A 54,108-nucleotide genomic window follows, 5' to 3' on the forward strand; every position below is an offset into this window, starting at 1 on the left:
CGGGTGACCGTCGAAGACGATCCCGAACAGGTCGTACGTCTCGCGCTCGTGCCAGTCGTTGGTCGGGTAGACGGCGACGAGCGACGGGATGTGCGGGTCCGCGTCGGGGGCGGTGACCTCGAGCCGGACGCGCCGGTTGTGGGTCATCGACAGCAGCGGGTAGACCGCGTGCAGCTCCGAACCGGTCTCCGCCGGGTAGTGCACGCCGGACACGCCGGTGCACAGCTCGAAGCGCAGCGCCGGGTCGTCGCGCAGCACCTGGGCGACCTGGCGCAGGTGCTCGCGGCGGACGATGAGCGTCAGCTCGCCCCGGTCCACGACCACGCGCTCGATCGCCTCGCCGAACTCGGGGTAGGCACGCTCCAACGCGTCCGCGATCTCGTCGAACTCGCCCTCGGCGCCGGCCGTGCGCGGACCGCCGTACGGGCGCGGGCTGGAGACCTTGGGCGACTGCCGGATGACGAGCTTGCCGTAGCCGGAGGTGTCGCCGGTGGTCTTGGCGCCGAACATGCCCATCCGGGCGATCGGCTGTTCGCGCCGCTCCTCCTCGGCCTGCGCCGGGAGCTGGTCGGCGGCCTGCTCGGCCTGCTGCTCGGGATGCTGCGAGGTCATGACACCACCTCGGGCTGGTCCAGGAGGGGAAGCTGACGGAGCCGGGCCTTCTCCAGCTCCTCGATCTCCCGCTTGCGGTGCACGCCCAGCTTGGTGTTCTGGATCTTGTCGTGCAGCTTGAGGATCGCGTCGAGCAGCATCTCCGGCCGCGGCGGGCAGCCGGGCAGGTAGATGTCGACCGGGACGATGTGGTCGACGCCCTGCACGATCGCGTAGTTGTTGAACATGCCGCCGGAGGAGGCGCACACGCCCATCGCGATGACCCACTTGGGCGAGGCCATCTGGTCGTAGATCTGCCGGAGCACGGGGGCCATCTTCTGGCTCACCCGGCCGGCCACGATCATCAGGTCGGCCTGTCGCGGCGAGCCCGAGGCGCGCTCCATGCCCCATCGGGAGAAGTCGTGGCGCGGGTCGCCGGTCGCCATCATCTCGATGGCGCAGCAGGCCAGGCCGAACGTCGCCGGCCAGACCGAGCTCTTGCGCGCCAGGCCGATGACCTGCTCGACCGTGGTCAGCAGGACGCCTGCGGGGAGTTTCTCTTCAAGACCCATTGTCAGTCCCACTCCAGACCACCGCGACGCCACACGTAGGCGTACGCGATGAGGACGGTGACGATGAAGAGCACCATTTCGACGAGACCGAACAGCCCCATGTGGTCGAAGGCGACCGCCCAGGGGTAGAGGAAGATGATCTCGATGTCGAAGACGATGAACAGCATCGCGGTCAGGTAGTACTTCACCGGGAAGCGGCCACCGCCGACCGGCTGCGGCGTCGGTTCGATACCGCATTCGTACGCTTCGAGACGGGCGCGGTTCCAGCGCTTGGGCCCCGTGAAGGACCCCATGATGACCGAGCCCACCGCGAACAGCAGCGCGAGCGCGCCGAGTACGACAATAGGAACGTAGAGGTTCAAATCCCTACACCCCCCTCTGGGTGATTGCCTTCGAGCGCGCCGCCGGCGCGGCACGGCCGCTGTGCACGGGCGGGATTCCCAATCCTAGGCAGGGCGATCATCATTTCTTCTCTCGTCTCACGCCGCCGGAGCCATTTTCGACATCGCGTTGATGACGCGGTCCATCGCGTCGCCGCCCCGCGGATCGGTCAGGTTGGCGAGCAGCTTGAGCGTGAACCTCATCAGCGTCGGGTGCGGCAGGCCGTGGCGCGTCGCGAACTTCATGATCCGCGGGTCGCCGATCGCCTTAACGAAGATCCGCCCGATCGTGTAGTAGCCGCCGTAGGCCTCCTTGAGCACGCGCGGGTAGTCGTGCAGGGCACGCTCGCGCTGCGCCGGGGTCGGCCGGGCCAGTGCCTGAGCGATGATCTCGGCCGCCATCTCGCCGGACTCCATCGCGTACGCGATGCCCTCGCCGTTGAACGGGTTGATCATCCCGCCGGCGTCGCCGACGAGCAGGAGGCCGCGCGTGTAGTGCGGGGTCCGGTTGAACCCCATCGGCAGCGCCGCGCCGCGCACCGGGCCGGTGGCGTTGTCCTCCTGGTAGCCCCACTCCTCCGGCATCCCGGCGAGCCAGCTGCGCAGGAGCGCGCGGTAGTCGACGTTCTTGAACGCCTCGCTGGTGTTGAGCAGGCCGAGGCCGACGTTGGAGGTGCCGTCGCCGACGCCGAAGATCCAGCCGTAGCCGGGCAGCAGCCGGTCGCCGTCCCACAGCTCCAGCCAGGACTCGAGGAAGTCGTCGTCGTGGCGCGGGCTCGTGTAGTAGCGCCGAACCGCCACCCCGATCGGCCGGTCGTCGCGCTTGCGCAGCCCCATCGCGAGCGAGAGCCGGGTGGAGTTGCCGTCGGCGGCCACGACGAGCGGCGCCTTGTAGGTCACCTCGCCGTCGGCGGTCTTGGCGACGACGCCGGTGATCCGGCCGGTGCGGTCGTCGAGGACCGGGCCGGTGACGTTGGTGTTCATGTGGAGCTTCACGCCGGCGGCGATGGCGCGCTCGGCGAGGATCTGGTCGAAGTCCATCCGCGTGCGGACCAGGCCGTAGTCCGGGTAGCTCGCCAGGTCCGGCCAGGGCAGCTCGAGCCGGACGCCGCCGCCGATGATCCGCAGGCCCTTGTTGCGGATCCAGCCGGGCGCGTCGATGTCGACGCCCATCTTCACCAGCTGCTTGACGGCGCGGGGGGTCAGGCCGTCACCGCACACCTTCTCGCGCGGGAAGGTCGTCTTCTCCAGCAGCAGGACGCCCAGCCCCGCCTGCGCCAGGTGGTAGGCAGTGGTCGAGCCCGCCGGGCCCGCGCCGACGACGATGACGTCGGCCTCGGTCTCGGGGTCCTTCCGCGTTATGGACACTGGCTCGGTCACGAGAATCCTTCGGGTGCACGGTTTCGGTAGTCCGCCCCATGGGCGGGGCGATGCCGCGACGGATCGTACGGGGCTGCGAGGAGCCGGGTGCGACCCGGGGTGCGATCTGGCTCTCCATGTTCTTTTGTGAAGCGCTTCACAAGCTCCCTACAACCGTGAGTCTAAACCTTGCCCCTCGATGCTCGGGAACCATGCGCGCTGCCCGATCGTACGCGCCTGCCCGCCTGCCGCGTTAACCGACCGCTTGCGTACGCTTACCTCTCATGACCCGGGCATCCCTGGACAAGCGACCGGCCGAGGTGGCCGCGATGTTCGATCGCACCGCCGCGCGCTACGACCTGCTCAACGACCTGATGACCGGCGGGCTCGATCGGCTGTGGCGGCGTGAGGTCGTCAAGGCCCTCGACGTGCGACGCGGCGAGCGGGTCCTCGACCTGGCGGCCGGGACCGGCACCTCGTCGGTGCCCTTCGCCGAGGCGGGAGCGCAGACCGCCGCGTGCGACTTCTCGTTCGGCATGCTCCAGGAGGGCGTGCGCCGCAACGGTTACGCGGGCGTCCGGTTCGTCGCCGGGGACGCGCTGCGCCTCCCGTTCGCCGACGAGTCCTTCGACGCGGTGACGATCTCCTTCGGCATCCGCAACGTTAGCGACACGGTCCAGGCACTGGCGGAGATGCGCCGGGTGACGAGGCCGGGCGGGCGGCTGCTCGTCTGCGAGGTGAGCCGGCCGCCGAACCCGGTGCTGCGGACCCTGCACGGCCTGCACCTGAAGGTCGGCCTGCCGCTGATGGCGAAGGTGAGCTCCAACCCCGACTCCTACCACTACCTCGCGGAGTCGACGGCGGCCTGGCACGACCAGGCGGCGTTCGCCCGGCTGATCCAGGAGGCCGGCTGGACCTCGGTGCGCTGGCGCAACCTCACGTTCGGCGCGGTGGCCCTGCACCACGCCGTCCGGTGAACCGCTGAATCAGGCGGTGGGCTCCCGGTTCTCCTCGCGGACCGTCGCGGAGGAGGCCGGCTCGTCGTCGTCCTCGCGGGCGGCGCCGGCGGCGAGGTTCTCCCGCATCCGGGCGGCGCGCCTGGTCACGGAGGACGAGACGGCGTCGCGCTGACGCGACAGCAGGACGAAGCTGATGATGCCGCTGATCAGGATGGCCAGCGCGAGGAGCAGGAACCCACGCGCCCCGGTCAGGAACAGCACTCCGGCGGTCGCGCCGAACAGCGCCAGCCGGGCGAGGGTGTAAATGAGTACGGAACGCATGACGTTCTGAGACTATCCCCACCTTCGCCGGAGTCGGTCCCGGGACCGGACTACCGGTCCCGCGACCGTGATCCGTCACTTCGTGCGGGGTTCCCCGGAGTCGCCGAGGACCTCCGCGTAGAGGGCCGGGTCGACGTTGCCGCCGGAGACGATGGCGACGTGACGCTGCGGGCGCCCTCCGTGGTGCCGCCCGCGTGCGCCGGTCGCCGCCAGATGCCCGGCGGTCGCGACCGCGCCGCCCGGCTCGGCGACCAGGCCCGCGCGGCGGGCGAGCAGCCGCATGGCGGCGCGGATCTCGTCCTCGGAGACCACGATGATGTCGTCGACGTACGCGCGGATGTGCTCGAAGGGCCGTTCGCCGACGCGCTCGACGCGCAGGGAGTCGGCGATCGTGCGGATCGTGTCGGCGGCCGGCCAGCCGATCCGGCGGCCGACGCGGAAGGAGTCGCGCGCGTCGGCGGCGAGCTCGGGCTCCACGCCGATGACCTTGGTCTCGGGGCGCCTCGCCTTGATCGCCGTGGCGACGCCGGCGATCAGGCCGCCCCCGCTGACCGGCACGAAGACCGCGTCGACCTCGGGCTCGTCCTCAAGGATCTCCAGGCCGATCGTGCCCTGCCCCGCGATGATCCGCGCGTCGTCGAACGGCGGGATGAGCGCGTACCCGTGCGCCGCCGCCAGCCGGTCGGCCGTCTCCACACGTGCCTCGATGGTCGGCTCGACGAACACGATCTCGGCGCCGAGCGCGCGGCAGGCCTCGGCCTTCACGGCGGGGATCGTGGTCGGGACGACGAGCACGGCGGGGATGCCGAGGACGTTCGCCGCGTACGCCACGGCCTGCGCGTGGTTGCCGCTGGAGTGCGCGATGACGCCGTTCTTCCGCTCCTCCTCGGGCAGGGCGCTGACCGCGGCGTACGCCCCGCGGAGCTTGAAAGAGCCGACCGGTTGCAGCGACTCGGCCTTGAGCAGGAGAGGAACCGAGGTCGCGGTGCCGCGGAGCGGCACCAGAGGGGTGCGCAGCGCGACCCCGGACAGCCGCCGGGCGGCGTCCTCGATCTCCTCCGGTGTTACAAGATCGGGCATAGCGAGCACCCTACGTGGGGTCGGTGCGTCCGGGTGCGACGGTCGTCATCTCGGCGTGTGGCCGCCGTCATCTCGGCGTGTGGCCGCTGTCATCTCGCCGTCCCGTCGTGGCCGTCTCGGCGTCACTGTGGGCGACGGGCCGACCGTACGGCCGAGGACCCGCAACTGAGCCGTCACATGCAGTCATTACTGCATGTCACAAAACTACGCAGCGTGATGTTTTCCGAAAACAAGGGAGAAATCGGTCTTGACACGGCAGACTGAGAAACAGTCCACCCGCGACGAGAGCGGGACAAAGGGGGAGAGAAAACGTGGAGAGTACGAGCGAGCGGCTGCTGACCCCGGGTGAGGTCGCCGCCCTGTTCCGGGTCGACCCGAAAACGGTAACACGGTGGGCGGCGGCCGGCCGGATCAGCAGCATCCGGACACCGGGAGGCCACCGCCGTTTCCGGGAATCCGAGGTGCACGCGCTCCTGAGGGGCGAGGAGCCGGTCGAGTCCTCGGTACGCAGCGAACTGAGCCGGTAGACGGTCGGTAGGCGGCGACCGGACCTCGCCGTCACTCCTCCGACTGTCGGGCCTTGAACTCCTCGAATTCGGCGCGCAGCGCCTCATCATCCTCGCGCCAGCGACGACGCTTCTCCGCCATCTCCTCTTCCGAGATCGACTGCGCGAGAAGACGCTGGTAGTCGGGATCCTCCGGGCCGATCTCCACATAGGCCTGGCCGATCACGCTCCCCGAGCCGCCGTGCGCCTGCCGCCCGCGGGCCAGCAGGCTCGCGGGCACCCGTAGGTTTCCGCCGGGGAGCCTGATCACGTACATCGCGCATCACCTAAATCCCGTATTTGCGGTTGAAGAAAAGCATTACATTCAACGCCGTTCGGGTATCCCCGCCAAGCATGTCGACAAGCGCCGGTCGTTGGTGAGACGCGATCGCCGCGAAGGCGTCCGCGAAGAACTCGTGCCGACCGAGATCCTCCGCCTGCCGGTGAAAGGCACTCTCCAAGTGTGGAAGACATTGGGCGTACAGCGCACGGAACTCCGGAGTGTCGGACTGCCATTGTCGACCGCCCTCGTCGGTCATCCTGCCGTCGATGTCGTCAAGAGCATGCCCGATCTCGTGCAGCATCACGTCCGGAGTCGGTGACGGACGGTCACCGACGACGATCGTTCGGTCCCCGTACGCCCCGGCGCAGATGTCCCAGGTCGCCTTGCCCGACGGCAGCGGCTCACCGCGCAGATAGGCCATGTCGTCGAGGTCCGGGACCCCGCCGGAGCCCACGTAGATGCCGTTCAGGCTCTCGGCGAGCTTGTCCTTGAGCACGTCGGGCAGCTCGGCGAGGCTGTCCACGGCCCGGACGACGTCCGGTGAGACCGGCGCGCCGTCGGCGGGCCACTGCCGGTAGAGGATGTCCTCCAGCGATCCGCAGTGCCGGCGTCCGTCCCGTACATCGGGCGCGTCCGGCCGGTGCGGCGCCGCGCGCGGCAGCTCGTCGTCGAGCTCGAAGTCGCGCCAGGTGTAGCGCCGCTCGGCGGGCCGGTCGGGCAGCGGCGTGTCCGCGCGTTCCGTGAGCCGCCGCTGCTCGTCCGGGCGCAGTTTGCGGAAGCGGCCGAGCGCGTCCCTGGGCTGCAGGCGGCGCGGGCGGGCGACGGACCGGTCGGCCGCCGCCGTCCGATCGGCGTCGCCGGCGGAGTCCTTGCTCCGGCGGTGGCGCCCGGTCCGGGAGTCGGCGGGCGGCGCCTCGAGCGGCTGGCGACGGTTCACCCGGTACCGCATGTCAGGTCCCCTCGCCTCGGCTACGCCGAAGCGTAAGCGAGCATGCGGCCACCCGTCATCCCCGGATCCGCTGATCCGGCGGCCCACTGCGGCCACCTCCACGGCCCGGTGCGGCCGGCTCCGCGGCCCACTGCGGCCATCTCCATGCCCCGGTGCGGCCGGTTCTGCGGCCCGGTGCGGCCACCTCTGCGGTGACGTTCAGGTGGGCGGGTTACTCTGCGACCATGCTCGTCCTTGCCGTCGTGCTCGTCCTTGTCGCACTCGGCGTGTGGCTCTTCTGCCTCTTCGAGGTCCTGTCGACCGATGAATTCGAAACCCGGCACCTGCCGAAGTTCGCGTGGTTCCTCGTCGTGCTGCTCGGCTTCGAACTCGGTGCGGTCGCCTGGCTGCTGTTCGGCCGGCGCCGCAGATACGTGCGGGCGGGGGTGACCGGGTGGCCGTCGGAGTTCCTCACCTCGCGGGACGCCGGCGGGGACGAGGTCGATCCCCTGGAGCGGCGGGGCCCGCTCGGCCCGGATGACGACCCGGAGTTCCTCCGCCAGTTGGACCGCCGCCTCCGCGGCGAGGAGCCCTAGGCGGGAAACGCGCCGACCCCGGCGCCCTCTCGGGCGGCCGGGGTCGGAGAAGCGCCGGTCGACGGGTCAGTGCAGGGCGCTGCCCGCGACCCACTTGTTCCACGACAGGGCCCAGAAGACCCAGCCGTTGGAGTCGACCTCGTTGGACAGCTTACGGCTGGTGCCGGTGACGTTCACGATGTCGCCGCGCTGGGCGATGTCGTAGAAGTACCGGGCGCCGGTCGGCGAGGTGCGGACGCAGCCGTGGCTGGCGTTGCGGTTGCCGAGGGCGTCGTACTCCCCGACGCTCTGGTGGACGTACTCACCGCGGTTGGTGATCCGGACCGCGAGGTGCACGACCTCCTTGTAGTAACCGTTGTCGCCGGGCTTGCGGCCGGGCGACTCCATCGTCACGCTCTCGGACTTCTCCTGCGTGATGTGCAGGCCGCTGGTGGTGGTGTACTCCGTCGTCGTCCCCATGCCCGTGCTGATCGGGAACTTCTTGACGACGCCGTCGTGGTCGACCTTCATGTAGTGCGTCTTGGCGTTGGCCACGGTGACGTTGGACGCGCCGATCTTGAAGGACCGCGAGGCGTCCGCCTTGCCGTACACGCCCTTGAGGCCGCGGACGCCGGCGAGGTGGGCGGTGAACGTGACGTTCTGGTGCGCGCCCCAGAACTTCTGGGTGCGGAAGACGACCTCCGTGCTCGACATCCAGTGCCAGACGCCGGTGTCGCCCTTGTCCGACTTCACCTCGAGGGCCCGCTCGACGTTCGCCTTGTTGGCGATCGGCTTGTCGAACTTCACGATGATCGGCATGCCCACGCCGACCTTCTCGCCGGGCATCGGCGTGATGTCAGCGATCTTGAAGGTCTGGGTGGCCGGCTGCGTCTTGAACGTGCTCTGCGTCGTCGTGGTCTTGCCCTTGGCGTTCTTCGCTGTGACGTTCACGGTGTACGACGCGCCGGGCTTGAGCGTCCACTTGGTCTTCCACTGCGTGTGGTCGGCGTTGAAGTCGCCCGGCACCTGCGTGCTGCCCGAGGCGACCGCCACCTGCTCGAGCCTGCCGCCCGAGGTCGCGACCGAGACGCCCTGGTCGGGGCGTGCGGCGCCGGTGCCGTTGGCGGGAGTGACGCGCACCTGGGCGTCGGGGGCCTTCGTGCCGTCCTTGCCGTTCGTGCCCGCCTCGCTGCTGCCCGTGCACGCGGACGCTCCGGCCAGCAGGGCCACCATCGCCATCATGCCAACGGCCGACCGCCTTCTACCCACGCGAGTCCTCCCAGATTCACCCACGACCCATGTGACGCACGGCGTGCGTAAAAAGTTGCCAGTGGGATCTAAGTAATCAACCAGCGTAGGAGTGCAACCCGGAAACGAGGTAGTTGATTCCGAAGAAGTTGAACAGAAGGCACGCGAAGGCGATCAGGGAGATGACGGCCGCCTTGCGGCCCCGCCAGCCGGCGGTGGCGCGGGCGTGGAGGTACCCGGCGTAGACGACCCAGGTGATGAACGACCAGGTCTCCTTCGGGTCCCAGCCCCAGTAGCGTCCCCACGCGGAGTCCGCCCAGATCGCGCCGGCGATGATGGCGAACGTCCAGATCGGGAAGCCGAACATCATCGTGCGGTGGGAGATGCGGTCGAGGGTCTCGGCGTCGGGGACCCGCTCCAGCAGGCCGCCCGGCTTGGGCGGCGTCCGGCGGGCCTTGAGGAGGTAGAGGATCGTGGCGACGCCGGCGACGGTGAACGTGCCGGTGGCGGTCACGGCGGCGGTCACATGGATGGCGATCCAGTACGAGTGCAGCGCCGGGCGGAGCGGGCCCGGGTCGTCGTACAGCCAGATCGTGGCGATACCGAGCGCGATGACGACGGCCACCATGAGGAACGGGCCGAGCCAGTTGGTCTTGTAGCGCCAGAGCATCACGAGGTACACGGTCACCGCGGCGAACGTGATCGCGGACACGAACTCGTACATGTTGCCCCAGGGCACGCGGTCGGCCGCCATGCCCCGGGTGACGATCTCGGCGCCGTGCACGCCCCAGGCGAGCACGTTGAGGAGGATCGCGAACCGACCCCAGTCGATCCGGCGGCCCTCGTCCTCGTCCTGGGCCTCCTCGGCGTCCCGCACGTCCTCGGACGCCTCGGGGCCGCCCGCGCCGACGAGGACCTTCGCCTCCTGCGGCACGGCCGCGACGCGCCGCCGCCCGAACGAGATGTCGGCGGCGTATCCGACCATGGCGACGACGTAGAGCAGCACCGCACCGAGCATCAACTGGTTGCTCAGATTGGCCAGATGGGTGTCGACCACGGTCGTCACTCCTCGTCTGTGTTCGGGGGTTCGTCCGGAGCCGTGCTCCGGGACTCTTCGGGAGCGGCCGCCTTGAGCCGCTCGACGATGGCTTCGAAGTCCGGAGTGGCCCCGCCGAGGGTGAGCCCTCCGACCTGGACCACGGTACGCCCGCCGTCCGCGGCCGTCGCACGGACCCACACCCTGCGGCGGCGCACGAGGAAGGAGGTCACGATGCCGGCGATCGCGACGATGCCGGCGGCGAGCGCGGGGACGCGTCCGGGGTCGTGGTTGACCTGGAGGGTGACGTACTGCCGGTAGCCGTCGAAGGTCACCGACCCGGCGCCGCCCGGCAGTTGCAGCGTCTGGCCGGTCGCCAGCGGCTTGACCTTGTTGCCCATCAGGATGGGCTTGAGCTTGGCGGTCTCCAGCCGGTACACCGACTGCGGGGCGCCGTTGGACAGGCCGAGGTCGCCCTTGAAGGCGAACAGCGCGACCTGCGGGTTCCACGCGGCGGGGAAGGCCGAGACGACCTTGCCCTGCTGGTTCGGCACGGCGGTGGGCCAGAACAGCCCGATGAAGCCGAGCTGGTCGGGTTGGGCGTCGGGCACCTTGATGACGCCCTCGGAGGCGTACGTCGCCTCGTTGGTCGGCAGGAACGGCACGGCTCCCTGGAAGGCGACCTGCCCCTTGCCGTCACGCACGGTGAAGCGCGGCGCGTAGCCGTGGCCGAGGAGGTAGACCCGCGACCCGTCCACGTTGAGCGGGTGGTTGACCTTCAGGTCGTAGGACTTGACCGAGGACCGCAGGCCGTTCTGGTACCGGATCTTGGCCGAGAAGTTGGTCGGCTGCCCGCGGTTCGGGCCGCTCGGCAGGTAGCTCGCCGAGAAGGAGTCGAGCCAGACGGTGAACGGCGGCAGCTTCGAGGCGGTGAAGCTGCGGCCGCCCTTGAACGCGTCGTACGAGGCGAGGGTGTTGGAGAAGCCCTCCCCCTCGGTCACCAGGACGTTGCCCTTGTAGCCGAACGCCGCGCCGGAGCCGACCGCGAACAGCAGCACGAGCAGGGCCAGGTGGAAGACCAGGTTGCCGGTCTCGCGGAGGTACCCCTTCTCGGCCGCGACCGCGTCGTCGTACGTGTCGACGCGGAACCGCCGGCCCTTGAGGATGCCGCGCGCCTCGGCGAGCACCTCGTCGGGGGCGGCGGCCGTCTCGTACGACGCCGCCTCCGGCAGCCGGCCGAGGTTGCGCGGGGCCTTCGGCGGCCGGGACCGCAACTGGTCGACGTGGTGCTTGGCCCGCGGCAGCACGCAGCCGGCCAGGGACACGAACAGCAGGATGTAGATCGCCGCGAACCAGGGCGCGGCGTACACGTCGAACAGCGACAGCTTGTCCATCACCGGCGCGAGCGTCTTGTGCTGCTGGAAGAAGGTCGTGACCTTCTCCGGCGCGAGACCGCGCTGCGGCAGGAACGAGCCGGGCACGGTGCCGAGCGCGACGAGGAACAGCAGGACCAGGGCCGTCCGCATCGAGGTGAGCTGCCGCCAGCCCCACCGGAGCCAGCCGACCAGGCCGATGCCCGCCGGGCGTTCCCGTGGCGCCTGCGGCGCGGCCTGCGTCTCAGGAGCGTCGACGCTCACGGGCGTACCCCCTTGTCGAAGCTCATCAGATCACCGTCTTGAAGCCGGAGACCCAGCCTTGCAGTTGGATCGTCAGATCGCTCCAGAGGCCGGTCACCAGGAGCAGCCCGATCGCGACGAGCAGGCCGCCACCGACGCGCATCACGGCCTGGTAGTGGCGCTTGACCCAGCCGAACGCGCCCAGGGCCTTACGGTACGCGACGGCGGTGAGCAGGAACGGCACGCCCAGGCCGAGGCAGTAGGCGAACGACAGCAGCGCCCCGCGCGTCGCGCTCGCCTCGGTGTAGGCCATCGCCTGCACGGCGGCGAGGGTCGGGCCGATGCAGGGCGTCCAGCCGAGCCCGAACAGCGCGCCCAGGAGGGGCGCGCCCGCCACTCCGGCGGCGGGCAGCCGGCTCGACTTCACGGTCCGCTGCAGCCCGGGAATGAACCCCATGAACGCCAGTCCGAGCAGGATCGTGACCGCGCCCAGCACCTTCGTGATCACGGCGGCGTGCCGCTGCAGCAGCGCGCCGAACCCGCCGAACGCCAGCCCGGCGCTCACGAACACGACCGTGAACCCCAGGACGAACAGCGCGACCCCGAGGAGCAGCCGCCCCCGCCGCCGCTCCCCGAGGTCCGCGCCGCTCATGCCGGTGACGTACGACAGGTAGCCCGGTACGAGGGGCAGCACGCACGGGGAGAGGAACGACACGAGCCCGGCCGCCGCCGCGACCGGGACCGCCATGACGAGCGATCCGCTGGTGATGGTGCTCACCATTCGCTCCCCCTCGTACGGCCGCGCTTCATCGGCCCGCCGCGATCTTCGTGACCAGGTCGCGCAGCGCGGAGTACGACGTGCCGCCGACGATCCGCCCCGCCACGCGGCCGTTCCGGTCGACGACGAGCGTGGTCGGCACGCCGGTGAGCGGCACGTCGCGGAAGGCCGGCGCCACCTGCCCGGCCTGGTCGTAGACGCTCGGATAATCGATCTTGAAGGTGCGGGTGAAGGCCTTGCCGGCCTCCTTGGCGTCGCGTACGTCCACGCCGACGAAGCGCACCCCGGACGCCTTCGTCTCGGCGGCCACCTTCCGCAGCGCCGGCGCCTCGGCGCGGCAGGGACCGCAGTAGGACTGCCAGAAGTTCAGGACCGCGACCGTGCCGCGCAGGGCGGCGAGGTCGAAGCTCTTCCCGTCCAGCGTGGTCCCCGTGACCTGCGGCGCGGGCCTGCGGTCCGTGAACAGCTCGTACGGCGCGGCGGAGGTCCGCTGCGCTCCGGTGGCGCCGGTGCCGGCACAGCCCGCGAGCGCACCGCCGAGTACGGCCGTGGCCGAGGCGGCCACGGCACGACGGCGCATCGCGGTAGGACTCATTTCTCGGCCGCGACCTTGGTGACGAGGTCCCGGAGGCGGGAGTAGGGCACGCTGCCGATGACGCGGACCGCGACCTTGCCCTGCCGGTCGATGATCAGCGTGGAGGGCACGGCGTTCGGCGGGATGTCGCGGAAGGCCAGCGCCACCTGCCCGGCCTGGTCGTACAGGCTCGGGTAGGTGATCTTGAAGGTGCGGACGAACGCCTGCGCGTTGTCCTTGCCGTCCTTGATGTCCACGCCCAGGAACTGCACGCCCGAGCCCTTGGTCTGCTCGTAGATCTGCTCCATCGTCGGCGCCTCGGCGCGGCACGGCGCGCACCAGGACGCCCAGAAGTTCACGACCGTGACCTTGCCGCTCTGCGCGGCGAGGTCGAAGGGCCTACCGTCGAGCGTGGTGCCCTTCACCTGGGGGGCGGGCTTGCGGTTCTTGATGATCTGGCTGGAGTTGTCGCCCGCGACGTACCGCGAGTCGGAGTTCCCGGCGCCGCTCTGCACCGCGCCGGTGCCCGCGCATCCCGCGAGCGCGCCGGCACCGAGCAGGATCACCGCCGGAAGGGTCAGGGCACGGGGGGTCACGGGCACACTCCTACTACTACATCGTGTAGTACTCAGCTCTATTGTGCAGGAGGGCTCAGGCGCCGGGGACACCGGGGCGGCGGGAGAACTCGCCCGCCGGCTCGGCGTAGTCGACCTTGACGATGCGGTCGTCGTCGTAGGTGAAGCTGGTCACGCTGGCCAGCGAGCACTGCCGGCGCCCCGGGTGGTGCCACATCCGGCGGCCTTCCACCCGCCGCCGCGTCACCCAGATCGGCAACTGGTGGCTGACGCACACCGCCTCGTGCCCGCGCGCGGCGTCGCGCGCGGCCGCCATCGCGGCCAGCATGCGCCGGGCGATCTCCTCGTACGGCTCGCCCCACGACGGCCGGAAGGGGTTCCAGAGGAACGGCCAGTGCTCCGGGCGGCGCAGCGACCCGTCACCGACGCCGAAGGTGCGGCCCTCGAAGTGGTTGGCGGCCTCGATCAGGCGCTCGTCGGTGCCGACCGGCAGGCCGAGCGTCTCGGCGATCGGCTCGGCGGTCTCCTGGGCCCGCTCCATCGGCGAGGACACGAGCGCGGTGATGTCACGCCCGTCGAACCACTTGGCCGCCGCCTTCGCCATCAGCCGGCCGTCGTCGCTGAGGTGGTAGCCCGGCAGCCGCCCGTACAGGACACCCTCGGGGTTGTGCACCTCGCCGTGGCGCAGCAGATGAACGATCGTCTTCATAGCGCACCAACACTACCGGCCCCCGGAGGTGGCGCCGCCGACCGGACCAGCGAGTCGCCCGCCCGGCGACACCGATCGACCGTGGGCCGGTGAGAACCTGCCCGGCGTGTTACCCGCACACGATGCAGGTGACACGCCGTGCAGGTGGGCCGTCAGGCGTGGGCGTCGGGGACACGCCGTGCGGAATCGCGGCGTTCGGCGGCGTCTCGACGGATGCTTGTGTCGTACGCCGCTCCGGCGAACCTGCCCGCCGTACGCGCATCTCATAGGAAGTGAAGACCCACATGAGGAATCGGCGGCTGTTCGCCGGCCCGGCCATCGCCGCCGCGACCGTCGCCGTGACGTCGGCCTGCTCCGGCGGCGGCCAGCAGGCGGCATCGGTCGCGGCCGACGCGACGATCAAGATCAGCCCGGCCGACGGCAGGCGCACCGTCCGGCCGGACCGGAGCGTCGAGGTCACCGTCTCCGGCGGGCGGCTGGAGCAGGTGGACGTACGGCAGGACGACACGGACGCGCCGGGCGCGTTCGACGCCGACCACAGGTCGTGGAAGACCATCTGGACCCTGAAGCCCGGCGTCTGGTACCGGGTGAAGGCCACGGCCCGGAGTTCCACGGGCCGGGTCACCGCGGTGATGAGCCGGTTCCGCACGGCTTCGGCCGCGCATCAGATCGCCATCGCCGACGTCACGCCGCAGGCCGGCGAGAGGGTCGGCGTCGGAATGCCGATCATCGTGACGTTCGACGGCCCGGTGGCCGACCGCGCCCGGGTCACGCGCGCCCTCGAGGTCCGGGCGGACAGGGCGGACGGGGGCGCCTGGCACTGGATGTCGGACCGGCAGGTCGTCTACCGCACCCGCCGCTACTGGCAGCCGCACCAGAACGTGACCTTCACCGCGCACCTGGCCGGCGTACGCGCCGCCAAGGGCGTGTACGGGACGACGGACGTCACGAGGGCCTTCACCATCGGCGCGTCGAACATCACGGTCGCCGACTCCCGCACCCACCTGATGAAGGTCGATCACGACGGCGTGGTGCGGACGTTCCTCATCAGCATGGGCAAGGGCACCACCCGCGAGTACACCACCACCAGCGGCATCCACCTGACCAGGGAGAAGAAGCAGGTGGTGCAGATGGAGTCCCCGAACTGCAAGCCGGGCCAATCCGGCTGCGACTACTACAAGGAGGACGTCCACCTCGCGGTGCGGATCTCGATGGGCGGCGAGTACGTCCACCAGAGCGTCGGGGAGTACGACGCCCTCGGCGACCGCAACGCCAGCCACGGCTGCGTCCGCACCTCCAGAGCCGGCGCCCGCTACTTCTTCGGCATCGCTCAGCGCGGCGACATCGTCAAGATCACCGGCACGAGCCGCCGCTTCGTCGACGAGCCGAACGACGGCGACTGGAAATACTGGAACTACCCCTGGAGCGCCTGGCTGAAGGACGGCGATCTGTCCCGCTGAGCGTGTCAGAGGGCGGTGGCCGCCAGCCAGGCGGCCGGCAGGTCGCGGTCACCGAAGACCTCCAGCCGCGCGTCGTCGGGCCGCAGCCGGCCGTAACCGAGCAGCAACGGGTCCCCGGTCGCCGCCCGTACGGCCGCGCCCTTGCCGCCAGGACGAAACCCCTTTTCATCCGTCGGAGTCGCCTTACCCGGCGCATGTTCGTCGATTAGGATTTCGGGCCGTGTCCTCCTGGCGAGCCGCAGGCGACTTCCCGCCCACCTATCCGCATCCGATGCAGACGCTGACGCTGATGCTGATGGACGGTTCCGTCCCCCGACGGGCCCGAGGCGACATGGACGCCTGCCTCGCGGCCGCCCTGGAAGGCGCCGAGGGCAGACTCCGCCCGGAGCCCGACGCGGGGACGCTCTACCCGTTCGGCCTGGTCATGGACGCCGACGGGGTGCTGCGGAAGGCCGGGCAGTACGACGCGGACTATGCCTACGACGAGACGGCCACCGCCGGGGCGCTGCACCATCTCGCCGACGGCTACCGCGCCCGCGAGGCCGAGCTCCGGTGCGCCGTCATCACCTACTACGTGCGCATGAAGGAGCCGTCGCCGGGCGACACCGCCCCCGTCAACGTCCAGCTCCGCCGGTCCACGGACTGGCGGAGGGACCCCGCCCCGGCCCCGCCGGGAAGCGTCGACGCGATCGCCATGGAGGTCGAGCACCAGGCGGGCTGCGCCCTCGCGGTGTTCATGCCCTTCGCCTGGCAGGGACCGGGGCAGGACTTCGTCGTCGGCGACCTGATGGCCGTCCCCGCCAAGCGCCGCATCTGGCCCGACGCCTGACCCGCCCCCGTAGCGCCGAGGATCTCGGTGCCGCCGGCGACGCCGATCCGGGGCGTTGACGGCGGCCCGAGTCCCGCCACGTGCAGACGTCTCGGAAAACCCGACCGCGCCGCCCGGATCGCAGCATTTCGTCCCTCTTCCGAGGCGGACCACCCCTGTTTCACCGAACGTATTGCACGCCCCTCGGGCCCGCACGCCCGCGTCGAGGCCACGCGCAAGAGGACTTTGCCGCCGCTCTTGACGGGCAAAAAGCGACGATACGGGCGTCGACCCGGCCACACCGACGGCAACGTGTCAGTAGCGACGCCACCTGCGGCATCAACGCCGTCCAGGGCGCCGCGAACAATCCGGTCCGCGGCGGCGCCACCCCCGCCGGTGATCGGCCGACTCCAGGTGCACCGGACGCAGCCGGGTAGCGGCGCCTCGTCCCATGCCGTCTACTCAGCCGAGACGATTCTCCTCCAGGTAGACACCTCAGAACGAGCACCCTCGCCCCGCCTGCGCGATGCCGAAGGCCCCGCGCTCCTCTACCGCCGAGGATTTTCGTCGCTCCAACGACGAAAACTCCGGGCGCTCACTGACTCTGGGCGGCGAGGAGCGGGCGCAGTCGGGTGCAGATGGCTTCCACCTCGGTCTCCCCCGGAAACTCGCCGGCGCGGAACATCGCGACTTGGAGATCCGGTCCGGCCGCGTCGAAGCGGGCCATGTCGGCCTTGGTGATCGGCTGGACGACGAAGTGGATGTGGCCCGGTTTTCGGCCCATGTGCGACCACAGGCAGACGTAGACCTGCTCCGGCCGGATCACCTCCGTGACCGCCGCCGCCGTCCGCCGCAGGAGCGGACCGAGCGCCGCGCTCTCGGCCTCGTCGAGGTCGGCCACATGCACGACGTGCCGCAGCGGCTTGACCACCAGCGCGCCGACCCCGAGCGGCCCGACACAGTGCTCCACGACCAGCCCCGAACTCTCATGCAGCCGCCCACCCGGCAACGGCCTCGCCCCAGAGCTCAGCTCACACGCGATGCACCCGGTCCGCGTCACCTGCTCAGGCGCCGCCACGGGCCTCTTCGACGACGGCCACTTCCACGCACTGGCCGCCCTGCTGGTCGGACCGCGTGCTCGTACGCCACTGGGCAGATGAAAGACCTGTCATGCTCACACACTCTCCATGATGGTGCGGATGAGCTTTTCCGACTCTGTGGCCGGGAGCGCCGCAGAGCGGATCAGATCGAATCGTACTTTAAGTGCATTGACGAGCCGAGGCTGGTCGATCAGGTCCCCACCGCCTATAGGGGTCTCGGCGTAGGCTACGTCCTTCCTTCCGTCGCAGCTCAGGAGCGTGAACGAGCCATTGAGATAAATCTGCGCGTCCTCCGGAAGGATCTGAATGGTGATGTTGGGTTCCTTCATTGCGTCGAGAAGGCGTTGGAGTTGGGCGCGCATCACCTCGGGGCCGCCGATCTTGCGGCGGATGGCGTACTCGGACAGCAGGATGACCAACGTCCCGGCGGAGGATCTCCTGGCGCTCCATGCGGGTGGCGACGAGCTGGTCGACCTTGTCAGGGTGGTTGCCTGCGGTGAGGCATTGCCCGCGCATAGGCCTCGTCCTGAAGCAGCCCGGTGATGACCGTTGGCTCGAAGATGTGCATTGAGGAGGCGGTGCCCTCGGCTTCGAGGAAGGGGCGGAACCAGCCGAGGGCGAGTTCGCGGGCGGCGAGGGGCTGTAGCTCGGCGAAGTAGCCGTCGAGGGCGAACAGCCGGTCGAAGTCCTCGGACATCGCCGTCGTCGCGGAGCGCTTGGCGGTTTCGATCTTCGAGATGAGGTCGCCGGTGCAGCCGACGCGGTCGGCCAGGGCGTCCTGGGTCCAGCCGTTCGCGTCACGGTACTTCCGGAGCTTGTAGGCGAAGAGCGCCGCCACCGATGTCGTCGGGTCCATCTCGCGCCGATATCCCATGTCGCCCTCCGGGCTGAAGCTGTCGGGGGTTGTCGAGCTCCTTCCATTGCCGAGAGTAGTCACGAGACAACAGAGTGAGATGCGAATCGAGAATCCTCCTCAGGACGGGCAGGGCCATGACCGCCGACTCGTACTCGCTCAAGTTGGGACCGCATCCGGGTGCCGCCAAGGTGGCCAGGCTGGCGGTCGAGCGGCGGCTGCGGGACTGGGCGCTGCCGGAGTTGCTGGACGACGTGTATCTGGTCACCACCGAGCTGGTGTCCAACGCCGCGCGGCTCGGTGCCGTGTTCGAGCTGACGATCAGCCGTCCGGGTGACCGGGCGGTACTGGTCGAGGTGCGGGACTCCGACGACGGCGAACCCGCGATCCGGGCCGCCGGTCTGGACGAGGAGGACGGCCGCGGGCTGTTCATCGTCCAGGCGTACGCGATCGAGTGGGGCTGGCGGCCGGAGGACGACGGCAAGACGGTCTGGGCGCGGTGCGGCGGGTGACCGAGGCTCCGCGCGATCGGGTCCTCCCCCGAAGCCGGTCGCGCGGCAGGGGCACGGCGGGCACGGAGGTGAGGGGCCGGTGCTCGCCGTGCCGCATCTCCCGCTGGGACGCGCGCCCGGTCAGCCGGCAGCAACCGCTGTGCGAGGTCTGAGGTCCCTCGGACGAGGACAAGAGCGGCTTCTGTCCTTGTGGGGGCCGGAGATGAAAAGCCCCGGCGGGAGTGGTTCAGAACCACCCCGCCGGGTCAGTTGATCACAGCTCCTCAGGCGGAGCTGTCAGGCAGGTGCGTTGCTCACTGCTCCGACTGCTTCGGCGCCGGTCCCAGGGGCCAGCTCGGCCCGATGGGCTGCGGCGGCTCTTCCGGCGTGGTGCTCAGCGGCTCGAACGGGATTCGACCGTGGCGCATGAGGTTGTCCTTTCCGTTGGGCGACCATCGCATTGGGCGATCATCGGTCGCTTCTTAGAGAACTACCGTCCACGATCAGCGGTCTTGTGCAACTCCCCTTTTCAACTACCTCACGGCGGGGGAAGCCGCCACAGCCGCCCGACCGGCGGCGGTGGCCGATATGGCGTCAGGCGCATCTCATACGGATCTTGATGTCGCCGTCGCCGTGGCGGTACTGCTCCTGGAAGCCGAGGCGGCGGTAGAGGGCGTACGCCCGGGGGTTGACGGTCAGGACGTCCAGGGTGACGTGGCGGCCCTGGGCGTGGGCGCGGTCGATGAGCGCGCGGATGAGGGTTCCGCCGATGCCCTGGCCCTGGTGGTCGGGGTGGAGCTCGATCCGGCCGAGGTAGAGCTCCTCCGGCCGGTCCTCGACGATGAACAGGCCCGCGTCGGTCCCGTCGACCGTGATGATCTGCCAGTGGCCGGGGCCGAAGGCGCGTTCGTCGTATTCGCGCTGGTCCGCGTCGTTCCAGCCCCAGATCGCGGCGACGTAGTCGCCCATGGCCAGCCTGTGCAGTTCGAAGCAGAAGTCCGCGTCGGCCGGTGTCGCCGGCCGCAGCCCGATGGCTTCCATGCCGCGAGCGTTCCAGATCGAACGAGCCTGATGCGAGCTCCGCCGGCACACGAGAAGAGGGCCCCAGCGCGTCGGCTGGGGCCCTCCATGGTCGTGGCGGTTCAGGCTACCGCCGTCGCCGCGGCTGCTCGGGCTGCTTGCCCTCGCTCTCGGTGTTGACCTGGGGCTCCTTGTCGCTCTCGCCCGCAGCGTCGGGCTCCGGACCGTGCGTGACTTGCGCCACCACGTTCACCAGGAGCTTCTTCATCCTGCGTCGTTCCAACGGACCCATGTTGTCTCCCTTGACGGGTTCCCACTCATGCTGTGGGACTTCTCAGGCAGAGACCGTCCAGCGGGCGGCGGATCGGACCACTTCGGATCGCCGAGTCAGGCGGCGGCGAAACCACCGAGGCTCCGCGCGATCGGGTCTTCCCCCGAAAACCGGTCGGGTGGCAGGGGCCACGGCGGGCACGGAGGTGAGGGGCCAGTGCTCGCCGTGGCCCGTACGGCACCGGTGACGAGTCGATTGCCCTGGCCGCGCCGACCTCCGCCCCACCGACGACCGAGTGGCCGGTGCGAGAGCGGCTTCGGGCCTTTTGGGGCCAGAAAGGAGAAGATCCCGGCGGGAGTGGTTCAGAACCACCCCGCCGGGATCAGTCGATCAGGGGTCTCACGGAGCCCTCAGGCAGTGTCGTCGTTCACTGCCTGACGACTTCGGCGCCGGTGGCCCCTAGGTGGCCGTGGCGGTCGGGTTTCCGCCGTCACCGCTCGTCGAGCTGCTCGCCCTGGCCCGCGCCGCCTCCCCGACCCGCACTCTCGGGCGACTCGCCCGAGACGTCGCGGGACGCGCCGTTGGCGTCCAGGTCCCACTCGTGTTGAGCAGGATGTCCTGCGGAGACCGTCCGCGGGACGGCGGATTCGGCCACGTCGGATCGGCCAAGTCGGTGAACGTGCTGGAGATCACGTCGACAAAGATGATCTTGATGACCAGCGACCGTTCCGGCTGTGCCATCATAAAGATGATCTTGAACGCGGCCCCTGCGGGGCTGCGGAACCTCGATAGCGCTGGCAGCGCTTCGTTGACCGCCCGACGGTTGAACCGGCCGCCCCCAGGAACGTGGCCGGGGAATCGCCGAGCCGGGCCGGAAAGGGCCGGTGACCCGCCACTGGGTCGCCGGCCCTTCGCCGTCTCAGGACAGGTGGGGCATGACCTCCGCGGCCAGGCGTTCCATCTGCTCGGCCTCGTCGAAGAGCGTGGTGAACAGGATCATCTCGGCGCCCGCGTCCGCGACCTCGCGCAGCCGGGTCACGCACTCGTCGGGCGGGCCGAAGACCGCGACGGGGGTCAGGTCGTCCCCGCCGGAGCGGCCGTACACCCGGTTCAGCGCGTCGGTCACGCGCCGGCGGGCCCGCGCGGCGTCGTCGTCGACCGCGATGTACACGCGCTTGGCGATCCGGAAGTCCCGGGGGTCGCGGCCGGCCTCGTCGAGCGCCTCCCGTACGACCCGCATCTGATCGGCGAACTGCGCGGTCGTCTGCGACCCCGCGCCGAAGAAACCGTCGCCGTACCGGACCGCGCGGCGGAGCGCGTTGGGGTGGTTGCCGCCGAACCACAGCGGCGGGTACGGCTTCTGGAAGGGCTTCGGCTCCACCGCCTGGCCGTCGAGCTGCCAGAACCGGCCGGGGAACGTGATCTCGGACTCGGTCCAGCACGCCTTCATCAGCCGGATGCCCTCGGTGAAGCGGGCGACGAAGGCGTCCGTGTCGATTCCGAAGGCCGCGAACGCCCTGCCCCGCCCGCCCGTGCCGACGCCCACCTCCAGCCGGCCCCGGCTGAGCTGGTCGAGCGTGCTGATGCTCTTGGCCAGGTGCAGCGGATTGTGCAGGGTGCTGACGAACACCGCGCAGCCCAGCCGCAGTCGTTCGGTGCAGGCCGCGGCGTACGTCATCGTCTCGATCGGGCCCAGGTTGGGCATCGAGCCGAGGACCTGCTCCTGGGTCCAGCCACTGTGGAAGCCCAGCTCCTCGGCCCGTACGACGTAGGCGCGGAACGCGGCCGGGTCGAACTCCCCGTCGGCGGAGAACTGCGGGATGGAGATCGCGAAGCGCACCCTCCGACCCTACTCCGGCCGGTCAGCCCGGCGCGGGTGCGACGGTCTCGGTCGCCTCGAGGTAGCGCAGGAGCGCGTCCCGGTTGCGGGTGAGGGCGTCGATGCGGGACTGCATGCCGTCCAGGGACTGCCGGAGGATGCCGCGCAGCTCCGGGCAGCCGGTGAGCCGGGGCGTCCTGCCCTCGGCGCACGGCAGCAGCTCCCGGATGACGTCCGTCGACAACCCGGCGTCGAGGAGCCCGCGGATCTGGGCGACGATCATGGGGGCGTCCTCGGCGTACTCCCGGTAGCCGTTCGGCAGCCGCTCCGGGACGAGCAGTCCCTGCTCCTCGTAGTACCGCAGCAACCTCGCGCTGACCGAGGTCCGCCGCGACAGCTCACCGATGCGCATGTGACCTACTCCACGATGGTTCGGCTGGACCTTCACATCAATGTGAAACCCTAACGTCGGCGCCATGCGGTACACACACCTCGGCCGTACCGGCCTGCAGGTCTCCCGGCTCGTGCTCGGCACCATGAACTTCGGTCCCGACACACCGGAGGAGACCGCCCACGCCATCATGGATCGCGCCCTCGACCTGGGGATCAACTTCTTCGACACCGCGAACATCTACGGCTGGCGGCTCGGCGAGGGCTGGACCGAGCAGATCATCGGGCGCTGGCTGGAGAAGAGCGGCCGGCGGGACGACATCGTGCTCGCCACCAAGGTGTACGAGCCGATGGGCGAGGGACCGAACACGAGTGGCCTGTCCGCCCGGCACATCCGCCGGCAGGTCGAGGACTCCCTGCGCCGGCTGCGGACCGACCACCTCGACCTCTACCAGGCCCACCACGTCGACCGGAACACGCCCTGGGAGGAGTTCTGGCAGGCCATGGACGTCCTGGTCGCGCAGGGCAAGGTGCTGTACGTGGGCTCCTCGAACTTCGCCGGCTGGCACATCGCCCAGGCCGGTGAGGCGGCGCGGCGCCGGAACTCCCTCGGCCTGGTCAGCGAGCAGTCGCTGTACAACCTCGCCGAGCGCACCGCCGAGCTCGAGGTGCTCCCGGCCGCCCGCGACTACGGGCTCGGCTTCATCCCCTGGTCGCCGCTGCACGGGGGCATCCTCGGCGGCATCCTGCGGAAGGACCGGCCCGGCCGGGAGAGCGGTTCGGACCTCACCGCGAAGCGCCTGGCGGCCGTCCGGCCCCAGGTGGCGGCGTACGAGGAGTTCTGCGACGAGCTGGGCCGGCACCCGGCGGACGTGGCCCTCGCCTGGCTGCTGCACCAGGAGGGGGTGACCGGACCGATCATCGGCCCTCGTACGCTCGACCATCTCGAGCGCGCGGTCGGCGCCCTCGACGTCCGTCTCGGCCCGAGCGAGCTGGACCGCCTCGACGAGATCTTCCCCGGTCCGGGCCCCGCGCCGGAGGCCTATGCCTGGTGATCGGCCGCCGGGTCGCCCGGGCTCTCGGCGGGAAAGAGGATCGGGCTGAGCAGGTGGCGGGTGCGGTCCGGCGCGGGTTCGTTGGCCATCCGGGAGACGATGACGTCGCGCAGCTCGCCGATCATCTCGGCGCGTTCGCGCGGGCTGAGCCAGATCGCGTGCTGCCGGTAGCCGACCAGGTCGCGGGCCGGGTCCGGGTCGCGGTCCAGGTAGGCGTTGAACTCGGCCAGCAGGGTGGCCATGGCCGTGGCGAAGGCGCGGCGGTGGTCCTCCGCCGAGGCGGAAGCGGCCGTCTCCGCGTCGATCACGGCGCGGGCCCGGCGCAGGCGGTACGTCCGTTCGACGGCGCCGCGCACCCGCTGCTCGCCGTCGACCTCCAGGAGCCCTCCCTCGGCCAGCAGGCCGACGTGCCGGTACAGGGTCGCCTTCGAGACGTCCGGCATGAGCTCGGACAGTCGCGCGGTCGTGAGCGTCCGCCCGCCCGACATCGCGTGCACGATGCGGAGCCGCACCGGATGCAGGAGCAGATCGACCGGGTCCATGGCCTAACGATCTCACAGGTGATACCTTTCTCAAAGTTGAGAATAATCCTGAGAGGCGTCCCGCATGCGATCCACGACACCGGAGCACCGGACCGGACCCCCGCTGGGGCGGCTGTACGAGGTGGGGGGCCGGCGGCTGATGCTGCACCGGTCCGGCGCCGGGGAGCCCGCCGTGGTCCTCCTGCCCGGGGCCGGCCTCGTCGGCCTGGACTACGTGAACCTGCACGACCGCGTCGCCCGGCTGACGACCGGCGTGCTCTACGACCGGGCCGGCACCGGCTGGAGCGACCCGGTCGAGCTGCCCCGTACGGCCGGCGAGGTCACCGACGAGCTGCGCGACCTGCTGGCCGCCGCCGAAGTTCCGGGCCCGTACGTGCTGGTCGGGCACTCCCTGGGCGGGGCCTACGCGCGCCACTACGCGCAGCGTTTCCCCGGCGAGGTCGCCGGGCTGCTCCTGCTGGACCCCACCCACGAGGACTTCCTGCGACGCGCACCCCGGCAGGTGCCCGAGATGCTGGAGCGGATGAAGAGTCAGGACCTGCCGGAGCCGACCGAGGAACAGCTCCAGCGCTCCCGCGACGCGCTCGCCGGGCACTTCGCGAAGTGGCCCGACGCCGTTCGCGGGCCGCTCATCGAGCATCACCTCACCGCGTGGCGTACGGCCTGGAACGAGGACAAGAACCTCTACACCGAGGTCGCCGACGAGCTCCGGAACGCCCCGGACCTGCCCGACGTGCCGCTGATCGTGCTGACCGCCCTGGGGCACGACGCGACCCAGGCCCACCTGTGGCCGGCGGACCTGCTGCGCGAGATCAACGACATGAAGCGCACGATCCACGCGGAACTGGCCGCGTCGGTCCCCCACGGCGAACAGCGGGTCCTCGACGACGTCGGGCACGGCTGGATGCACGAGGAGCGCCCCGACGCCGTCCTCGGCGCCCTCACCGACCTCCTCCGCGCCGTCCGCGAAGGGTGATCATGTTCCTCCCCCGATCGTTCTCGGAAGGACCTAGGGACCGGCGGGCCGGTGCGGCATCGCACGATCGGCACCGCCGGCCCCTCACTTTCGTCAGGTCCCGCCGGCCGGTTCAGGGGCGGGCGCCGAGGCGATTCACCCAGCCCATCGCCTCGTACGTCATGGTCAGGCTAGGAGCCTTGCGGTCCCCGGACTCCTGGGCGAGGAGCCGCCCCGACTGGGGGTCGATGATCAGACGGATCTCGAAGCCCTTCCCCGGCCGGGCGTCGTTCCTCCCCAGGGCCAGGACCGCGCCCTTGCGGCCCATCGGGTCGGTGGCCGTGCCGAGGTAACGGATGCCCGGCTGCTCGGCGAGCAGCCGGTACAGCGCGGCCTTCGCGCCCGGCGTCAGCGGGCCGGCCAGCAGGTCCTGCGCCTCGCCGAAGACGTACTGGGCGAAGCTGTCGCCCATGGGCTCACCGTCGTGCTGGTTGGACAACTGGTTCTCGTGCTGGAACCAGGTCCGCATCGTCTTTCGGAGACCGGCCGGGTCGGTGGGCAGCTTGGTCAGGGCCTCGATCGTCTTGTCCCGCTGGGTGATGTTCGGCTTCAGGCCGGAGAAGTCGTAGTTGTTCACGTGCGGCTTGCCCGACGGGTCGACGCCGAACCAGTCCTTCTCCTTGGGAGTCAGCTTCTTCCACGCGGCCTCGTCGGCCGGTGACGGGAAGGTGATCCTGGGGTCGATGCCGGTGATCGTGCGATCGCGCCTGTCACGGCCGTACCAACTGTCCTGCGTCTTGCTCACGTGCGCCGTGAAGGGCGGGACCCGCAGGCTCTTCTCGCCGAGCTGCCTGGCGATCCTCTTCTGCGCCGCCTTGCGGAAATCGGAAGTGCTGAAGATCGAGGTCTCGCGTTCGCGGGTGTACCAGTAGGCGCCAGTGGTGGCCGGTGCCTTGGCGGCGCTGTCGGCGCTGGTCAGGAGGACGGCGCGGGCGTCCAGCGCCCGTACGGGCCCGGACGCGGCCGGCCGGGCGCCGGGGGAGCCCCCGGAGCCGTCGGTGGCGACGATGACGAACGCCGCGCTCGCGGCGACCGCCCCGGCGGCCAGGCCGGCCACCAGCAGGCGCGGCGTCCGGCGCCGCGCGGTCGGCACGGAGACGGCGCGGCCGGAGTCGTCGCCGTCCCATGCCTTGGCGAGATCCCGCTCGCGGCGGCGGGAGTGCGCCTCGGCGGCCATGGTCTCCAGGCCGACGGGCTTGAGCGTACGGAACAGGTGGTCGGGGTCGCGGTTCATCTTGGCTCCAGGGTTCATCGGGCGGCCTTGTCGGCGGCGCGGGACACGGGGTGGCGGGCATCGGGCGCGGGCGCGTTGTCGATCGCCCTGGCGAGGCGACGCCGCGCGCGGTGCAGGCGGACGAAGAACGCCGCAGTCGAGCAGCCGACGACCTTGGCGGCCTCCCGTGGGGCCAGGCCGTGCCACATGACGAGCGAGAGGACCTCCAGGTCGCTCTCGGACATCCCGCCGATGGCCGCCAGCGCGCTGTCACGCTCCACGACGTGGTCGGCGACGTCCCACGCCACCAGGTCCTCGTCGGTGGTCATCGCGGTGACCCGGTCGACCAGCGCACGCCGCCGGGAGCCGCTGTCCCACTGCTTGCGCAGGAGGTTGCGGGCGACGCCCAGCAACCAGGGCAGCGCCGGCTCGCGGATGTCGTCCAGGCGGCGCCACGCGATGACGAACGTCTCGCTGACGATGTCCTCCGCCACGTCCGGCTCGGCCCGCGTGACCACGTAGCCGAGCACGCGCCGGTAGTTCTCGTCGTACAGCTCGGTGAAGCGTCTTCGGGAATCCTCGGAGTCGCCCAACGGAGTCCCTGCCCTTCGGTGAGTCGGTGACCTTTCACCAGTACTTCCGACGGCCCCCGCCGCCTTTACCGATCACTTCGAAGAAGATCACCGGTAGGGCCGCCGGTTACCTCGGACGTAATCGACCCCGTTCCCGCCAGCCGGGAGGATTCATGACGTCGGACCACGTGAGACAGACCAAGGAGCGACCCCATGTTCTTCGAGACCGCTGACGGAACCCGCCTCGCCTACGAGGACTACGGCCAGGGTCCGGCGATCGTCTTCGTCGCCAGCTGCATGCTCAGCACCGACATGTGGGAGTACCAGATCCCCTTCTTCGTCGAGCGGGGCTACCGGTGCGTGGCGTTGGACCGGCGGGGCCACGGGCGCTCGGACCGGCCCTCCGGCGGATACGACCTGGACACCACCGCCGACGACCTGGCCGCGCTGATCGAGCACCTCGACCTGCGGGACGTCACCCTCGTCGGCCACTCCATGGGCGGCGGCGAGATCGCCCGCTACCTCGCCCGGCACGGCGAGGAGCGCGTCGCCCGCGCCGTGTTCATCTCCGCGATGCTGCCGTTCCTGAAGCAGACCGAGGACAACCCGGCCGGCATCCCGGAGGCCCTCTTCGCGGCCACCCAGGCCAAGATCCGCGCCGACCGGCCCAAGTGGCTCTCCGACCAGGCCCAGGTCTTCTTCGCCACCCACCTCGGCCCGGCGGTCTCCCCCGCCCTCATCGACTGGATGATCCGGGAGTGCGAGGCCACCTCGCCGTGGGCGGTGCTGAGGTTCCAGCACGCGCTGTTCCACACCGACCACCGCGCCGGGCTGCGCGAGATCACCATCCCCACGCTCGTCGTCCACGGCGCGGCGGACTTCTCGGCGCCGGTGGACGTGACCGGCCGCCGCACCGCCGAGATCATCCCGGGCACCGTGTACAAGGAGTACCCGACCGCCGGGCACGGCATCTTCGCCAGCCACCAGGACGAGCTCAACGCCGACCTGCTCGAGTTCATCAAGGGCTGAGGTGTCGTCGAGTCGTGGGCGGCTCGCCGGTCAGCGGAAGTCGGCGGCGTGGTCGGCCGCCCACCGGGCGAAGGTACGGCCCCGACGGCCGGTGACCTCCTCGACCACGGGCGAGACCCAGGCGTTGCCGTCCAGGTGCCGGCCCATCTCCAGGAACCACTCGATGACCTGCTCGGGGTACCGGTCCTTCCAGTACTCCCGTGCCTCGTCGGGGGTGAGCTCGACGAACCGGACCTCGCGGCCGATGGCCTCGCCGATCAGCCGTACGGCGTCGCGGCGCCGTACGGGCTCCGGACCGGTCGGCACGTAGGTCCGCCCCGTGTGGCCGTCCTCCAGGAGGGCCGCCAGGGCGACGGCGGCGATGTCGGCCTCGTGGACCATCGCGCTGGTCCAGTCGCCGAACGGGGCGCGCACGGCGCTCTCCGTCCTGATCGAGGCGATCCACTCGCGGGTGTTGGCCATGAACTCGCCGGGGAAGATGTGCGTCCACTCGAGACCGGAGTTCTCGATGGCCTTGTGCAGGACGCGGTGGGGCGCCTCGACGGGATCGTCGTCGTCGCGGCTCGGATCGTTGTGGCCGAGGTGCACGATCCGCCGTACGCCGGCCTCCTTCGCGAGTTCGAGGATCCGGGGGCCGGTGGTCAGCGACTCGCCGATCGCCACCAGGTGCATCCGCTCGACACCGCGAAGGGCGGGGACCAGGCTCTCCGGCCGGCCGAAGTCCCCGGCGACCACCTCCACCTCCGGCGGCAGGGCGGCGGCCGCCCGCGAGGCGGGGTCGCGGGTCACGGCCCGAACCTCCTGACCGGCGGCCACGAGTTGCCGGACGAGGCTGCTCCCGACCGTGCCGGTCGCTCCGGTGACCAGTATCGGCATGACGTCTCCCCACTGCGCGATCGATCAAGGGCGTTCATCCTCACCAGCGCTTCCGGGGACGGCAAACGCGAACAGCGTGTTCACATTCCTCGCTGACCTGCGGGAATGAAGTCGCGATCCAGAATTCGCGAGAAAAGAATGATTTTGGGTGGTCACCGGACCACGGGGCGTAGTCGCCGCCTCGGGACCGGTGCGACGTCCCCGCGGCGTCCCGGGCGCAGGGCCGCGTGCCACTGGCCGGGACCCGGACCGTGCCAGGCGGCCAGCGTGTCGGCGACCAGGCCGGTCGCGGCGGCGTAGACCCCCTTGTGCAGCAGGTCGACGGCGAGTTCACGGCGCGGCCAGGTCCAGGGCGGAGCGCCGACGCCCGTCGCGTTCTCCAGGATCTGGTCGTTGGTCAGGCGGACCACCCCGAACATCGCCGAGGCCCAGGGGCCGCGCAGCCCGGCCGTGGCCATCACCCCGCGCAGCCCGCCCATGAGCATGCCCTGTCCGAGATGCATGGCGAGGTTGCGCGACCTCGGCTGCCGCCGGGGGCGCTCCGACAGGCCCGTCAGGCGTTCCAGGGTCCGCGCCGGGACGTTCGAGTCCGGGCGATGGGTCCATCGTTGTTCGAGCTTCTCACTGGCCGTCATCGCCAGCGCGCCGACGAGTCCGGCGACCATTCCTTCGATCGTTGCTCGTGTCCACATGTCGCGCCCCTACCCGTGGCGGGACGCTCCGTCACTCTCCGTGAGGGACGGGCGTGTTCAGTCCCAGGTCCGTGGCGGCGGCGCGGAGCGCGGCGACGGCGGCGCGGATGGCCGGGCGGCGGGCCGCCTCGGCGCGCCAGATCCCGTACACGTGCCGTGTCAGCGCGGGGCGCACGGCGACGATGCGGACGCCGGGCGGCACGTCGCAGCGGCCCAGACGAGGCAGGATGGCGCTGCCCAGTCCGGCCGCCACGAGGGCGAGCTGCGTGGCGTACTCGTCGGCGGTGTGGCTGACGCGCGGCTCCAGGCCGGCCGTCCGGAGCGTGTGCTCCAGCCAGTCACGGCAGATCGCGCCGGCCGACTGGGCGATCCACGCCTCCCCGCGCAGGTCGGCCAGGTCGATGACCTCGCGATCGGCGAGCGGGTGGCCGGCGGGCAGGGCGGCGTCCGCGACGTCGTCGAGCAGCGGCGCCTTGACCAGGCCGTCCGGGATGGCGAGCGGCACGTTGAACCAGTCCTGGACGATGCCCAGGTCGATCTCCCCGCGGGCGGCGAGGGGCAGGCTGGCGTGCGGTTCCAGTTCGCGCAGCGTCACCGTCAGGAGGGGGTGCTCCTTGGCGAGCCGGCCCAGCGCGCCGGGCATCAGGCCGCGCGCCGCCGTGGGGAACGCCGTGATGGCGAGCTCGCCGACGACGGCGCCGCGCTGGGCCTCCAGGTCGGACTCCGCCGCCTCGACCATGGCGAGGATGCGCTCGGCGTGCGCGGCGAGGAGCGCGGCGGCGTCGGTGAGGCGGACCCCTCGGCCGTTGCGCTCCAGGAGCTTCTGGCCGGTCTCCCGCTCCAGCTTGGCGACCTGCTGGGAGACGGCCGAGGTCGTGACGTGGAGGACCTCCGCCGCGGCGCTGACGGAACCGTACGTGGCCACGGCGTTGAGGGCGCGGAGCCGCTCCAGGTCGAGCATGTAGACATGCTACACGGAGAGCTTAAGGAACATTCGCTTGTCCTAAAGAATGGTGGCCGCGACGATCGGAGTCATGAGACCTCGCGACATCGCGATCGCGGTGCTGATCGCCGCGATCTGGGGATTCAACTTCGTCATCATCCACGTGGGGCTCGGCGCCCTGCCGCCGCTGCTGTTCGCGGCCCTGCGGTTCGTGGCGGCGGCGTTCCCCGCGGTCCTGTTCGTCCGGCGGCCCGCGATCCCGTGGCGACGGATGACGCTCATCGGGCTGCCGCTCGGAGTCGGGCAGTTCGGCCTGCTGTTCATCGCCATGCACCTGGGCATGCCGGCCGGGTTGTCGTCGCTCGTGCTGCAGACGCAGGCGCTGTTCACCGCCGCCTTCGCCGTGCCGATGCTCGGTGAGCGCATGCGCCGGGCGCAGGTGGCGGGCATGCTCGTGGCCTTCACCGGGATCGCGGTGATCGCCGGGTCGCTGGGCCAGGGCGGACCCGTGCTGGCGTTCGCGCTGTGCCTCGTCGCGGCGGGCATGTGGGGGCTGGCCAACATCGGCATGCGGAAGGCGCAGCCGTCGGACATGTTCGGGTTCATGGTCTGGGTCAGCCTGATCCCGCCGCTGCCGCTGCTCGCGCTCTCGCTGATCTTCGAGGGGCCGCGCGCGGACCTGCACGCGCTGGCGCACATCTCCGCCGGCGGCCTGGGCGCGCTCGCCTACATCGCGTACCTGTCGACCCTCGTCGGGTTCGGCCTGTGGGGGTGGCTGCTGCGCCGGTACGACGCCGGTCAGGTGGCGATCTACTCGCTGCTGGTGCCGCTGTTCGGGGTGTCCTCGGCCGCGCTCCTGCTCGGCGAGCGCGTCACCGTCCCCGACGTGGTCGCCGGGGTCCTCATCGTCGGCGGCGTCGCCCTCGGCAGCCTTCGCCGCCGTACGTCCGCCGTCCTCCCCGGGGCCGACGCCCCGGCCGCCGCGCTCGCCGAGAGGTGACTCCATGCTCCACGGGATCCACGTTCCGCTCGTCACACCGTTCGGACCGGACGGCACCCTCGACGTCCCCTCCCTCGAAGTCCTGGCCCACCACGTCCTGACCGAGGGCGCGGCGGGACTCGTCGTGCTCGCCACCACCGGCGAGGCCGCGCTGCTCACCGCCGACGAACGGCGTACGGTCGTCGCGACGTGCCGGAAGATCAGCGAGGCGTACGGCGCGCCGCTCACCGTCGGCGTGGGCACGATCGGCACCGAGGAGTCCGTCCGCCAGGCGATCGACCGCGCCACCGACGCGGACCTGCTCCTCGCGGTCGTGCCGTACTACCTCCGGCCCACCGACGAGGGAGTCCTCGACCACTTCGCGGCGATCGGCGCGGCGGCCGGGATACCGCTGATCGTCTACAACATCCCGTACCGCACGGGGAAGACGCTGCGCGTCGAGACGCTCCTCGAACTGCTCGCCACCGAGCACGTCGCCGGGATCAAGCACTGCCCGGGGGCGATCGACGCGGACACCCTGACCCTGCTCGCCGAGGGCCGGGGCGTGCTCGGCGGCGACGACGCGTTCCTGTACCCGATGCTGCACCTCGGCGCGGCGGGCGGCATCACGGCCTCGGCGAACGTCGCCCCGGCGGCGTTCGCCGCGCTGGCCGACGCCGTACGGGACGGGGACGCCGCGCGCGCCCGCGATCTCCACGACGCCCTGCTGCCCCTGGTGAACGCCCTGTTCGCCGAGCCCTCCCCCACCGTCATCAAGGCGGTGCTCGCCGAGCGCGGCCTGATCGCCGACGCCACCGTACGATCGCCGCTGCGGCCGCCGGCCGCCGCCGCACTGACCAGGGCGCTCGAACGGCTGCCAGGATAAGGAACATGAGGATCGGATTCGGCGCCCCGGTGTCGGGGGCATGGGCCACCCCACGGAACGTCGGTCACTTCGCGGAACGCGCGGAAGACCTCGGATACGACTCGCTGTGGACGTTCCACCGCCTGCTCACCCCGGCCGACAGGGAGGCGCTGGCCCCGGTGTACCGCAGCGTGCTCGACCCGCTCGTCACCCTGGCCTACGCCGCCGCCCGCACCTCCCGGATCCGCCTCGGCGTCTCCCTGATCAACTTCCCGTTCGTCACGCCCGTGTACCTCGCCAAGGAGGTCGCCTCCCTGGACGTGCTGTCCAACGGGCGGGTCGACCTCGGCCTGGGCGCCGGCTGGCAGCACGAGGAGTTCGTCGCCAGCGGCACCTCGGAGGAGCGACGCGGCGCGCGCGCCGAGGAGTTCGTCGCGGCGCTGCGCACGCTGTGGGAGGACGAGGTCAGCCAGTTCGACGGTGAGTTCTACACGATCCCGCCGAGCCGCCAGGCCCCCAAGCCCGTGCAGAAGCCGCACCCGCCGGTGCTGCTCGGCGGCGTGGCCGAGGCCGCGCTGAAGCGCGCGGGCCGGATCGCGGAAGGCTGGCTCAGCCGCAGCGCCACCGACCTGTCCCGCATCCACGAGCAGATCGCCACCGTCCGGCAGGCGGCCGAGGAGGCGGGCAAGGACCCCGACGCGGTCCGCGTCGTCGTCCGCGGCGTCGTACGGGCGGGCGAGGAGGCCACCTACGACGCCGGCAAGCGCCTGCGCCTGTCCGGCTCCTACGACCAGATCCGCGACGACACCGCCTGGCTCGCCGAGCAGGGCGTCACCGAACTCTTCTACGACCTCAACTGGGACCCCCTCGTCGGCAGCCCCGACGCCGAACCCAAGGCCGCCACCGCCCGCGCCGAAGAGATCATCGAAGCCCTCTCCCCCGACGCCTGACCGGCCCGGTCGGTGGATACTCGATGCCGCCCGGCTGGTAGTGGGTAGACTCGGTCGCGTAGACCACCCGGCTCCTCGTGGGCCGGGTCTTCTTTTTCTGGTGGGCTGTTCGGCGCCGCAGCGAACCGCGCGAAGGGCCGAGACGCTCCTCGATCCTTGCGCACAGTAGCTCGACGATTCGTATTAGCCGAAGTTATATTCGTCTTATGCGAACAGATGCGCCGCCGTTGCTGCCGATCTTCCGGTCGGCCAATCAGGCGGACGTACTCGCCATGCTCTTCCTTCATCCGGAGAGCGACTACACCCTCGCCGACCTGGCCCGGAAGCTCGGCGTCCGCCCGTCGACGCTGCACCGCGACATACATCGACTGATTGAAGCCGACCTGATCCGGGCTCGGCCGGTCGGCCGCTCGCAACTACTGCATGCCAACACGGCGAACCGCCTCAGCGGACCACTGACCCAGCTACTCGTGATGACCGTAGGCCCCCAGGTAGTGATCGCCGATGAGTTCGCCCCGCTCGACGGAGCGGACGCCGTCGTCATTTACGGATCCTGGGCCGCTCGGTATCACGGCGAGCCAGGACCTCCGCCGAACGACGTCGACGTCCTCGTCCTCGGTCGGCCGGCCAGGGGCGACGTCTATGACGCCGCCGACCGGGCTCAGCAACGCATCGGCTTTCCGGTCAATCCGGTCATCCGTCCAGGAGAACGTTGGGTGGATCCAGCGGATCCATTGATTCAGCAGGTCAAGACCTCCCCCCTTGTGGTTGCATTCGGTGAAATACCGATCGACCGAGGGTGAGGGGCAGTGAACCGCTGGAGCCAAGGCGCGGCTGTGATCGAACGACTGCTCCAGAACGGCGAGCTACAGCACCTGAGAGGCTCGGCCGCGAACGGCGAACCATGGTTGAAGAGAGCACTTCGCACCCATGCCACCGCTGTCAGATCGCTGTCACTGATCCGGACAGCGCCTACGTGCTCTCGTACGATGCGGCGAGGCATGCCTGCACGGGCCTGCTCATCCAGCAGGGACTACGGCCTACGACACGAGGTGGGCATGTCGTGGTCGACGAAGCCGTACGGGCGCAGTTCGGCGACAAATTCCGTCCGTTCCGTGCACTCCGCATCCGCCGAAACGAGCTCGAGTACCCCGCGATGCCCGATGACGCGGCCACGTGGGATGAGGTCAAAGAAGCCCTCGCCGACGCGGCGCAGATCCTCACCGCGGTCGAGAAGCTACTCCCGCACCTGGGATTGTTCTGAGCTGGGGCGGCTGCTGGCCCGATCAGTGCCGAGACTTTCTGCTGCCATGCATGGCAGCAGAAAGTCTCGGCGGTAATGGGTCGGGGCGTTGCTACGCCGCTTCGGCGGCGGCTCTCGCGGCGTGCGGGAGGGCGTCCGCGATGCGTTCCAGGGCCGCGTCGTCGTGGGCGGCGGACAGGAACCACGCCTCGTACGCCGACGGGGGCAGGTAGACGCCGTGGTCCAGGGCCGTGTGGAAGAAGGCGGCGTAGCGGCGGGTGTTCTGGCGCTGGGCCTGCTCGAAGTCCAACACCGGGTCCTCGGCGAAGAAGATCGAGAAGAGGTTGCCCGCGGTCTGCAGCCGGTGCGGCACGCCCTCCTTGGTCAGCGCCTCCGTCGCGGCCTGGGCGACCGCGTTGGCGGCGTGGTCGATGCGCGCGTAGACCTCGTCGGTGGCGGCGCGGAGCGTGGCCAGGCCGGCGGCGGTGGCCAGGGGGTTACCGGACAGCGTGCCCGCCTGGTACACCGGGCCCGCGGGGGCCAGCCGGTCCATGACGTCGGCGCGGCCGCCGAACGCCGCGGCCGGCAGGCCGCCGCCCATCACCTTGCCGAAGGTGTACAGGTCGCCGGCCACGCCCTCCAGGCCGTACCAGCCGGACCGGGAGACGCGGAAGCCGGTCAGGACCTCGTCGATGATGAGCAGGGCGCCGTGCCGCTCGCAGACGCGCTTCAGGGCGGCGTTGAAGTCCTGGATCGGCGGAACGATGCCCATGTTGGCCGGGCACGCCTCGGTGATGACGCAGGCGATCTCGTGGCCGTACTCACCGAACGTCTCCTCGACGGCGGCGATGTCGTTGTAGCGGAGCACGATCGTGTCGGCGGTGGCCGCGCCGGTGACGCCCGGCGAGTCCGGCAGGCCGAACGTCGCGACGCCGGACCCGGCGGCGGCCAGCAGCGCGTCGGAGTGGCCGTGGTAGCAGCCGGCGAACTTGACGATCTTCGGGCGCTCGGTGAAGCCGCGGGCCAGCCGGATCGCCGACATCGTCGCCTCGGTGCCGGAGCTGACCAGGCGGACCTCGTCGATCGGCGTGCGGGCGACCATCTCCTCGGCGAGCAGGACCTCGCCCTCGGTCGGGGCGCCGTACGAGGTGCCGTGCTCGACGGCGTGGTGCACGGCCTCCACGACCTGCGGGTGGGCGTGCCCAAGGATCATCGGGCCCCAGGAGCAGATCAGGTCGACGTACTCGTTGCCGTCGGCGTCGACGAGGTACGCGCCCCGGGCCGAGGCGATGAACCGCGGGGTGCCGCCCACGGCCCCGAAGGCGCGCACCGGGGAGTTCACGCCGCCCGGGATGACCGCACCGGCCCGGTCGAACAGTGCTTCGGAACGATTCGTGGAAGTCACCCCACGAGTCTCCCAGACGTCATTCGGCGTCGTCGGCCAGGATCTCCAGTAGCCGCAGCGGGTCGGGCAGCGGCGCACCGTGCGGCGCCCTGACCCAGGTCACCGCGCGGTCGAACGGCAGCATCGACGGCGGCGCGACGACGTAGCTGTCACGGCAGTGCCAGCGCATTCCGGGGTTGTCGGCGATCGTCTCCGGGACGGTGTCGAGGTGGCAGGACCACCACTCGTCCTCGTCGACGGGCGCGCCACGGGTGGCGACGAAGAACAGGTAACGCTCGTCGCCGTGGGCGGCCACCGGGCCCACCGGTACGCCCTCGCGCTCCATCCGGTCCAGGGCCGCGCGGCCCGCCTCGGCCGGCACGTCGAAGACGTCGAAGACCCGCCCGGTCGGCAGGACGATGTTGGCCTCCGGGTCGCCCGCCCACCAGCGGGCCAGGGTGTCGACATCGACCGTGGCCTGCCGCTGCCACACCTGGGACCGGGGATGCGCCGCGGGCGACGGGCAGCCGATCCGGTCACAGGAACACGCCCGCGTGCCGTCGGTGGCCGGATGTTCGCCCGGATAACAGGGCCAGCCCAGGGCGGCGTACTCCTGTACGGCGGCCGCCATGCGCTCGCGCCTGGCCGACTCGCCCGTCTTGCGGCGGCCGGCCGACCGGTTCGTTCGCTTCGCTGTTACGTCCAGCATCCTGCTCCCCCTCCGCTCCTCTTTCGATGATGACGCGCCGCGGTTTCGCGAGTTGTGGGAACCCCCGAATAGCGGCGAAGCCGTGACCTGCTATGCGGCGGGTCACGGCTTCGAGGGCGGGGTCACGTCAGGCGCGCAGGGAGCGGGCGACCTCGGTGGCCCAGTAGGTCAGGATGATGTCGGCGCCCGCGCGGCGGGCGGAGATCAGCGTCTCCATGATGATGCGGTCGCGGTCGATCCAGCCCTGCGCGGCGGCCGCCTCGACCATGGCGTACTCGCCACTGACCTGGTAGGCGGCGACCGGGACGTGCACCGTGTCGCGTACCCGGCTGACGATGTCGAGGTAGGTCAGCGCGGGCTTGACCAGGACGAAGTCGGCGCCCTCGTCCAGGTCCAGCAGCACCTCCCGCATCGACTCCTCGGCGTTCGGCGGGTCCTGCTGGTAGGCGGACCGGTCGCCGAACTGCGGCGCGCACTCGGCGGCCTCGCGGAACGGGCCGTAGAACGCCGAGGCGTACTTCACGGCGTACGCCATGATCGCGACGTTGCCGTAGCCGGCCTCGTCCAGGGCGGTGCGGATCGCGGCGACCTGGCCGTCCATCATGCCGCTCGGGGCGACGACGTCCACGCCGGCCGCGGCCTGGGCGACGGCGATGGAGGCGTAGCGCTCCAGGGTCGCGTCGTTGTCGACCTCGCCGGAGCCCGTGAGGATGCCGCAGTGCCCGTGGTCGGTGTACTCGTCCAGGCACAGGTCGGCCATGATCACCGTGGCGTCGCCGAGGTCGGCGGACAGGTCGCGCAGCCCCTTCTGCACGATGCCCGCCGGGTCGTCGGCGGCGGACCCGCGGCCGTCCTTGACCGCGGGGATGCCGAACAGGATCAGCCCTCCGACGCCGGCCTCCACCGCGTCGTGCGCCGCCTTGCGCAGGGACTCCCGGGTGTGCTGCACGACGCCCGGCATCGACGCGATCGGCTGCGGCTCGGTGATGCCCTCCTTGACGAAGAGCGGCAGCACCAGGTCGCTCGGGTGCAGGTGGGTCTCGGCGACCAGCCGCCGCAGCGCGGGGGTGCGGCGGAGCCGCCGGGGACGTACGACGGGGAACTGCGCGGTCACGACGACCTTCTTTCAGCTCATCACTTGCGCCGGCGGGCGCCGCGGCGCATCTCACTCGGCTTGCGGAGGGGGTCGCCGGCCTCGACCTGGGCGGCCCGCCGCTTGGCACCGTACTCCGCGAGCGCCTCGGCGAGGGCGCTGACGGACGGTCTGTCCGCCAGCACGTCGACGCGCAGGCCGTACTCCTCCGCCGTGCGCGCGGTCTGCGGGCCGATGCACGCGATGACCGTGACGTTGTGCGGCTTGCCGGCGATGCCGATCAGGTTGCGGACCGTCGAGGACGAGGTGAACAGCACGGCGTCGAACCCGCCGCCCTTGATCGCCTCGCGGATCGGCGCCGGCGGCGGCGCCGCGCGTACGGTCCGGTAGGCGGTCACGTCGTCGCACTCCCAGCCCAGCTCGGTGAGCCCGGCGACGAGCGTCTCGGTGGCGATGTCGGCGCGCGGCAGCAGCACCCGGTTGATCGGGTCGAGGTCCTTGTCGTACGGCGGCCAGACCTCCACGAGCCCCTCGGAGGACTGCTGCCCCTTCGGCATGAGGTCCGGTTTGACGCCGAACTCCACGAGCGCGGCGGCGGTCTGCTCGCCGACGGCGGCGACCTTGAGGCCGGCGAACGCGCGGGCGTCCAGGCCGTACTGCTCGAACCGCTCGCGTACGGCGCGCACGGCGTTGGTCGAGGTGAAGACGACCCACTCGTAACGGCCGGTGACGAGACCCTTGACGGCACGTTCCATCTGCTGCGGCGTGCGCGGGGGCTCCACCGAGATCGTGGGCACCTCGTCGGGCACGGCGCCGTACGAGCGGAGCTGGTCCGACAGCGACGCGGCCTGCTCCTTGGTGCGCGGCACCAGCACCCGCCAGCCGAACAGCGGCTTGGTCTCGAACCACGACATCTTGTCGCGCCAGCGGACGACGTCGCCGACGACCAGCAGCGCCGGGGACTCCAGGTGCTTGGTGTCGGAGGCGACCTTCGCCAGCGTCGAGTCGACGGTGTACTGCTCGGTGGTCGTGCCCATCGAGGTGACCGCCACCGGGGTCGTGTCGGACCGGCCGGCGGCCATGAGGCCCTTGGCGACCTCGCCGATGGTGTTCTCGACGCCGAGGATCACCAGGGTGGCGGCGTTCGCGTGGGCGCTCCAGTCGATCCCGCCCTCCTGGGCGTCGACGATCACGACCTCGCGGTGCTTGCCGTCCGTCAGCGGGATGCCGGCGTACCCGGGGACGCCGGTGACCGACGAGATGCCGGGGACGATCTCGAACGGCACCTTGCCCTTGGCACAGGTCTTCACGTCCTCGGTCAGGGCGCAGCCCAGGCCGGGGTCGCCGCCGAAGACCCGCGCGACGACCTTGCCCGACCGGGCCAGGCTCACGAGGCTGACGCCCGCCGGGCCGACCACGTCGGCGCCGGGGTTGAAGTGTGCGTGGTACGGCGGCGCAAGGGTCTCGTGGACCACGATCACGTCGGCCGTGCCGAGGATCCTGGCCGCCCGGAGCGTCAGCAGCTCCGGGTCGCCCGGGCCGACGCCGACGAACGCGACCCTGCCCTGCCGCTCGCCGGGAGTCGTCCCGGACATCGCGGGGGCCTCGCCCTCGTCGTACGCGGCCTTTTTGCTCGCGGGGCTCAAGATGTGCTCTCCCCCATCAACTGGTCGGCCCCCTCCGCGAGCATCCTGAGCGCGAGATCGCGTCCTAGTCGCTCTGAATCGTCCGGGGAGCCGCTTTCCGACAACCGAATCTGCCGTTCACCGTCATACCCGACAACGACTCCGGTCAGATGCACGATTTGCTCTTCCCATGCAGCGTATGCGCCCACGGGAGCCGAGCAGCCCGCCTCCAGCGTGGCCAGCAGCGTCCGCTCCGCCGTCACGGCCGCCCTGGTCGGGGCGTGGTCGAGGGTCGCGAGGAGCTCGATGAGATCGTCGCGATCGGCCCGGCACTCCACCGCCAGCGCGCCCTGGCCCGGCGCGGGCAGCATCTGGTCCGGCTCGAAGATCTCCGAGACGGCCTCCACACGGCCGATGCGGTTCAGCCCGGCGTACGCCAGCACGACGGCGTCCAGGTCGCCGTCGGTGACCTTCCGCAGGCGCGTGTCGGCGTTGCCGCGGATCGGGACGACGTCGAGGTCGTGCCGCAGCGCCCGCAGTTGCGCGACGCGGCGCGGCGAGCCGGTGCCGACCCGCGCCCCGGGCCGCAGGTCGGCCAGTTTGGCCAGGCCGCAGAGGGCGTCGCGGGGGTCGTCGCGCGCCGGGACCGCGGCGAGCACGATGCCCTCGGCGGGTCCGGTCGGCAGGTCCTTGAGGGAGTGCACGGCGAAATCGATCTCGCCGGACAGGAGCCGCTCGCGCAGCCCGCTGACGAACACGCCGGTGCCGCCCATCTGGGCCAGGTGCGCCTTGGAGACGTCGCCCTCGGTGGTCACGCCGACGAGCTCCACCGGCCGGCCGGTACGGGCGGTCAACGCGTCGGCCACCAGGCCGGACTGCGTCATCGCCATCAGGCTGCGGCGGGTACCCAATTTGAGAGTGGTCACAGGACGTCCTCCGCCCGGATGACCGCCTCCGGGGCCTTGGGGTCTAGGTCGAAGAGTTCACGCAGCGCGTCGGCGTACGTGTCGCCGCCCGGTGAGGCCGCCAGCTCCTTTACGCGCACGGTCGGGGCGTGCAGCAGCTTGTCGACCACGCGGCGTACGGTCTGGGCGATCTCCGCCTGTACCTTGTCGTCGAGCTCGGGCAGCCGGCCGCCGAGCCGGCCGAGCTCGGCCTCGACGACCTCGGCGGCCTTGCTGCGCAGGGCGACCACTGTAGGGGCGACCGTCGCCGCGACGAGGCTCAGCTGGAAGGCCTTGACCTCCTCGCACACGATCCGCCGGACGGCGTCGGTGTCGGCCTCGGCCGGCGCGTCCTCGCCGGTGCTGAGGTCGTCCAGGCCCACGAGCGTGACGCCGGGCAGGTCGCGGACGGCCCGGTCGACGTCGTGCGGCAGGGCGAGGTCGAGGAGGAAGACCGGGCCCTGGACCATGTCCGGGGTGATCACGAGGCCGGCGGCCCCGGTGCACGAGACGACGATGTCCGCCTCGGCGATCGCCTGTCGCAGGTCCTCGAGGCGGATCGCCCGCGCCGGGGCGTCGGTCGCCTCGGCCAGGCGCACACCGCGCTCGTACGTGCGGTTGGCGATGACGATCTCGCCGATGCCCTCACGGGCGAGGGTGGCGGCGGCGAGCGAGCTCATCGAACCGGCGCCCACCACCAGGGCGCGCCGGCCCGTGAGGGAGCCGGCCCGGCTCAGGCCGACGGTGACGAGCGAGGCGCCCGCCCGGTCGATGCCGGTCTCGTTCCGTGCCCGCTTGCCGACGCGCAGCGCCTGCTGGATCGCCTCGTTCAGCGCCCGGTCGACGGTGCCGTACTTCTGGGCGAGCTTCAGGGCGGTACGGAGCTGGCCGGCGATCTGACCCTCGCCGACGACCATCGAGTCCAGGCCGCAGGCCACCGAGAAGACGTGCTGGACCGCGCGTTCCTCGTAGTGGACGTACAGGTGCCGGGACAGCTCGTCCAGCGACACGTCCGAGTGCTGCGAGAGCAGCTCGGAGATGGTGGAGACGCCGGCGTGGAACTTGTCGACATCGGCGTACACCTCGATGCGGTTGCACGTGGAGACGACGACGACCCCACTGACGTTCGGCGAGCCGTGGACGTCGTGCAGGAGTTTGACCAGCCGCTCTCCGGTCACCGCGGTGCGTTCCAGCAGCGCGACCGGGGCGCTGCGGTGGCTCAGCCCGACCACGAGAATGCTCACTGGTGCTCCCGTCCCTCACCCGACGGCCCCGAACATCGGAGCGGCCGCGTCCTAACGTCCGCTCGGCTCATGAGCCGTCCACCGCTTCGAGATACTCCTGTTCCATCCCGGCGGGGCCGCCGGCCTTGCGCTGCTCATGGAACGCGAGGATCTGAAGCTCGATCGACAAGTCGACCTTACGCACATCGACCCCTTCTGGCACAGCCAGGACAACGGGGGCAAAATTCAGAATGCTCGTCACGCCGCTCGTCACCACGCGGTCGCAGACCGCCTGGGCGGCCGACGCGGGCACGGCCAGGACCGCGATGGAGATCGAGCAGTCCGCGATGATCTGCTCCAGTTTGTCGATGTGCTCGACGGTCAGGCCGTTGATGCGCTCGCCGACGATCACCGGGTCGGCGTCGAGCAGCGCGGCCATCCGGAACCCGCGGGAGGCGAATCCGCCGTAGCCCGCGAGGGCGCGGCCCAGGTTTCCGAGGCCGACGATGGCGACCGACCAGTCCTGGGTGAGGCCCAGCTCGCGGGAGATCTGGTAGACGAGGTACTGCACCTCGTAGCCGACGCCCCGGGTGCCGTACGACCCGAGGTGGGACAGGTCCTTGCGGAGCTTGGCCGAGTTGACGCCCGCCGCGGCGGCCAGCTCCTCCGACGAGACGGTGACGATGTCGCGCTCGGCGAGCGTGTGCAAGGCGCGGAGGTAGACCGGCAGCCTGGCGACGGTCGCCTCTGGGATGCCCCGGTTTCGCGCACCGAGGGTGGATCGACGGGTCACAAGCCTGCTCTTCGAGACTCGACGCGCGGCCGGTCCTGAGTCGCCCGTCGGCCCGGTCGCCTGGACTTTCCTCAGATTAAGCCTTTGTGAACGCATGCACAAAGTCGGGAGACCACTCCCGTACGTTCGCCCGGCCGCCTCAAGGGATCGTCTCGTGGCCCTCGACCCGCAGCTCAGCATGGCCTCCGGCCGGTTCGGCCGCCCTTCGCGAGGCGTCTCGGAACGCCGCGTGATGTGACGGAGAAGACATTGACAGCCTGGTCAGGCGCCGAGTGCGACGCGCAGGCGTCGCTCGTCGACCCGCCAGAAGTCGTGCTGGACGCCGTCGACGAAGGTCACCGGGATCTGCTCCCAGTAGAGCCGCGTGTCCTCCTCGGAGGCGGTGATGTCCCGCTCCTCCCAGCCGACGCCGAGCTCGCCGCACACCCGCGAGACGATCTCGCGGGCGTCGTCGCACAGGTGGCAGCCCGGCTTGCCGAGCAGCAGGACGCGAGGCGTGTCAGCCATGGGGCCAGCGTACGCCGGGGTTCGACGGGTTCGACGGGGGCTGCGGCGGCCCGGGGTGTCCGTTCGGCCGTGGCGGGGCCGGACGGGGGCCGGTCATGTCGTGGGGCGGACGGGCCGGGTCCTGCACGGGCCGCTGGACCGGGCGCGGGCCGGTCATGTCGTGGGGGCGCTGGGCCGCGCGGGGCTGCCGGGAAGGGTCGTACGGGGCACGCTGCGGCTCCTGCGGGCGCTGGCCGCCGTACGGAGCGCCCTGCGGCTCCTGCGGGCGCTGAGAGTCGTATGGGGGACGCTGCGGGTCCGGGTGCGGCCGCTGGGCGTCGTACGCACCGCGCTGCGGCTCCTGCGGGCGTGGCGGGCGCTGGGGGTCGGGCGGCGGCGCGACCTTCGCGGCCGTGGTGGTCAGCTCGATGACGTTCGTGCTCGCGACGTGGTTGCGCACCTCGCCCGCGAACCGCTGCGCGTGCGGCTGGCGGGTGTGGTTCTCCACCGCCGCGGCGTCGCGGAAGAGCTGGTAGAAGATCCGCTGCAACGGCGCGTTGTCGACGGCGTGGCAGGCGTAGACGAGCGTGCCCGGCTCGCGCTCGATCACCGCGCGGGTGACCTCGGTGGCCAGCCGGTCGAACGCGTCCTGGTGGCCGTCGTGGAGCGTGTACATCGTGATCCGGCCGTACTGCCCGAACGGGAACGGGAGCCCCCCGGACGCGGCGGCCGGCGGCGCGGGCGACGGCTGCGCGGGGTACTGCCCGCCGCCCGGACGGCCCTGGGAGCTCTGCGGCGGCGGACCGGACGGCCGGCCAAGGGGAGGCTGCCCTGCGTAGTTGGACATCTCGTCGTACGCCTCCGCTTCTTCGTCTTCGTCTTCGTCGTCGTCGTGAGACCGCTTCGGCAGCACCCGGGAGACGCCGTACCAGGTCAGGGCGACGGCGCCGCCGAGCGCCAACGGCGCCAGCGGACCCGGCAGGAAGCCGCGGGTCGCGGTGACCAGGAGGACGCCCGCGAACGCGACCATCGCGACGGTGAGCATGATCTCGGTCGCCCGCCGGTCGCGCTTGTTGCCGCGCATCGCGGTGACCGCCACGCAGGAGACGAGCGACACGACCGCGAAGACGTGCCCCCCGTTCACGACCAGGTTGGGCAGCGAGGAGTAGTGGCCCGCGATCTTCGGCAGGCTCTTGCCGAACGTGCCGATGATCGGGTCGAGCAGGATGATGACCACGGCCACCACGACGTACGAGCCGGCGATCAGCCGGGCCGCGAACCTCGCCTGGACCGTGCGCCCGACCAGCTCGACGACCCCGAGCGCGAGGCTGAAGGGCGCCAGCAGGGCGCCGAACAGCGTGACGCACCGCAGCAGGGCCGGCGAGAAGCCCGCCGCGTAGCCCATGGTCATCGCGGCGAGCGCGATGCCGAGCGCGACCAGGGTGCCCGTCCAGGCGAACAGGTGGATCCGCCGCTCGGGCAGGGCGCGCATGCCGAGGAGCCCCGCGCACCCGAGGGCGGCGAGGGTCGCCAGAAGCGCCACCGCGACGTTCACCATCGCCCCAATGGTGCCCGATCTCCGGAGCGGACAGGTAACGGATCCCCCGGTCCGTACGGGAAATCGCTATGTACCGGCCGCGCGGATATAAGACGGGATTCATCATCCGTCACCATTGCACCGGTTACTCACTGGTATCTAGCATGTCTCGACACACCCGGTGGCCGATCAGCACCGAGGAGTCCGCATGCGCAGCCTCGCCCTCGACCCCCCGCCCGTGTCGCCCCGGCGGGCGGTCGACTCCGACCCGGCCGGCGACCAGGACGAGCTGCGCGACCTGGTGCTTCGCGCCCGCGCCGGCGAGTCCGAGGCGTTCGCCGCGCTGTACGACCGCTACGTCGACCTCGTCTACCGCTACGTCTACTACCGGGTCGGCGCCCACCCGCTCGCCGAGGACCTGACCAGCGAGACCTTCCTGCGGGCGCTGCGCCGGATGAGCGTGTTCACCTGGCAGGGAAAGGACTTCGGCGCCTGGCTCGTCACGATCGCCCGCAACCTCATCCTGGACCACTTCAAGTCCAGCCGGTACCGCATGGAGATCTGCACGGCGGAGCCCGGCGAAGGGGACCGCTGGGAGGAGGGGCCCGAGCGCGCCGTCCTGGACGCCTGGACCCACCGGGCGCTGTTCTCCGCCGTACGGGCCCTGGGATCGGAGCAGCGGGAGTGCGTCGTCCTGCGGTTCCTGCACGGCCTGTCGGTCGCCGAGACCGCCACGGTCATGGGCAAGAACAGCGGCGCGGTCAAGGCGCTCCAGCACCGCGCCGTACGCTCCCTCGCGCGGGTCGTTCCCCGCGACGTCCGCTGACGCCGCTGCGGAGGAGACACTGACGATCCCTCTCGGTTACCACTGATCAAAACTGGTTACGCTCGTCTCATGCGGTTGTGGCCTTGGAGCGATGGTGCCGATGACGCGGAGCTGGCCGGTGAGGCCGCGGCGGCCGCCGCCGCGGTGGACACGCCCGCTCCGGTCCCCGATCCCAGCGCGGCGGCGTTCTTCGACGTCGACAACACGTTGATCCGCGGCGCGTCCATCTACCACTTCGCGCGCGGGCTCGCCGCCCGCAAGCTGTTCACCGTCCGCGACCTGGCGCTGTTCGCGCTGGGCCAGGCGGCCTTCCGGATGCGCGGCGCGGAGAACGCCGAACACATCAGCACCGCGCGCGAGGCGGCCCTGGCGTTCGTCGCGGGGCGCAGCGTCAGCGAGCTCGTCAGTCTCTGCGAGGACATCTACGACGACAAGATGGCCGACCGGATCTGGCACGGCACCCGGGCGCTCGCCCTCAAGCACCTGGACGCCGGCCAGCAGGTGTGGCTCGTCACCGCCACGCCCGTCGAGCTGGCCCGGATCATCTCGCACCGGCTCGGGCTGACCGGCGCCCTCGGCACCGTCGCCGAGACCGATAACGGCGTCTACACCGGACGCCTCGTCGGTCACCTCCTGCACGGCCCGGCCAAGGCCGGCGCCGTCCGGGCGCTCGCCAAGCGGGAGGGCCTGGACCTGTCGCGCTGCGCGGCGTACAGCGACTCCTACAACGACCTGCCGATGCTGACCGCGGTCGGCCATCCGCACGCCGTCAACCCCGACGCCGACCTGCGCGAACACGCCCGCGAACACGGCTGGCCGGTGCACGACTTCCGCACCGGCCGCAAGGTCACCATGGTCGCGCTGCCCGCCGCGGCCGGAGCGGGCGCGCTCGCCGGCGGCGTCGCCGCCGGCGTCGCCCTCCGCCGCCACTACCGCGCCCACTGACCCCGTACGACCCGCCGGGGACCGGCCGTCGATGCATCAGTTCGCGTGGTGGTGTGACAGGTACAGAAGGACGATCGCCGTGATCACGGCCAGGAGCACCAGGACCGCAAGCGCGATCTTCACCGGGCTGTAGGGGCGCTCGCCCTGCACCTCGCCGCTACAGCCGTTGACGATGACCTGCCACGTCTTCCCGCCGTACAGGTAGGAGGCGAACCACACCGGAAGCAACATCAGTTTGTACGTGACGTCGAGGTATGAGGTGTCGACCGAGTGGATTCGCTGTTCGTCGCCGCCGATGGCGCGACGGCAGTCGGCCCTGATGACCGGCGCCATCTCGTCTTTCGCCGCGCTGAATCCGTCGTCGGGCTCGACGTCATAGCGCAACGATTCATGCCCGGCCACATAGCCGGGTTGGAAAGGCGCCGCCTGGGCGAGCGGCCAGGGCCGCAGTTTTCCCAGCTTCTTCTGGTCGACTCGGCTGGTGGCCGCGATCAGGACATCGTCGAAGAACCGCGAGACCGTGCCCCTTGCCGGATACCAGCGGGTCTTCTGGACCTGCCGGGTCCTGGTCTCGGTCTTCCCATCGACGGTCTCCGTGTAGGTCTCGGTCTCCCAGTAGTGCTCTCCCCGCTCACCCCGGTAATGCGAGACCGTGTTGGCGTCGAACGTCCAGTGCGGGAGATAGGTGCTGTTCATCGTCTCCGCCTCGGACACCTTCTTGAGGCGGTTCGGAGCGAACCAGCGGGATCTGACCCACGTGCGCACCGCGGCGCGGGCGGCACCGCGATCGACGACGAACGGAACCACGGCCTCGGGAGCGACCTGATCGTCCGACGCGACATCGACGACCAGGGGCGCCGTGCAGAACTGACAGCGTTGCGACACCGCGTCGCCCTGGATGCGCGCTCCGCACTTCTGGCAGACGAATCGCCGGGCGGCCAGAGTCTCGGACGGAGTGCGGGGCTTGCTCATGAGCTCCGCGTAGGAATGCTCCCGCACCTGACGCGTGGGTGCGGGAAGCGGCTGCTCATGCCCGCAGTACGGGCAGCGCAGAACGTCGGTCCCGGGTGCGTACTCGGTGGCGGCACCGCAGCTCGCGCAGGACTGTGAGTACGGCGGCGGGTCGGCGGTGGTCGCCTGGTCGGACATGATGCGGCCCTGTCGGTCGGGAGGGAGAAGAGGCGGTCAGGACGGCGGCAGCGGCGGTGGCGTGGCGCCGAGGATCCGGGCGAGCTCCGGCACCTGCCCGGCCGGCGTCCAGCGGTCCATTCCTGCCTTCCAGACCAGCGTGGTGGCGGTGAGAGCGCCGCCGTCCGCCTGGGCGGAGAGCCCGGACAGGTCGAACGGTCCTCGGCGTTCACCGTTGACGCCGAGATACCACTGCTCCTGATGCGGCAGCGGCGGCGGTCCCGCAGGTGGTGCCGGCTGCTGCGCGTTACCCGAGAACGCGGCGCCCATCTGCTGCCCCGCCGCGACGCCCAAGCCGAGGCCGAGCCCCCCACCGGCTCCGCCGCCCGGATTCCGCGCCGCGTCTTCGAGCGCGTTCGCGGCCTGGTACTGGGAGTAACGGCCGAGATCACCTACGAGGCCCATCCCGGTGCGTTTGTCGAGGACCTGCTCCACTTCGGAGGGCAGCGAGATGTTCTCGATGACGAACCGGGAGATCTCGATGCCGAGATCCGAGAGGTCAGCGGTGAGAGCCCCTGCCAGCCGCTGGCCGATCGTCTGCTGGTGGGCCGCCAGGTCGAGCACCGGCGTCTCCAAGGCGGCCGTGGCCAGCGCCGTTCCCAGCCGTCCCACGACCACCGTCCGCAGGTAGTCCGCGACCTCCTCGGTGCGGAACTGCGGATCGGTTCCGGCGAGCTCCTTGAGCAGCTTGGGGGCGTCGACGACGCGAACGGCGAAGGCGCCGAACGCACGCAATCGGACCGGCCCGAATTCCGGGTCTCGGACGATGACCGGATTCTGGGTGCCCCACTTCATGTCGGTGAACTGCCGCGTGTTGACGAAGTAGACCTCCGCCTTGAACGGGGACTGGAACCCGTGCCGCCAACCCTTCAGCGTCGACAGGACCGGCATGTTCTGGGTCTGCAACGTGTACGTTCCCGGCGGAAAGGCGTCCGCGATGTGGCCCTCATTGACGAAGACGGCGATCTGTGACTCCCGCACGACCAGCCGGGCACCCATCTTGATTTCGTTGTTGTAGCGGGGAAAGCGCCACACGATGGTGTCACGGCTGTCGTCGAGCCACTCCACGATGTCGACCAGTTCACCGCGGATCTTGTCAAAGAGCGCCACGTGTCCCCCGTGTCGTGTTCGGCATTCGCCATCAGACTGCCGGACACCGTACCAAATCAGTATTTGTCGCCCATAGTTCTATGGACTGCAGGGAGGTGGCACGCTCCGGTCCGCCGCCCAACGCACCGAATGCTCGGCGAGCACGGTTCCAGACGGGGGCGAGGCCCGCATATCGGCACCACGGGCGGGGCCTTTCCCGAGCATTCGGTACGAGGACTTCGCCCGGGGACTCAGGCCCTGACGCGGACGCCCCGGGTGGGGAATCCCGACTCTCGAGATCCCCCACCCGGGACCGGCCGGAGGCCGGCGAGCGGAAGAGCGGGGCGCTCGGTCGTGCCGCTGTCGGTCAGCGGCGGACCATGCGCAGCATGGTCTCGGGGTACCGGGCGCCGGACACCGGGAGCTCCAGCTCCGCCAGCTCCGAGTCGGTGAGCCGGATCTCGGCGGCCGCGAGGTTCTCCTCCAGCCGCGTGCGGCGCTTCGTGCCGGGGATCGGCACGACGTCCTGACCCTGGTGCAGCAGCCAGGCCAGGGCCAGTTGCCCCGCCGTCACGCCCTTGCCCGCCGCCATCGCGCGGACCGCCTCGGCGGCCTTGACGTTGGCGTCGTAGTTGGCGCCCTGGAAGCGCGGGTCGGTGCGGCGGTAGTCGTCCTCCGGGTAGTCCTCGGCCCGGCGAACCTCGCCGGTGAGGAAGCCCCGGCCGAGCGGGGAGTACGGCACGAGGCCGATGCCCAGCTCGCGGACGGCCGGCAGGATCTCGTCGTCCAGGCCCCGCTCCCACAGCGAGTACTCCGACTGCAGCGCCGAGACGGGGAACGTCGCGTGCGCGCGGCGGATCGTCCGCGCGCCGGCCTCGGACAGGCCGAAGAAGCGGACCTTGCCCTCCTGGACCAGCTCGCCGACGGCGCCGGCGACGTCCTCGATCGGCACGTCGGGGTCCACCCGGTGCTGGTAGAGCAGGTCGACGTGGTCGGTGCCGAGCCGCCGCAACTGCTGCTCCAGCACCTGCTTGATGTGCTCGGGGCGGCTGTTCAGCCCCCGGCGCTCGCCGTCCTCGCCGATGTCGAAGCCGAACTTCGTGGCGATGATCGCCTCGTCGCGGCGGCCGCGCAGCGCCCGGCCGAGGAGCTCCTCGTTGGTCCAGGGGCCGTAGATCTCGGCGGTGTCGAAGAAGTCACAGCCGAGCTCCAGCGCCCGGTGGATGGTGGCGACGGACTCGGTGTCGTCACGCTGACCGTACGCCCAGGTCATGCCCATGCAGCCCAGGCCGAGCGCCGACACTTCGAGTCCCTGCGTGCCCAGTCTTCTCTTCTCCATGGCGACCAGGCTGCCCCTTAGAGCGCACTCTAAGTCAAGTCGCCCGGTCATGCTCACACAAAGGGCGGGCGGTCTCGGCGCCGGGCAGACGACCAAGGCGCGTGGCCGCTCCGCGTGGGCGGGGGCGGCCACGCGGTCCGCTCAGCGTTTCTGCGCGAGCAGTTTCTTGTACGTGTCGGTGTTGAGGACGTCCTGGTCGCCGGGGAAGACGCCGTTGTCGGCCCATTGCCAGATGGCCTGCCTGGTCCAGCCGGTGGGCAGGGGACCGGGGGTGTCGGCGTGGTTGTTGATCCACAGAGGGTGGTCGGCCGCGAACTCGGTGGAGCCGCCGGTGCAGTCGTTCCACCATTCGGTGAAGGTGTTGATGACGGCGTCCCAGCCGGTGCGCCGCTTGTATTCGTTCAGGAAGTCGCGGATCCAGCTCGTCATCTGGTCGGGCGTGAGGCCGTAGCACTTGTCCGTGCCGTCGGTGCCCACATAGGGGTCGTCCTCGATGTCGAGCACGCCGGGCAGGGTCAGGCCGTCGCCGGTCTGGCCGCCGCCGTTGTCGGCGAAGTAGTCGGCCTGGGCGGTGCCGCTTGCCTTGTTGGGGATGGCGTAGTGGTAGGCACCGCGGATGATGCCGACGTCGTGGGCTCCGTTGAACTGCTGGGGGAAGAAGGAGCTGTGGTAGGTCGTGCTCTCGGTCGCCTTGACATAGGCGAACTCGGCGCCGTTGGCTTTGACCGCGTCCCAGTCGACGTTGCCCTGCCAGCCGCTGACGTCCAGGCCGGGGATCCCGTCCGGAGCGACCGCCGCACGAACCGACTGCCCGTGCCGCGTTGCCGCGCCTCCGGCGTGGTCCCGGTCGGGGTGGGCCAGCCCACCGCCGGGCGTGAGAGCGGCGGCCGCCGTCCCGGTCAACGCACCGCAGGTCAAGGCCGTCCCGGCGGCGAGGATGGTGACGAAACGGCGCGTGCGCCAAGCTGAACGCATAAAAATGCTCCTTCGTGAGGGGATTATGGCAACTGATCAGGGGAGCGATCCGGTGGGCGGCTCCCCTGATCAGGTGCCGATATCAGTAGCGGTAGGTGTGGTGTGAGACGAATTGGTACTGACCCAGGAATCCGCCTTCGACCCTGAACGAACCCGTACGGGTGGACGGGTTGTGCGCCGCCGGGGTCTCCACGCTGGAACGTGTGGTCTTATCGGCGACCTTGGTCACCTTGTGGTGCGGCTTGTCCGAAAAGGAGATGGCGGCCATGGTCTCGTATGGCCGCTTGGAGTACTTCGGCAGCTTCACGGTCTTGACCCAGATCGTTCTGCACGAATCGGAGCCCCAGACCTCGAGCGTCCCGCCCCGGACATCGTGCGCCTTTTCATCCCCGCCAGTGATCTTGTACTTCGCGAGCAGGCGTCCGGCGTACTTGCCGTGGGCCTTCGCGCACGCCTGCGCCACGCTCGTCGCGGTGCCGGGGGCGGCAGTGGCCGCGACGGCGGGCAGGGCCGCTGTGACCAGACCACCGGTCACCACACCGGCGATGATCAGGCCGCGCATCCGGCGGCGGTCGTTCTTCTTCACAGAATTCCCTTTCTTTCCACGAACTCCCTTTCGAGAAGGTGAGCGCCACAGGCCCTTCGGCGACTCGGTGGCGTCCCACGAGTAGTTCCGCGCCGCTGCTCCCGCCCTTACCGGCCCTCCTCAGAAGTGATCAGGGCGGTATTCACCATCGTCTGGGCGGCGGTGTCAGTGCAGGGCGCTGCCGGCCAGCCATCGGTTCCAGGAGACCGTCCAGAATTTCCAGTCGTCGGCGTACGGCTCGTCGGCGAATCTCCGCGTGGTCCCGGTGACATCGACGATGTCACCGAGCTGAGAGATATCGAAGAAATAGCGGGCACCTTCGGGCGTGGTGCGGACGCACCCGTGGCTGGCGTTCTGCCTGCCGAGGTAGTAGTACTGGTTGACGCTCTGGTGCACGTACTCGCCGCCCCACGTGATCCGCACCGCCAGGTGGACCTGTTCGGTGTAGTCGTCGCAACCCGGCTGCCCCTGGCAGGTCGCCCTCATGGTGGTGACCCGTTCCTTCTCTCTGGTGAGGTGGATTCCGTTGGTCGTGATGGTGTCCGGCCTGTCGCCCTTACCGGCACTGATCTTGAACTTCTTCACCGTGCCGTCGTGGTTCACGGTCATGTAGTGGGTCTTGGCGTTCGCCACGGTGATGTTCGAGGCTCCGATGGTGAAGGACCGCCTGACGTCGCGCACGCCGTACGTGTCCTTGGCCGCGCGTACGCCTGCCAGGTGGGCGGTGAAGCCGATCGCCTGGTGGGGGTGCCAGTACGTGTGGGTCCGGTAGACGACCCGCCGATCCGACACCCAGCTCCACACCCCCTCATCACCCTTGGCGGCCCTGACCTCGAGTGCCTTCTCGACGTTGGCGCGGTTCGCCACCGGGCCGGTGAAGTCGACGATGATCGGCATCCCGACGCCGACCTTCGCACCCGCGGCCGGGGTGACGCTCGCGATGCCCAGCGTGCGCGCCGCCCGGGACGTGCGGAAGGTCCTCGTCACCGCGGTGACCTTGCCCTTGGGATTCCGGGCCGTGGCCGTCACCGTGTACGAGGCACCCGGCTTCAACGTCCAGGTCGTCTTCCAGGAGGTGCGGTCGGCGTTGAACCCGCCCGGGACTCCGCTGACGGACGTGAGCGTGCCGCCGGACACGGTGACCGTGACGCCCTGGTCCGGGCGGACCCGGTCGCCGGAGGCGCTGATCCGTACGGTGGCCTCCGGGGCGCCGGTGCCGTCCCGGCCGTTCGTTCCGGCCTCACTGGCCGAACAACCGGCCGCCAGCACGAGCGCGGCGACCGCGGTCAGGTGGGGGATCTTCACGGGCGTTCTCCAGGTCGTTCGACCAGCGCGGCCACCAGCTGCGCCGTCCAGAAAAGGGTTCTGGCCCTCGTAGGCCGGGTCGTGCCGTCATCGATGAAGACGTCGCGGGTGCCGAGGTAGCGGTAGGTGCGGCGATCCAGGATGAGCTCGGTTCGCAGACCGCCTGCGACGACGAACAGGGCGACGCCGTGGCGGCCGGCCGCGTCCGTCGCGTCCGACAGCACGCCGACGCCCGGCACCCGGGACAGCGCTCCGTACAGCGTGGCCTGGACGCGTGGCGGCACGTAGTAGTGGTGAAGCAGCAGCTCGACCAGGCGGAACACCGCCTGATCGCGCGGTGCGTCGCCGATTCCGGAGGCGTACACGATCGCGGGGTCACGATCGGGAGGCAGCTTCTTGAGGCGGTCGACCTCGGTGTAGAGCCGCGCGAGGGCCGCGTCAGGCCGATCCGGCAGTTCCGCCAGCACCATCGCGCTCGGCACGCGAAGCCTATGGGGCCCCGGCCCCCGCTTCCCGTCCATGCGGAACCAGGCCTCGGCCACCGACCGATGGTCGTTTAGGCCGCGCGTCATCATCTTCACGTACGACCACTGGTGCGGCCGTACGGTGACGACCGGCTCGCTCCGCGAGCGGGTCTCGGCCCGCCTGGCCAGCTCCGCCGCGTTGGCGACCGGCCGACGTATGGGATCTTCGTCCTGGCTCCACGTAAGGGCCGTCGCGATCGCGGCGGTGGCCATCGCGGCAGCGGCGAACCGCAATGCCATTCTGCGGCCCCGCCGTACGGACCGGTGCCCCGCCCGTACGGCATCGCGCAGGCGCGCCTCGGCGGCGTCCAGGGCATCCTGCCGAGGCGGGCCGATGCGGTCGTACCTGCGCCCGAGGGTCTCCAGCTCATCCACTGTGGGCCTCCAGCGCCGCTCGCATCTTCGCCCTGGCCCGGTTGAGGCGAGAGGAGACGGTCCCCACCGCCACGCCCAGGGCCTGCGCGATCTCCTCGTAGCCGAGGCCGCCGGCGGCGACCAGGACGAGCACGTTCCGCTCGCCCTGGTTGAGCCGGGTCAGCGCCGCCGCGAGATCGCCGCGCATGCCCTCGGCGGACAGCCGGTCGGTCGCCCGTTCCATAGGCGACTCGACGGCCGGGTCGACGCCGGTGCGCGCGATGGCCTTGTAGAACCGCAGCTCGGACCGGCGCTGCCGACTGATCAGCTTGGTGGCGATCCCGTACAGCCAGGGACGCACTCCGGCGCGCGCCGCGTCGTACCGATCCCGCTGCCGGAAGGCCTGCAGGAACGTCTCGGCCATCAGGTCGTCGGCCGCGTCCGGGCCGAGCCGGCTCGCGATATAGCGGTGGATCTCGGGGGCGTACCGGTGGAAAAGCTCGGTGAACCGCTCAGCGTCAGTGGCGGAGGCACTGATCACTTCGGCGTCGTCGGACACCGCCGCGATCACCGGCGACTCGTGTTTCTCATGGAACTCTTCTGCTCAGGCGGGCGTACGGTGTTGATTGCCCGAACAGAGGATCTTTGTTCCGAGTTTTTTGCGCCGGCCCCGCCGGTTAGGTCAGAAGAAGATCGAGGCCCGGCGGCGGAGCTGGTCGTACAGCATGTTCTGGATGGTCTCGCGGACCTGGTCGGTCAGGTTGAGCACGGTCATGTGGTCGTCGGCCTGCTCCGGGTCGTACTCGTCCGTCATGATCGGCTCGCCGAACGCGATGATCCACTTGGACGGCAGCGGGACCAGGCCCAG

General features: G+C 70.6%; 64 protein-coding genes (1 of these 64 only partly in view). 16 read left to right on the forward strand and 48 right to left on the reverse strand.

Features of this window, described 5'->3' with window-relative positions:
- From AB0K82_RS21170 to AB0K82_RS21185, 4 genes are all read right to left on the reverse strand, one after another.
- Positions 1-612, reverse strand: a 612-nt coding sequence (locus AB0K82_RS21170; protein ID WP_364399216.1) for an NADH-quinone oxidoreductase subunit C, incomplete at its 3' end; no start/stop codon positions are given.
- Positions 609-1,163 (reverse strand): NADH-quinone oxidoreductase subunit B, encoded by a 555-nt coding sequence (locus AB0K82_RS21175; RefSeq protein ID WP_252779634.1) that lies wholly within the window; start codon positions 1,161-1,163, stop codon positions 609-611. The genes AB0K82_RS21175 and AB0K82_RS21170, both read right to left, overlap by 4 nt.
- A 2-nt stretch (positions 1,164-1,165) precedes the next feature.
- Positions 1,166-1,525 (reverse strand): NADH-quinone oxidoreductase subunit A, encoded by a 360-nt coding sequence (locus AB0K82_RS21180; RefSeq protein ID WP_252779618.1) that lies wholly within the window; start codon positions 1,523-1,525, stop codon positions 1,166-1,168.
- A 117-nt stretch (positions 1,526-1,642) separates the two neighbouring features.
- Positions 1,643-2,923, reverse strand: a complete 1,281-nt coding sequence (locus AB0K82_RS21185; protein ID WP_364399218.1) for a geranylgeranyl reductase family protein — start codon at positions 2,921-2,923, stop codon at positions 1,643-1,645.
- A gap of 263 nt (positions 2,924-3,186) precedes the next feature.
- On the opposite strand from AB0K82_RS21185, the gene AB0K82_RS21190 reads away from it, so the two are divergent.
- A complete protein-coding gene (locus tag AB0K82_RS21190) occupies positions 3,187-3,879 on the forward strand; it encodes a demethylmenaquinone methyltransferase (RefSeq protein ID WP_364399220.1) in 693 nt (230 codons plus the stop codon).
- A 9-nt stretch (positions 3,880-3,888) separates the two neighbouring features.
- Here AB0K82_RS21190 and AB0K82_RS21195 read toward each other — a convergent pair whose 3' ends face one another.
- The gene (locus tag AB0K82_RS21195) at positions 3,889-4,182 is read right to left on the reverse strand and encodes a DUF4229 domain-containing protein (RefSeq protein ID WP_364399221.1); all 294 of its coding nucleotides are present in this window, start codon (positions 4,180-4,182) and stop codon (positions 3,889-3,891) included.
- A 75-nt stretch (positions 4,183-4,257) separates the two neighbouring features.
- Positions 4,258-5,262 (reverse strand): threonine/serine dehydratase, encoded by a 1,005-nt coding sequence (locus AB0K82_RS21200; protein WP_364399223.1) that lies wholly within the window; start codon positions 5,260-5,262, stop codon positions 4,258-4,260.
- Between the two features lie 311 nt (positions 5,263-5,573).
- Between AB0K82_RS21200 and AB0K82_RS21205 the strand changes: the two genes are divergently transcribed.
- Positions 5,574-5,789 carry a BldC family transcriptional regulator gene (locus AB0K82_RS21205; RefSeq protein ID WP_252779585.1) on the forward strand — a complete coding sequence of 72 codons (216 nt, stop codon included), beginning with the start codon at positions 5,574-5,576 and terminating at the stop codon, positions 5,787-5,789.
- A 31-nt stretch (positions 5,790-5,820) separates the two neighbouring features.
- Here AB0K82_RS21205 and AB0K82_RS21210 read toward each other — a convergent pair whose 3' ends face one another.
- The gene (locus tag AB0K82_RS21210; RefSeq protein ID WP_364399225.1) at positions 5,821-6,048 is read right to left on the reverse strand and encodes a hypothetical protein; all 228 of its coding nucleotides are present in this window, start codon (positions 6,046-6,048) and stop codon (positions 5,821-5,823) included.
- Between the two features lie 46 nt (positions 6,049-6,094).
- Positions 6,095-7,039, reverse strand: coding sequence for a hypothetical protein (locus AB0K82_RS21215; RefSeq protein ID WP_364399227.1), 945 nt, complete (start codon positions 7,037-7,039; stop codon positions 6,095-6,097).
- Between the two features lie 224 nt (positions 7,040-7,263).
- Between AB0K82_RS21215 and AB0K82_RS21220 the strand changes: the two genes are divergently transcribed.
- The gene (locus AB0K82_RS21220; RefSeq protein WP_364399229.1) at positions 7,264-7,614 is read left to right on the forward strand and encodes a PLD nuclease N-terminal domain-containing protein; all 351 of its coding nucleotides are present in this window, start codon (positions 7,264-7,266) and stop codon (positions 7,612-7,614) included.
- 66 nt (positions 7,615-7,680) lie between these two features.
- On the opposite strand, the gene AB0K82_RS21225 is transcribed toward AB0K82_RS21220, so the two are convergent.
- The 7 genes from AB0K82_RS21225 to AB0K82_RS21255 form a co-directional block, all read right to left on the reverse strand.
- Complete coding sequence (locus AB0K82_RS21225) at positions 7,681-8,862, reverse strand: Ig-like domain-containing protein (protein ID WP_364399231.1); 1,182 nt, start codon at positions 8,860-8,862, stop codon at positions 7,681-7,683.
- Positions 8,863-8,938: 76 nt separating this feature from the next.
- A complete protein-coding gene (gene ccsB / locus AB0K82_RS21230) occupies positions 8,939-9,898 on the reverse strand; it encodes a c-type cytochrome biogenesis protein CcsB (protein ID WP_364399233.1) in 960 nt (319 codons plus the stop codon).
- Positions 9,899-9,903: 5 nt separating this feature from the next.
- Entirely contained in the window at positions 9,904-11,514 is a 1,611-nt protein-coding gene (locus tag AB0K82_RS21235; RefSeq protein ID WP_364399235.1) for a cytochrome c biogenesis protein ResB, read from the reverse strand.
- A 25-nt stretch (positions 11,515-11,539) separates the two neighbouring features.
- The gene (locus AB0K82_RS21240; RefSeq protein ID WP_364399237.1) at positions 11,540-12,274 is read right to left on the reverse strand and encodes a cytochrome c biogenesis protein CcdA; all 735 of its coding nucleotides are present in this window, start codon (positions 12,272-12,274) and stop codon (positions 11,540-11,542) included.
- A gap of 25 nt (positions 12,275-12,299) precedes the next feature.
- Positions 12,300-12,851, reverse strand: coding sequence for a TlpA disulfide reductase family protein (locus AB0K82_RS21245; protein WP_364399239.1), 552 nt, complete (start codon positions 12,849-12,851; stop codon positions 12,300-12,302).
- Between the two features lie 11 nt (positions 12,852-12,862).
- On the reverse strand, positions 12,863-13,441 hold the full coding sequence (locus AB0K82_RS21250; RefSeq protein WP_364399241.1) for a TlpA disulfide reductase family protein: 579 nt from the start codon (positions 13,439-13,441) through the stop codon (positions 12,863-12,865).
- A gap of 55 nt (positions 13,442-13,496) precedes the next feature.
- Entirely contained in the window at positions 13,497-14,129 is a 633-nt protein-coding gene (locus tag AB0K82_RS21255) for a histidine phosphatase family protein (protein WP_364399243.1), read from the reverse strand.
- 284 nt (positions 14,130-14,413) lie between these two features.
- Between AB0K82_RS21255 and AB0K82_RS21260 the strand changes: the two genes are divergently transcribed.
- Together AB0K82_RS21260 and AB0K82_RS21265 are read left to right on the forward strand one after the other, a co-directional pair.
- Positions 14,414-15,589, forward strand: coding sequence for an Ig-like domain-containing protein (locus tag AB0K82_RS21260; RefSeq protein ID WP_364399245.1), 1,176 nt, complete (start codon positions 14,414-14,416; stop codon positions 15,587-15,589).
- 220 nt (positions 15,590-15,809) lie between these two features.
- A complete protein-coding gene (locus tag AB0K82_RS21265) occupies positions 15,810-16,418 on the forward strand; it encodes a hypothetical protein (RefSeq protein WP_364399247.1) in 609 nt (202 codons plus the stop codon).
- A gap of 574 nt (positions 16,419-16,992) precedes the next feature.
- Here AB0K82_RS21265 and AB0K82_RS21270 read toward each other — a convergent pair.
- The 4 genes from AB0K82_RS21270 to AB0K82_RS21285 form a co-directional block, all read right to left on the reverse strand.
- Entirely contained in the window at positions 16,993-17,367 is a 375-nt protein-coding gene (locus tag AB0K82_RS21270; protein WP_364399248.1) for a hypothetical protein, read from the reverse strand.
- Positions 17,368-17,461: 94 nt separating this feature from the next.
- Positions 17,462-17,569 carry a DUF397 domain-containing protein gene (locus AB0K82_RS21275; RefSeq protein WP_364399250.1) on the reverse strand — a complete coding sequence of 36 codons (108 nt, stop codon included), beginning with the start codon at positions 17,567-17,569 and terminating at the stop codon, positions 17,462-17,464.
- A 2-nt stretch (positions 17,570-17,571) separates the two neighbouring features.
- A complete protein-coding gene (locus tag AB0K82_RS21280; RefSeq protein WP_364399432.1) occupies positions 17,572-17,979 on the reverse strand; it encodes a DUF5753 domain-containing protein in 408 nt (135 codons plus the stop codon).
- Positions 17,976-18,353 carry a Scr1 family TA system antitoxin-like transcriptional regulator gene (locus AB0K82_RS21285; RefSeq protein ID WP_364399252.1) on the reverse strand — a complete coding sequence of 126 codons (378 nt, stop codon included), beginning with the start codon at positions 18,351-18,353 and terminating at the stop codon, positions 17,976-17,978. The genes AB0K82_RS21280 and AB0K82_RS21285 overlap by 4 nt, the downstream gene beginning before the upstream one ends.
- Before the next feature lie 134 nt (positions 18,354-18,487).
- Here AB0K82_RS21285 and AB0K82_RS21290 point away from each other — a divergent pair, with 134 nt between their 5' ends.
- A complete protein-coding gene (locus tag AB0K82_RS21290; RefSeq protein WP_364399254.1) occupies positions 18,488-18,862 on the forward strand; it encodes an ATP-binding protein in 375 nt (124 codons plus the stop codon).
- A gap of 573 nt (positions 18,863-19,435) precedes the next feature.
- Here the strand turns inward: AB0K82_RS21290 and AB0K82_RS21295 are convergent.
- From AB0K82_RS21295 to AB0K82_RS21315, 5 genes are all read right to left on the reverse strand, one after another.
- Positions 19,436-19,882: a GNAT family N-acetyltransferase gene (locus tag AB0K82_RS21295; RefSeq protein WP_364399255.1), complete on the reverse strand. Its 447-nt coding sequence runs from the start codon at positions 19,880-19,882 to the stop codon at positions 19,436-19,438.
- A gap of 106 nt (positions 19,883-19,988) precedes the next feature.
- On the reverse strand, positions 19,989-20,144 hold the full coding sequence (locus AB0K82_RS21300; protein WP_364399257.1) for a hypothetical protein: 156 nt from the start codon (positions 20,142-20,144) through the stop codon (positions 19,989-19,991).
- Between the two features lie 478 nt (positions 20,145-20,622).
- Positions 20,623-20,787 carry a hypothetical protein gene (locus AB0K82_RS21305; RefSeq protein WP_364399259.1) on the reverse strand — a complete coding sequence of 55 codons (165 nt, stop codon included), beginning with the start codon at positions 20,785-20,787 and terminating at the stop codon, positions 20,623-20,625.
- Positions 20,788-21,051: 264 nt separating this feature from the next.
- On the reverse strand, positions 21,052-21,972 hold the full coding sequence (locus AB0K82_RS21310) for an LLM class flavin-dependent oxidoreductase (protein ID WP_364399260.1): 921 nt from the start codon (positions 21,970-21,972) through the stop codon (positions 21,052-21,054).
- A 22-nt stretch (positions 21,973-21,994) separates the two neighbouring features.
- On the reverse strand, positions 21,995-22,363 hold the full coding sequence (locus AB0K82_RS21315; protein ID WP_364399262.1) for a MerR family transcriptional regulator: 369 nt from the start codon (positions 22,361-22,363) through the stop codon (positions 21,995-21,997).
- 64 nt (positions 22,364-22,427) lie between these two features.
- Between AB0K82_RS21315 and AB0K82_RS21320 the strand changes: the two genes are divergently transcribed.
- Positions 22,428-23,396, forward strand: coding sequence for an aldo/keto reductase (locus AB0K82_RS21320; protein ID WP_364399264.1), 969 nt, complete (start codon positions 22,428-22,430; stop codon positions 23,394-23,396).
- On the opposite strand, the gene AB0K82_RS21325 is transcribed toward AB0K82_RS21320, so the two are convergent.
- Positions 23,384-23,938 (reverse strand): helix-turn-helix domain-containing protein, encoded by a 555-nt coding sequence (locus AB0K82_RS21325; RefSeq protein WP_364399265.1) that lies wholly within the window; start codon positions 23,936-23,938, stop codon positions 23,384-23,386. The genes AB0K82_RS21320 and AB0K82_RS21325 overlap by 13 nt on opposite strands.
- A 64-nt stretch (positions 23,939-24,002) precedes the next feature.
- Between AB0K82_RS21325 and AB0K82_RS21330 the strand changes: the two genes are divergently transcribed.
- Complete coding sequence (locus AB0K82_RS21330) at positions 24,003-24,914, forward strand: alpha/beta hydrolase (RefSeq protein ID WP_364399267.1); 912 nt, start codon at positions 24,003-24,005, stop codon at positions 24,912-24,914.
- A gap of 112 nt (positions 24,915-25,026) precedes the next feature.
- On the opposite strand, the gene AB0K82_RS21335 is transcribed toward AB0K82_RS21330, so the two are convergent.
- The gene (locus AB0K82_RS21335) at positions 25,027-26,187 is read right to left on the reverse strand and encodes a CU044_5270 family protein (protein WP_364399269.1); all 1,161 of its coding nucleotides are present in this window, start codon (positions 26,185-26,187) and stop codon (positions 25,027-25,029) included.
- A 14-nt stretch (positions 26,188-26,201) separates the two neighbouring features.
- The gene (locus AB0K82_RS21340) at positions 26,202-26,759 is read right to left on the reverse strand and encodes an RNA polymerase sigma factor (protein ID WP_364399271.1); all 558 of its coding nucleotides are present in this window, start codon (positions 26,757-26,759) and stop codon (positions 26,202-26,204) included.
- A gap of 192 nt (positions 26,760-26,951) precedes the next feature.
- Here AB0K82_RS21340 and AB0K82_RS21345 point away from each other — a divergent pair, with 192 nt between their 5' ends.
- On the forward strand, positions 26,952-27,767 hold the full coding sequence (locus tag AB0K82_RS21345; protein WP_364399273.1) for an alpha/beta hydrolase: 816 nt from the start codon (positions 26,952-26,954) through the stop codon (positions 27,765-27,767).
- A gap of 30 nt (positions 27,768-27,797) precedes the next feature.
- On the opposite strand, the gene AB0K82_RS21350 is transcribed toward AB0K82_RS21345, so the two are convergent.
- From AB0K82_RS21350 to AB0K82_RS21360, 3 genes are all read right to left on the reverse strand, one after another.
- The gene (locus tag AB0K82_RS21350) at positions 27,798-28,643 is read right to left on the reverse strand and encodes an NmrA family NAD(P)-binding protein (RefSeq protein WP_364399275.1); all 846 of its coding nucleotides are present in this window, start codon (positions 28,641-28,643) and stop codon (positions 27,798-27,800) included.
- Between the two features lie 152 nt (positions 28,644-28,795).
- Positions 28,796-29,335, reverse strand: coding sequence for a hypothetical protein (locus AB0K82_RS21355; RefSeq protein ID WP_364399276.1), 540 nt, complete (start codon positions 29,333-29,335; stop codon positions 28,796-28,798).
- Positions 29,336-29,366: 31 nt separating this feature from the next.
- Positions 29,367-30,296, reverse strand: a complete 930-nt coding sequence (locus tag AB0K82_RS21360; RefSeq protein WP_364399277.1) for a LysR family transcriptional regulator — start codon at positions 30,294-30,296, stop codon at positions 29,367-29,369.
- A gap of 73 nt (positions 30,297-30,369) precedes the next feature.
- Between AB0K82_RS21360 and AB0K82_RS21365 the strand changes: the two genes are divergently transcribed.
- From AB0K82_RS21365 to AB0K82_RS21385, 5 genes are all read left to right on the forward strand, one after another.
- Positions 30,370-31,278, forward strand: coding sequence for an EamA family transporter (locus AB0K82_RS21365; protein WP_364399279.1), 909 nt, complete (start codon positions 30,370-30,372; stop codon positions 31,276-31,278).
- A gap of 4 nt (positions 31,279-31,282) precedes the next feature.
- On the forward strand, positions 31,283-32,143 hold the full coding sequence (locus tag AB0K82_RS21370) for a dihydrodipicolinate synthase family protein (protein ID WP_364399281.1): 861 nt from the start codon (positions 31,283-31,285) through the stop codon (positions 32,141-32,143).
- A 5-nt stretch (positions 32,144-32,148) separates the two neighbouring features.
- Positions 32,149-33,072: a TIGR03619 family F420-dependent LLM class oxidoreductase gene (locus tag AB0K82_RS21375; RefSeq protein ID WP_364399282.1), complete on the forward strand. Its 924-nt coding sequence runs from the start codon at positions 32,149-32,151 to the stop codon at positions 33,070-33,072.
- A gap of 206 nt (positions 33,073-33,278) precedes the next feature.
- Positions 33,279-33,875, forward strand: coding sequence for a winged helix-turn-helix domain-containing protein (locus AB0K82_RS21380; RefSeq protein WP_364399284.1), 597 nt, complete (start codon positions 33,279-33,281; stop codon positions 33,873-33,875).
- Positions 33,876-34,135: 260 nt separating this feature from the next.
- Positions 34,136-34,336, forward strand: coding sequence for a hypothetical protein (locus AB0K82_RS21385; RefSeq protein ID WP_364399286.1), 201 nt, complete (start codon positions 34,136-34,138; stop codon positions 34,334-34,336).
- A gap of 91 nt (positions 34,337-34,427) precedes the next feature.
- On the opposite strand, the gene hemL is transcribed toward AB0K82_RS21385, so the two are convergent.
- From hemL to AB0K82_RS21430, 9 genes are all read right to left on the reverse strand, one after another.
- Positions 34,428-35,720 carry a glutamate-1-semialdehyde 2,1-aminomutase gene (hemL, locus tag AB0K82_RS21390; RefSeq protein WP_364399287.1) on the reverse strand — a complete coding sequence of 431 codons (1,293 nt, stop codon included), beginning with the start codon at positions 35,718-35,720 and terminating at the stop codon, positions 34,428-34,430.
- A gap of 19 nt (positions 35,721-35,739) precedes the next feature.
- Positions 35,740-36,408 carry a bifunctional DNA primase/polymerase gene (locus tag AB0K82_RS21395; protein ID WP_364399289.1) on the reverse strand — a complete coding sequence of 223 codons (669 nt, stop codon included), beginning with the start codon at positions 36,406-36,408 and terminating at the stop codon, positions 35,740-35,742.
- Positions 36,409-36,535: 127 nt separating this feature from the next.
- Entirely contained in the window at positions 36,536-37,522 is a 987-nt protein-coding gene (hemB, locus tag AB0K82_RS21400; protein WP_364399291.1) for a porphobilinogen synthase, read from the reverse strand.
- 20 nt (positions 37,523-37,542) lie between these two features.
- Positions 37,543-39,096 carry a uroporphyrinogen-III synthase gene (locus AB0K82_RS21405; protein WP_364399434.1) on the reverse strand — a complete coding sequence of 518 codons (1,554 nt, stop codon included), beginning with the start codon at positions 39,094-39,096 and terminating at the stop codon, positions 37,543-37,545.
- 47 nt (positions 39,097-39,143) lie between these two features.
- On the reverse strand, positions 39,144-40,052 hold the full coding sequence (hemC, locus tag AB0K82_RS21410) for a hydroxymethylbilane synthase (protein WP_364399293.1): 909 nt from the start codon (positions 40,050-40,052) through the stop codon (positions 39,144-39,146).
- The gene (locus tag AB0K82_RS21415; protein ID WP_364399295.1) at positions 40,049-41,314 is read right to left on the reverse strand and encodes a glutamyl-tRNA reductase; all 1,266 of its coding nucleotides are present in this window, start codon (positions 41,312-41,314) and stop codon (positions 40,049-40,051) included. The genes hemC and AB0K82_RS21415 overlap by 4 nt, the downstream gene beginning before the upstream one ends.
- 67 nt (positions 41,315-41,381) lie before the next feature.
- Entirely contained in the window at positions 41,382-42,086 is a 705-nt protein-coding gene (locus AB0K82_RS21420; RefSeq protein WP_364399297.1) for a redox-sensing transcriptional repressor Rex, read from the reverse strand.
- Between the two features lie 261 nt (positions 42,087-42,347).
- Positions 42,348-42,593: a glutaredoxin family protein gene (locus AB0K82_RS21425; RefSeq protein WP_364399299.1), complete on the reverse strand. Its 246-nt coding sequence runs from the start codon at positions 42,591-42,593 to the stop codon at positions 42,348-42,350.
- Positions 42,586-44,130 (reverse strand): antibiotic biosynthesis monooxygenase, encoded by a 1,545-nt coding sequence (locus AB0K82_RS21430; protein WP_364399301.1) that lies wholly within the window; start codon positions 44,128-44,130, stop codon positions 42,586-42,588. The genes AB0K82_RS21425 and AB0K82_RS21430 overlap by 8 nt, the downstream gene beginning before the upstream one ends.
- A gap of 187 nt (positions 44,131-44,317) precedes the next feature.
- Between AB0K82_RS21430 and AB0K82_RS21435 the strand changes: the two genes are divergently transcribed.
- Both AB0K82_RS21435 and AB0K82_RS21440 read left to right on the forward strand, forming a co-directional pair.
- Positions 44,318-44,935: a sigma-70 family RNA polymerase sigma factor gene (locus tag AB0K82_RS21435; RefSeq protein ID WP_364399302.1), complete on the forward strand. Its 618-nt coding sequence runs from the start codon at positions 44,318-44,320 to the stop codon at positions 44,933-44,935.
- Between the two features lie 69 nt (positions 44,936-45,004).
- Entirely contained in the window at positions 45,005-45,880 is an 876-nt protein-coding gene (locus tag AB0K82_RS21440; RefSeq protein WP_364399304.1) for an HAD-IB family hydrolase, read from the forward strand.
- 36 nt (positions 45,881-45,916) lie between these two features.
- Here AB0K82_RS21440 and AB0K82_RS21445 read toward each other — a convergent pair whose 3' ends face one another.
- The 9 genes from AB0K82_RS21445 to AB0K82_RS21485 all read right to left on the reverse strand — a co-directional run.
- Positions 45,917-47,029, reverse strand: coding sequence for a hypothetical protein (locus AB0K82_RS21445; RefSeq protein ID WP_364399306.1), 1,113 nt, complete (start codon positions 47,027-47,029; stop codon positions 45,917-45,919).
- Between the two features lie 36 nt (positions 47,030-47,065).
- Positions 47,066-48,178 (reverse strand): SPFH domain-containing protein, encoded by a 1,113-nt coding sequence (locus AB0K82_RS21450; protein ID WP_364399307.1) that lies wholly within the window; start codon positions 48,176-48,178, stop codon positions 47,066-47,068.
- 346 nt (positions 48,179-48,524) lie between these two features.
- Entirely contained in the window at positions 48,525-49,496 is a 972-nt protein-coding gene (locus AB0K82_RS21455) for an aldo/keto reductase (RefSeq protein ID WP_364399308.1), read from the reverse strand.
- 141 nt (positions 49,497-49,637) lie between these two features.
- Positions 49,638-50,471 carry a GH25 family lysozyme gene (locus AB0K82_RS21460; protein ID WP_364399310.1) on the reverse strand — a complete coding sequence of 278 codons (834 nt, stop codon included), beginning with the start codon at positions 50,469-50,471 and terminating at the stop codon, positions 49,638-49,640.
- 82 nt (positions 50,472-50,553) lie between these two features.
- Complete coding sequence (locus AB0K82_RS21465; protein ID WP_364399312.1) at positions 50,554-51,057, reverse strand: hypothetical protein; 504 nt, start codon at positions 51,055-51,057, stop codon at positions 50,554-50,556.
- 165 nt (positions 51,058-51,222) lie between these two features.
- Positions 51,223-52,362, reverse strand: a complete 1,140-nt coding sequence (locus AB0K82_RS21470; RefSeq protein ID WP_364399313.1) for an Ig-like domain-containing protein — start codon at positions 52,360-52,362, stop codon at positions 51,223-51,225.
- Positions 52,359-53,261 carry a CU044_5270 family protein gene (locus AB0K82_RS21475; protein ID WP_364399315.1) on the reverse strand — a complete coding sequence of 301 codons (903 nt, stop codon included), beginning with the start codon at positions 53,259-53,261 and terminating at the stop codon, positions 52,359-52,361. Before AB0K82_RS21475 ends, AB0K82_RS21470 begins: the two co-directional genes overlap by 4 nt.
- Positions 53,254-53,811: an RNA polymerase sigma factor gene (locus AB0K82_RS21480; RefSeq protein WP_364399317.1), complete on the reverse strand. Its 558-nt coding sequence runs from the start codon at positions 53,809-53,811 to the stop codon at positions 53,254-53,256. The genes AB0K82_RS21475 and AB0K82_RS21480 overlap by 8 nt, the downstream gene beginning before the upstream one ends.
- 111 nt (positions 53,812-53,922) lie before the next feature.
- Positions 53,923-54,108: the final stretch of a lysophospholipid acyltransferase family protein gene (locus AB0K82_RS21485; protein WP_364399319.1), read on the reverse strand. It continues 744 nt past the right edge of the window; only the last 186 of its 930 coding nucleotides appear in the window; its start codon lies off the right edge, out of view — the gene reads right to left on this strand; it ends in the stop codon at positions 53,923-53,925.

This window comes from Actinoallomurus sp. NPDC052274 (assembly GCF_040679475.1).
Lineage (GTDB): Bacteria > Actinomycetota > Actinomycetes > Streptosporangiales > Streptosporangiaceae > Actinoallomurus > Actinoallomurus liliacearum.

Coding starts and splice junctions, on each gene's coding strand:
- AB0K82_RS21345 (WP_364399273.1), top strand. CDS start 26,952: ATGTTCTTCGAGACCGCTGACGGAACCCGCCTCGCCTACGAGGACTAC.
- AB0K82_RS21435 (WP_364399302.1), top strand. CDS start 44,318: ATGCGCAGCCTCGCCCTCGACCCCCCGCCCGTGTCGCCCCGGCGGGCG.
- AB0K82_RS21460 (WP_364399310.1), bottom strand. CDS start 50,471: ATGCGTTCAGCTTGGCGCACGCGCCGTTTCGTCACCATCCTCGCCGCC.
- AB0K82_RS21290 (WP_364399254.1), top strand. CDS start 18,488: ATGACCGCCGACTCGTACTCGCTCAAGTTGGGACCGCATCCGGGTGCC.
- AB0K82_RS21285 (WP_364399252.1), bottom strand. CDS start 18,353: ATGGACCCGACGACATCGGTGGCGGCGCTCTTCGCCTACAAGCTCCGG.
- AB0K82_RS21320 (WP_364399264.1), top strand. CDS start 22,428: ATGCGGTACACACACCTCGGCCGTACCGGCCTGCAGGTCTCCCGGCTC.
- AB0K82_RS21360 (WP_364399277.1), bottom strand. CDS start 30,296: ATGCTCGACCTGGAGCGGCTCCGCGCCCTCAACGCCGTGGCCACGTAC.
- AB0K82_RS21445 (WP_364399306.1), bottom strand. CDS start 47,029: ATGTCCGACCAGGCGACCACCGCCGACCCGCCGCCGTACTCACAGTCC.
- AB0K82_RS21255 (WP_364399243.1), bottom strand. CDS start 14,129: ATGAAGACGATCGTTCATCTGCTGCGCCACGGCGAGGTGCACAACCCC.
- AB0K82_RS21175 (WP_252779634.1), bottom strand. CDS start 1,163: ATGGGTCTTGAAGAGAAACTCCCCGCAGGCGTCCTGCTGACCACGGTC.
- AB0K82_RS21405 (WP_364399434.1), bottom strand. CDS start 39,096: ATGTCCGGGACGACTCCCGGCGAGCGGCAGGGCAGGGTCGCGTTCGTC.
- AB0K82_RS21330 (WP_364399267.1), top strand. CDS start 24,003: ATGCGATCCACGACACCGGAGCACCGGACCGGACCCCCGCTGGGGCGG.
- AB0K82_RS21200 (WP_364399223.1), bottom strand. CDS start 5,262: ATGCCCGATCTTGTAACACCGGAGGAGATCGAGGACGCCGCCCGGCGG.
- AB0K82_RS21195 (WP_364399221.1), bottom strand. CDS start 4,182: ATGCGTTCCGTACTCATTTACACCCTCGCCCGGCTGGCGCTGTTCGGC.
- AB0K82_RS21325 (WP_364399265.1), bottom strand. CDS start 23,938: ATGGACCCGGTCGATCTGCTCCTGCATCCGGTGCGGCTCCGCATCGTG.
- AB0K82_RS21190 (WP_364399220.1), top strand. CDS start 3,187: ATGACCCGGGCATCCCTGGACAAGCGACCGGCCGAGGTGGCCGCGATG.
- AB0K82_RS21335 (WP_364399269.1), bottom strand. CDS start 26,187: ATGAACCGCGACCCCGACCACCTGTTCCGTACGCTCAAGCCCGTCGGC.
- AB0K82_RS21395 (WP_364399289.1), bottom strand. CDS start 36,408: ATGCTGGACGTAACAGCGAAGCGAACGAACCGGTCGGCCGGCCGCCGC.
- AB0K82_RS21375 (WP_364399282.1), top strand. CDS start 32,149: ATGAGGATCGGATTCGGCGCCCCGGTGTCGGGGGCATGGGCCACCCCA.
- AB0K82_RS21245 (WP_364399239.1), bottom strand. CDS start 12,851: ATGCGCCGTCGTGCCGTGGCCGCCTCGGCCACGGCCGTACTCGGCGGT.
- AB0K82_RS21440 (WP_364399304.1), top strand. CDS start 45,005: ATGCGGTTGTGGCCTTGGAGCGATGGTGCCGATGACGCGGAGCTGGCC.
- AB0K82_RS21425 (WP_364399299.1), bottom strand. CDS start 42,593: ATGGCTGACACGCCTCGCGTCCTGCTGCTCGGCAAGCCGGGCTGCCAC.
- AB0K82_RS21215 (WP_364399227.1), bottom strand. CDS start 7,039: ATGCGGTACCGGGTGAACCGTCGCCAGCCGCTCGAGGCGCCGCCCGCC.
- AB0K82_RS21355 (WP_364399276.1), bottom strand. CDS start 29,335: ATGTGGACACGAGCAACGATCGAAGGAATGGTCGCCGGACTCGTCGGC.
- AB0K82_RS21430 (WP_364399301.1), bottom strand. CDS start 44,130: ATGGTGAACGTCGCGGTGGCGCTTCTGGCGACCCTCGCCGCCCTCGGG.
- AB0K82_RS21260 (WP_364399245.1), top strand. CDS start 14,414: ATGAGGAATCGGCGGCTGTTCGCCGGCCCGGCCATCGCCGCCGCGACC.
- AB0K82_RS21370 (WP_364399281.1), top strand. CDS start 31,283: ATGCTCCACGGGATCCACGTTCCGCTCGTCACACCGTTCGGACCGGAC.
- AB0K82_RS21295 (WP_364399255.1), bottom strand. CDS start 19,882: ATGGAAGCCATCGGGCTGCGGCCGGCGACACCGGCCGACGCGGACTTC.
- AB0K82_RS21380 (WP_364399284.1), top strand. CDS start 33,279: ATGCGAACAGATGCGCCGCCGTTGCTGCCGATCTTCCGGTCGGCCAAT.
- AB0K82_RS21315 (WP_364399262.1), bottom strand. CDS start 22,363: ATGCGCATCGGTGAGCTGTCGCGGCGGACCTCGGTCAGCGCGAGGTTG.
- AB0K82_RS21220 (WP_364399229.1), top strand. CDS start 7,264: ATGCTCGTCCTTGCCGTCGTGCTCGTCCTTGTCGCACTCGGCGTGTGG.
- AB0K82_RS21455 (WP_364399308.1), bottom strand. CDS start 49,496: ATGGAGAAGAGAAGACTGGGCACGCAGGGACTCGAAGTGTCGGCGCTC.
- AB0K82_RS21350 (WP_364399275.1), bottom strand. CDS start 28,643: ATGCCGATACTGGTCACCGGAGCGACCGGCACGGTCGGGAGCAGCCTC.
- AB0K82_RS21275 (WP_364399250.1), bottom strand. CDS start 17,569: ATGACAGGTCTTTCATCTGCCCAGTGGCGTACGAGCACGCGGTCCGAC.
- AB0K82_RS21240 (WP_364399237.1), bottom strand. CDS start 12,274: ATGGTGAGCACCATCACCAGCGGATCGCTCGTCATGGCGGTCCCGGTC.
- AB0K82_RS21365 (WP_364399279.1), top strand. CDS start 30,370: ATGAGACCTCGCGACATCGCGATCGCGGTGCTGATCGCCGCGATCTGG.